This is a genomic window from Aliiroseovarius halocynthiae (genome assembly GCF_007004645.1).
Lineage (GTDB): Bacteria > Pseudomonadota > Alphaproteobacteria > Rhodobacterales > Rhodobacteraceae > Aliiroseovarius > Aliiroseovarius halocynthiae.
Window position 1 is genome coordinate 503,169 of the sequence record NZ_ML660019.1, and the last position, 57,671, is coordinate 560,839.

The window sequence follows — 57,671 nt, forward strand, 5'->3', positions numbered from 1 at the left end:
GGGCTATGTGCCGGGGGTTTCCTTGGTCATATTTGCATGGGCGATCTTTGCGGTGGCCTGCGCCTCGCGTCCGCCTAAGCGCCGTGTGATCGCGCCAGCGCTACTGCTGGTTTTGGCCAGCCTGCCGATGGTCGAGCACGCCCAGTTGTTGTCGTTTGGCTTCCTCACTGCGGGATTGCTTGTCTCGGTGGCGTGGCTGCGCATCGCGCCGAGCCGTGGGGTCGAGGTGTTGGGGGCTGCGGCCTTGCGTCTCAGCGCATCCCTGCCTGTTGCAGGTGTCAAAGGTGTTCTTAACTGCGCACGCGCCGTGTCCCATGAACGTGCAAATGGAGCGTTGCCCGCGTGGTTTTCAGCCGGGTATCTGATGCGAAACTGGGCGTTCCCAATCGGCGGCTCGTTGGTGCTGACAGTTTTGCTGGTCAACGCCAATCCGGTATTTGAGCGCGCCATTGTACAGGCATTCCAGATCGACATAGATCTGTTTTCGCTGATGAGGCGGGTCTTGCTTTGGGTCGGGTTGGGACTTCTGGTCTGGCCTTTCCTGATCGTCCAAGCGCCAAAGGCTGCGATGGTTGTCACGCCCCCGAAAACGGGGATCAAACTTGGCCTGAACGCTGGATCTGTTCTGCGGGCATTGGTGATGTTCAACCTGTTCCTTGCGGTGCAAAGCGCAATGGATGTCTCGATCCTGTTCGGTGGGGCAAGCCTTCCAGATGGGATGAGTCATGCCAGCTATGCCCATCGCGGAGCCTATCCGTTGTTGATTACGGCCATGCTGGCCGGAGCGTTTGCCTTGGCAGCGCGACCCTTTCTGGCCGAACATCGCGCGCTGAAGCCGCTGGTGTTGCTATGGCTTGCGCAGAATGTGCTTTTGACCGGCTCGGCTGCAATGCGGTTGGAGCTTTACATTGATGTCTACGGCCTGACCTATCTGCGAATCTATGCGTTGATCTGGATGGGGCTGGTGGCGCTGGGGCTGATCATGGTGGCATGGCAAGTGCTGCGCGAATGCAGCGCGCGCTGGCTGCTGATACGTTCGGCGATTTGGGGGGCGGGCGCGCTCTATGTCTGTGCCTTCATCAATTTCGCCGGCTTGATCGCTGCGGATATTCTGACGCGCGCCACGGATCCAACGGTTGAGACGCAGACGGACTGGCACTATCTGTGCAGTCTGGGTCCCGCCGCGTCGAAATCCATTGCGCAGGGAACATGGCCAAAGCTTCAGATTGCAACGCCTTTCTGGGCGACGAACTGCCTGAATCCGCAGCCAGTTGCGATGAATTGGCGTGAATGGGACTTTCGCACGGGACGCATCAATGGCTATCTTGCTGTGGACGCAAAGATGAGGGCAGTGCGCGATGAAGATCCTGTTGGTCGATGACGATCCCCGCCTGCGCGAACTTGTCGGGCTGGCATTGGAGCGCGCAGGTTATGACGTTGTGACGGCCAGCGACGGGCAGATAGCTTTGACGCATTTCGCGCGCGAGGTTCCGGATCTGATCGTGCTGGATGTGGGCCTGCCCGAGCTGGATGGTTTCGAGGTTTGCCGCAGGATCCGTGCGCGTTCGGAGGTGTCGATCCTGTTTCTGACTGCCCGCGATGACGAGATTGACCGTGTGCTTGGACTGGAATTGGGGGCGGATGATTATGTCACCAAACCTTTCAGCCCACGCGAGCTGGTGGCGCGGGTGCGTGCGATCCTGAAGCGGATGACTAAGGCCCATTCGTCCGACGTCGTGTCGCATGGTCGGCTTCGGCTGGATGCGAATGCGCACAGCTGCCATCTGGGCAGTCAAGATGTGCCACTTACCGCGACCGAGTTCACCCTGCTGGCCACTCTGGTTGGCCGCCCGACACAGGTGCACAGCCGCACGCAATTGGTCCAAGCACTTTGGGGTGCGCATTCGCAGGTCTCGGACCGCACGGTCGACAGCCATCTGCGCAATTTGCGCGCCAAGTTGGCGCAAGCGGGCTGGGCCGAGGCGATCGAGACCGTGCATGGCGTCGGTGTGCGCATGCGGGGCGCCGAGGCATGACGCGGAAATGGCGGCCTAGTCTGGGGATGGTTCTGGGTGGCGCTTTGTGCGGCACCTTGATGCTGTCCTTCATAGGGCTTGTCGTTCTGCGTTACCTCGGTCCCGAGATCGGTTTTCGCAATGCGGCAATCTTGCTGGGGGCCGTGATCACCGGGGCCACGACAGTGCTGGGGTGGCTGTTGGTACGTTTGCTGTTGCGCCCGATCATTGCGCTGGAACACTTTGCAATGCAGGTGCGGGCAGATCCGGTGCAACCACCGTCACCGCCCCAGCATTTCGGCACGCAAGAGCTTCGTGCCACCGCGAGAGGCGTGTTGGATATGGCCGACACGCTGCGAAATCGGGAAACAACCATCCGCAGTTTTTCCGACCATGTCACGCACGAGCTGAAAACACCCGTGTCCGCGATTAAGGCAGCGACCGAGCTGTTGCAGGACAGTTCGGCCTTGACTGCCGAAGATCGGCGGCTGGTGGATCAGGTCGCCGGGGCGGGCGTGCAGATGGAGCAGCAGCTTGAAGCGTTGCGCGACACGGCGCGTGCGCGCGAAGTGCGGTATGATGGAGACAGTTCCCTAGGTGCCGTGCAGGGCGACCTGCAAGAGGCGTTTCCAGGATTGGATCTGGAGGTTGAAGGGCAGGATGTGTCGATCCCATTGGCGCCTCAGGGGTTGAGCATCGTGTTGCACCACTTGCTGGACAATGCACTGCGCCATCGTGGGCACGTAGTTCATCTGACCGCATCGCAGGTGGGGACCGCGGTCACCATTGTGGTGCAAGACAATGGTGCGGGCATTTCACAGGGTAATGCTCCGCGCGTCTTCGATCCATTTTTCACGACTCGTCGAGAGAACGGGGGCACCGGCATGGGCCTGTCGATTGTGCGCAATAGTCTGCGGGCGAACTCTGCGGATATCGCGCTGGAGCCAAGTGCCTCGGGCACGCGCTTCGTTCTGACATTCGAACAAAACTGATCCAGCGCGCCTTAAAGCCCCAGCGAGACCCACAGCACTTTTGCATCATCCTTGCTGGTTGATATCAATCCATGCCCCATGCGCGCGTCGTAATAGACGGAATCGCCTGCCTTCATATGCAATGGGCGATAATGCTCGGTCACAAGTGTCAGCTCGCCGGACAGGACGAACATGAACTCTTCTCCGTTATGGCGCACCCAGTCGTCATATTCTGATATTTCGCGTGCCGTGACTGTCGAAATATAGGGCACCATGCTTTTCGAAGTCAGCTCGTTACACAGCAATTCATGCGTATATGTGGGGGTTTTCTGAATTTCGCCCTGACCCGCACGGGTGTAATCCCGGCGTCCCGAAATGTCGGTCTTGGCAGACTGAAGGAACAGTTGCGGGGTTTTAAGCTCCAGTGTCTGCATGATCCGTCGGATGATATCGAAACTGGGACGTGTCTGGTTGTTCTCGATCTTGGAGAGGGTCGAGCGGCCGATCCCTGCGGTGCGGGCAGCGTCTTCCAATGTCAGCCCCTTGGCTTTCCGGGCCTCTCGAATCATGCGGCCCATAGCCTCGCCATCGGGGGCATCCGGCTGATCATTTCCTGACTGTGAGGTTCCGTTCGTATCGGTCTCCAACTTTACCCTCCGTAAATTCCCTTTGTTCCCCCGCAGCTTAGTAATCGGTCACAGGGCTGTCAAAGTATCCATCTGCACACAATTCTTGCAACCGGGGAAGAAGTTTCCTATGAGAAACAAAAATTCCCGAATAGGAAACAGTCCGTGCATGGCGCATTAGCGATTGAAAGCGGAAAGCGGAGGACCAGATGTTTGATCTTATCGTGATCGGAGCAGGCCCAGGGGGCTATGTCGCAGCAATTCGTGCAGCGCAGTTGGGCCTGAAGGTTGCATGCGTCGAGGGGCGCGGGTCGCTTGGTGGGACATGTCTGAATGTGGGGTGCATCCCGTCCAAAGCGCTTCTGACGTCCTCGGGCAAATATGCCGAGCTGTCGCATCTGGCGGCGCACGGGGTTGTGGTCGAGGGTGCCTCACTGGATCTGGGTGCCATGATGGCGCGCAAGGACAAAGTTGTGGGTGACCTGACCAAGGGCATCGCGTTTCTGTTCAAGAAAAACGGCGTTGAATTGATCGAGGGTTGGGCGACCATTCCCGCCGCCGGTCAGGTCAAGGTGGGCGACACTATTCACCAGACAAAGAATATTCTGATCGCAACCGGCTCCGAACCGACCCCTCTGCCGGGCGTCGAGATTGACGAAGCCGATGTACTCAGCTCAACCGGCGCGTTGGCGCTGGACGCGGTGCCAGAGCAACTAGTGGTGATCGGTGCTGGCGTCATTGGTCTGGAACTGGGTCAGGTCTGGGCACGCCTGGGCGCCAAGGTGACCGTGATCGAATATCTCGACCGCATTCTGCCCGGCATCGATGGCGAGATCGCGAAGCTGGCACAGCGCGCCTTGTCGAAGCGCGGGTTGAAGTTCCAACTGGGCCGCGCGGTAAAAGCCGTCGAGGCGGGTGGGAACAGCCTGTCGCTGACCGTTGAACGTGTGGGCAAAGACACTGTGGACACCATTGAAGCCGACAAGGTTCTGGTGGCCATCGGGCGTCGCCCCGTCACCCGTGGTCTGGGGTTGGAAGCGCTGGGCGTCGCGGTGAACGAGCGCGGGTTCATCGCGGTGGATAACAGTTTCCAAAGTTCAGTCCCCGGCATCTATGCCATTGGCGACTGCGTGCCCGGCCCGATGCTGGCGCACAAAGCCGAAGAAGATGGCGTCGCCTGTGTTGAAGGGCTGGCGGGTCTGAAAGGTCACGTGGATTACGACAAGGTTCCGGGCGTGGTTTACACCGATCCCGAGGTCGCATCGGTCGGGGCTACGGAAGAGGCGCTGAAAGAGGCGGGCATCGATTATATCAGCGGCAAGTTTGCCTTCATGGCCAATTCGCGCGCGCGATCGACCGGGGAAACGGACGGCGCAGTCAAGGTTCTGGCCTCGCCCGATGGCGTGTTGCTGGGCGCACATATTTGCGGCGCTCATGGCGGCGATCTGATCGCGGAACTGGTCTTGGCCATGGCAAAGGGGGCGACGCTTACGGATGTGGCAGCCAGTTGTCACGCGCACCCGTCGATGGCGGAAGCCGTAAAAGAAGCCTGTCTGGACGCGCTGGGCCGCGCCATTCACGCGTAAGGGCCTGAAAATGAACCAGATCCCTCGCCTGCGTCACCCGGAAAAGGCCCACAAGCCCGACAGCGCAATCCCGCGCAAACCCAGCTGGATTCGCAAAAAGAAGATCGAAAGCGCTGAATATTACGAAACGCGCCGCCTGATGCGGGACCATGATCTGGTCACCGTATGTGAAGAGGCCGCGTGCCCCAATGTGGGCGAGTGCTGGTCCAAGCGTCACGCCACCATGATGATCATGGGCGAGATCTGTACCCGCGGTTGCAGTTTCTGCAACGTATCAACGGGCCGCCCGGATGCGCTTGATGCGTTCGAGCCGGGCCGCGTGGCTGCTGCCGTGAAGAAGCTGGGGCTGCGCCATGTGGTGATTACCTCGGTCGATCGGGATGATCTGGCCGATGGCGGGGCAGGGCATATCGCGCAGACGATCCGCGCCGTGCGACACCAGAACCCCGGCACCACCGTGGAAGTTCTGACCCCGGATTTTCTGGGCAAGGGCGACGCGGCGGACGAGGTGTTCGACGCCGCCCCCGACGTGTTCAACCACAATCTGGAAACCGTGCCGCGCCTGTATTCCACTGTGCGTCCCGGTGCCCGCTATTACCAATCGCTGCGCCTTCTGGATGACGCCAAGCGCGCCAATCCCGGCATCTTCACCAAGTCCGGCCTGATGGTCGGGCTGGGGGAAACAATGGCTGAGGTGAAACAAGTCATGGACGACCTGCGGGCCGCGAATGTCGATTTCCTGACCGTGGGGCAGTACCTGCAACCCACCGCAAAACATCACCAGATCGACCGGTTCTGGACACCGGACGAATTCGCAAGCCTGGAGCAAGCCGCCCGCGTCAAGGGGTTCCTTGGGGTTTCAGCCACACCGCTGACGCGGTCGTCATTTCATGCAGACGAAGATTTCGCCGCCCTCAAACAGGCACGACGTGCTACCCTTTTGGCGAGGGCACAACCATAGCGCAACGGGAGGAACCAAGGAACTGCGCTATCACCTGCCTTCTTCTGGATCAGAAATCCGGTCGAAGCTTTAAGACAGATGCCATCCTAGCATCAGAAATAGGAACGAACGGGAGAGAATAATATGGGCTTTTTAGAAAGCATATTCGGAATAATCGGAGACTTAACATGGGGCTGGGCGCTGATTCCATTCCTTGTGATTTTCGGTGTCTTTTTGACCATCGCAACCGGCTGGGTGCAATTTCGCTATTTCAAACGCATGTTCCGCGTGCTGAAGGGCGACAATCAATCCGATGATCCAAATACGATCTCGGCACGCGAAGCGCTGTTCGTCTCGGTTGGCGGGCGCGTTGGTGGCGGGAACATCGCCGGTGTTGCCGTTGCAATCACGCTGGGCGGCCCGGGCGCCGTGTTCTGGATGTGGATGATTGCGCTTGTTGGCATGGCCACCAGCCTTGTCGAGTGTACTTTGGCACAGGTGTTCAAGCGCCGGCAGGACGATGGATCTTATCGCGGTGGTCCGGCGCGCATGATCATGCACGGCCTTGGGCAGGACTATAAATGGCTGGCTGTGTTGTATGCCATCTGTCTGATCGCTGCTTTCGGGATCGGTTTCCCGGCATTCCAGGGCAATACGGTTGCAGGTGCGGCAGAAAACTCGTTTGGACTTAGCCGCTATATTACGGGTGCCATCTTGACCGTGGGCACAGGTTTCATCGTCTTTGGCGGTATCCAACGGATTGCCAAAGCGTCTGATATCATCGTTCCCGTTATGGCCTTGGGATATATCGCAATGGCGCTGATTGTCATTGTCATGAATATCGGAGAAATTCCGGGCATCATCGCAATGATCGTGAAAAACGCTGTGGGTATCGAAGAGGCCGTCAGCGGCGGCATGGGCGCTGCAATTGCACAAGGCCTGCGCCGTGGTCTGTTCTCGAACGAGGCGGGCCTGGGTTCGGCGCCCAACGTTGCAGCTGCAGCTGACGTGAAACACCCGATCAGCCAAGGCATCACGCAATCATTCTCGGTCTTCATCGACACGATCCTGATCTGTAGCTGTACAGCCTTCGTCATCCTGATGAGCGACGCGTACCAGCCAGGTGCCGATATTGACGGTGTGGTGCTGACACAGAACGCTCTGGTCTCGCATCTGGGCAATTGGACTCAGTACTTCCTGACCTTTGCTGTTCTGCTCTTTGCGTTCAGCTCGATCATCTACAACTATTATCTGGGTGAAAATGCGCTGTCGTTCATGACGCCTTCCCCGTCGGCATTGCTGATCTTCAAGTTCGTGCTGATGGCCATTGTCTTCTTGGGCGCAGTCGCACCGGGTGCAACATCGGTCTTCTTCTTCTCGGATCCGATGATGGGCGTTCTGGCATTGGTCAACCTGTTGGCCCTGATGATGCTGTTCCCGATCCTGCGCCGCGTGTTGCGTGACTTCGATGATCAGCTGAAAGCTGGCGTGGCCCGCCCCGAATTCAAGCCGGAAAACTTCCCGGATCTTGATATCGATCATTCGGCTTGGAAAGGCTGATACGACAACAACGTCTCAGGCATCCGCGTTGCGATGCCTGAGATACCGCTGTACTGCAATGAAAGGTAACGGCCATGACCGACACCCCCAAACGCACTCCACTTTATGACCTGCATGTCGAACTTGGCGGCAAGATGGTTGACTTCGCTGGCTGGGAAATGCCCGTTCAATACCCGATGGGGATTATGGGCGAGCATAAACACTGCCGCGAGAAAGCCGCGCTTTTTGATGTCAGCCACATGGGGCAGGTGATCCTGAAAGGCGACAGTATCGGCGAGAAGCTGGAAAGCATCTGCCCGCAGGCCTATGCCACGTTGAAAGAAGGCAAAGCGCGCTATGGCTTCTTCACCAACGAAGACGGCGGCATCATGGATGACCTGATCGTCTCGAACGCTGGGGATCATTTCTTTGTCGTGGTGAATGCCTCGATGCGTCATCAAGACATTCCGCACATGGCCGCCAATCTGGACGGCGTCGAAGTGATTGAAATCTTCGACCGCGCTCTGGTCGCCGTGCAAGGCCCCAAGGCCGAAGATGTGGTGGGTGAACTTTGCCCCGCTGCCCGTGACCTGACCTTCATGGAAACCACCGTCGCAGACATCAACGGTGTCGAGTGCCGCATCTCGCGTCTGGGTTATACCGGTGAAGATGGCTATGAGATTTCGATCCCCGAAGATCAGGCCGATGCCGTTGCACGCGCCTTCTTGGCCCATGACGATTGCGAACCCGCCGGTCTGGGTGCACGTGACAGCCTGCGTCTGGAAGCGGGTCTGTGCCTTTATGGCAATGATATCGACCAGTCGACCTCGCCCATCGAGGCAAGCCTTAGCTGGGCCATCCAGAAGCGTCGTAAAGAAGAGGGCGGCTTCCCGGGTGCGGATCGCATCCAGCGCGAGCTGGTCGAAGGTGCCGCGAAAAAGCTGGTCGGCATCAAGCCCGAAGGTCGCGCCCCCGCCCGTCAGCACGTGGAAATCCAATGTGCCGAAGGCAACACCATCGGCGAGATTACCTCGGGCAGTTTTGGCCCGACCGTCGGCGGTCCGGTTGCCATGGGTTATGTGGCCAAGGGCCACGGCGAGGTTGGCGAGAAAGTGAACCTTATCATTCGTGGCAAGGCCCAGCCTGCCGAGATTGTCGCGCTGCCCTTCGTGCAGCAAAACTACAAACGCTAAGACAGGGAACATCCTGACATGACTACCTATTACTCTGAAGAGCACGAATGGATCACCGTTGAGGGCGACATTGCCACCATCGGCATCACACAACACGCTGCTGACCAGCTGGGCGAGATCGTCTTCATCGAGCAGCGCGAAAGCGGTGACGAGTTCGAAAAAGGCGACGAGATCGGCGTGATCGAAAGCGTGAAAGCCGCATCGGAAATCTATGCGCCGGTGGATGGTGAAGTGGTTGAAGCCAACGGTGCTTTGGAAGACACTCCCGGTGCATTGAACGAAAGCCCGGAAGGCGACGCCTGGATCTATAAGGTCAAGCTGGCGGACGCGTCGCAGCTGGACGACCTGATGGATCTGGATGGCTACAAAGCCCTGATCGGATAAGAACAGACCGCCCGCCGGGTTTCTGGCGGGTTACTTCCCCCCTGCACGAGGATCAAAGCATGGCCTTCAAACTGACCGACTACGAAGCCTATGACTTCGCCAACCGCCGCCATATCGGCCCCTCTCCGACCGAGATGCGCGATATGCTGAAGGTGATTGGCTTCAAGACGCTTGATGAACTGATCGACGCAACGGTTCCGCCCGCGATCCGCCAAGAAGAGGCGCTGGACTGGGGTCCCGCCATGTCCGAGCGTGACGCGCTTTTCCACATGAAACAGGTCGCGTCGAAGAACAAGGTTCTGACTTCGCTGATCGGGCAGGGGTACTATGGCACCACGACGCCTGCGCCCATTCTGCGTAACATTTTGGAGAACCCGGCTTGGTACACGGCCTATACGCCCTATCAGCCCGAGATTTCGCAAGGCCGTCTGGAAGCGCTTTTGAACTATCAGACCATGGTCTCGGATATGACCGGTCTGGAAGTGGCCAACGCATCGCTGCTGGACGAAGCCACCGCCGCTGCCGAAGCTATGGCCATGGCGCATCGCGGTTCGCGCTCGAAAGCCAACAACGCTGCGTTCTTTGTTGATAAGAACTGTCACCCGCAGACCATCGCTGTGATCAAAACCCGGGCCGAGCCTTTGGGCATTGATGTACAGGTTGCCGACCCCGATGCCTTGGACGCGGGCGCCGTGTTTGGCGCGATCTTCCAATATCCGGGTACGGAAGGCCATGTGCGTGACTTCACCAAGGAAATCGAAGCCTTGCATGAACACAAAGCGATTGCCGTGGTCGCCGCCGACATTCTGGCGCTGGCACTGCTGAAATCGCCGGGCGAAATGGGCGCAGACATCGCTGTTGGTTCGACCCAGCGTTTCGGCGTTCCGATGGGGTATGGAGGCCCGCACGCTGCTTATATGGCGACGACCGACAAGTTGAAGCGCGCCATGCCCGGCCGTATCATCGGTGTGTCGATCGATGCGCGTGGCAACAAAGCCTATCGTCTGGCCTTGCAAACCCGCGAGCAGCACATCCGCCGCGAAAAGGCGAACTCGAACGTCTGTACCGCACAGGCTCTGCTGGCCGTCATTGCGTCGATGTATGCCGTGTATCACGGCCCCGATGGCATCAAAGCGATTGCCCAGTCGGTGCACCGCAAAACATCGCGTCTGGCTGCTGGTCTGGAAGAGCATGGCTTCTCAGTTGAGCCGGAGGTCTTCTTCGACACCATCACCGTCGAGGTCGGCCCGCTGCAGAAAACTGTTATGGAGGCTGCCGTTGCACGCGGTGTGAACCTGCGCAAAGTCGGCGAGACCAAAGTCGGCATCAGCCTTGACGAACAAACCCGTGCGGAAACCATCGAAGCCGTCTGGGGAGCCTTTGGCATCGACCGTCAGGATGACAGCTCGAAGGTTGCGTATCGCCTGCCGGATTATGCCCTGCGTGAAAGCGCCTATCTGACCCACCCGATCTTCCACAAGAATCGGGCCGAGGCCGAGATCACCCGCTATATGCGTCGTCTGGCTGACCGCGATCTGGCGCTGGACCGTGCCATGATCCCGCTGGGTTCGTGCACCATGAAGCTGAACGCGACGGTCGAGATGATCCCGGTCACATGGCCCGAGTTCGGAAACCTGCACCCGTTCTGCCCTGAGGATCAGGCGCAAGGCTATCACGAGATGATCGCCGACCTGAACGACAAGCTGTGCCAGATCACCGGATATGACGCGATTTCGCAGCAGCCGAACTCGGGTGCGCAGGGTGAATACGCGGGTCTTCTGACCATCCGCAACTATCACGCGGCACGTGGCGAAGCGCACCGCAACATCTGCCTGATCCCAACTTCGGCGCACGGCACCAACCCGGCGTCTGCGCAGATGGTGGGCTATAAGGTTGTGGTCGTGAAATCGGATGACGATGGCAACATCGATTTGGAAGATTTCCGTTCGAAGGCGATCCAGCACTCGGATGATCTTGCGGCCTGCATGATCACCTATCCGTCGACCCACGGCGTGTTCGAGGAAACCGTGCAAGAGGTTTGCCAGATCACCCATGATCACGGCGGTCAGGTCTATATCGACGGCGCCAACATGAACGCCATGGTCGGCCTTGCCCGTCCGGGTGATGTGGGCGGTGACGTCAGCCACCTGAACCTGCACAAGACCTTCTGCATTCCGCATGGAGGGGGCGGCCCCGGCATGGGTCCGATTGGTGTGAAAGCTCACCTGACCGAGCACCTGCCGGGTCACCCGGAATACGGCACTGCCGTTGGTCCGGTGTCGGCTGCACCATTCGGCTCTCCCTCGATCCTGCCGGTCAGCTGGGCTTATGTTCTGCTGATGGGCGGTGCGGGTCTGACCCAAGCCACCAAAGTTGCGATCTTGAACGCCAACTACATTGCGGCGCGTCTGCAGGATGGGTACAACATTCTGTACACGTCCAAGACTGGCCGTGTGGCGCACGAATGCATCCTCGACACCCGCCCGCTGGCGGACGAGGGTAACGTGACTGTGGATGACGTGGCTAAGCGTCTGGTCGACAGTGGCTTCCACGCGCCGACCATGTCGTGGCCGGTGGCTGGCACGCTGATGGTCGAGCCGACGGAAAGCGAACCCAAGGCCGAGCTGGATCGCTTCTGCGAGGCTATGCTGTCCATCCGGGCAGAGGCGCAGGACATCATCGACGGTAAGATCGATCCCGAAAACAACCCGCTGAAACACGCCCCCCATACGGTGCGTGATCTGGTGGGCGAATGGGATCGTCCGTACACCCGCGAACAGGCTTGCTTCCCTCCCGGCAACCTGGGTGTTGACAAGTACTGGCCGGCAGTGAACCGCGTGGACAACGCCTATGGCGACCGCAACCTGATTTGCACCTGTCCGCCGATGGACGCCTACGAAGACGAGGCATAAACCCTTCCCCCGCCCGGTCCTATTGGGGTCGGGCGGGGTCTCATAATGTCGTACCAGATAACGGGATGCATCTATGAATATTCAAAACACTTTAATGGCGCCCATGAACGATCTGTCTGCTATCGGACCTATTCAGGGCATCACAATCATCGTTCCTGATCGCAGCCATGTCGCACTTGCAAGCGTCTTTCGCGACTTCTTCATCTCGCTCGATCAGTTCACCAACGCAGAAACGCCGCGCGATCTGTCGGTCTACACATTGGACAGCTGCCCAACCCACGATCAGGCCTATTGGCGGGGTCGCACCGTCGTATTCTGGAGCGATTTTCACGCCCGCTGGCAGTTGGACAACAAGCAACTGAATCGAGCGCATCAATTGCTGCGCTTGAGCCGCCAATGTGTATTGGTCGGGGGCGGAGTGTTCGCCCTGTGCAAATCGGTGTGCGCCAGCCGCACGGTGTTGGCCGTTCACCAAAATCTGCGGTTCGTGGCCGAGGAAGAGGGGCTGTTTTGCTTAGACAACGGCGCACCTTTCGCCATTGATGGCCGGATCTGCAGTGCAACCAGCATTTTCGCTGCCCTGCGCCTGTTCCTGAAGCTGCTCGAGGCTGAAATGGGCGGGTTCTCGGCTGCGACTTTCGGCGACTATGTTGGGCTTGAGGTCTCGGGCGAGCCGTTCCATGGCAAGCAAGAGCATCTTATCAAGCGCTATTCCGGCGGGGATCGGATCATCGGTGACTGCGTGGCGGTGATGCTGGAGCATCTCGAGAACACGCTGTCGATCGTCCAGATCGCTAAGATCATGAACGTGTCATCGCGCCAGCTGCAGCGCCGCTTTGCCACACAGCTGGGGGTCAGCCCGCTGACTATTTATCGCAGTCTCCGCTTAGAACGCGCCAGCCAGCTGGTGCAACAGACCAGTTATTCCATGCACGAAATTGCAGCGGCGACCGGGTTTGGGACACGGTCCAGTCTGGTACGTTCGTTCAAGCAACAATTTGGCATGTCACCGACAGATGCCCGTGCGAAGATGTTTTAGAGCCTAAGTCAGTTTGGCACAGGCTTTCACCAACTCGGTCACGCGCGCGGCGTTGTCTGTTGCGATAGATCCGTCTGCATTCTGACGCGAGTTCTCGAAACCGATCCGGCATTTCCCGCCCATCTGCACAGCGCGAACGAGGGCAGGGGTCTCGTTCTGGCCAAAGGCGCAGACGGCCCAATCGGGCGATAGGTCGGATTTTTTCAGCCAGTCCAGGAACGGATCCAGCTCTCTCGGGTCGGACTTCTGCCCGACCGCATAACGGCCCAGCACGAAGATCAGTTGCAGTTCAGGGGCGCCTAGAAACCGGTCATCCAGCACGCGGGTCAGAAGCTTGGCGTCATCGACATCATAGAGGATGTGCTGCACGGCAATGCCGCGCTGATGGCACTCGTTATAGAACGCGCGCGTCGTGTTGTGATCATCTCGGCACAGCTCGCGGACCGAGGCCGAGACCATATTCGCCCCTGACTTCAAGGCGACATGCCGTTGGTGCGCCGGGTCATACATGCCAACGGCCTCGGTCGTGATTTGCACGGGAAAGCCGGGCATTTCAGCGCGGAACAGATCAAGCGCGCTGGCGTAAGCGCCAGCATCCAGAAGATGTTTTCCATGCGCATCCCGCAAATGCAGGTGCAGCCCGTCGACGCCTTCAGCGTGACAGGCCTGCGTGGTTTCCAAAATCTCTTCTGGGGTCATTGGAAGGGCAGGGTGGTCGGCCTTGGTCAGACGCGCGCCATTGGGGGCGAGCATGATCTTGGGAAGGGGCGTCACAGTACCTGCTCCAGTGACTTGGACAGTTTGCCCACCAGCTCGTCAATCTGATCATCCGTAATGATGAAGGGGGGCGCCAGCAACACATGATCTCCAAGCTGCCCGTCAATCGTTCCGCTCATCGGGTAACAGATCAGGCCGTTCTCGAACGCCTGTTTTTTCAGACGCCCCGCGACGCCGCGCGCCGGGTCGAAAGGTGCTTTGCTATCACGATCTGCCACGATCTCGAGCCCGCGGAACATACCACGTCCGCGGATGTCGCCGATATGAGGGTGCTGACCGAACTCGGCCTGCAAGGCGTCGTTCAGACGATCCCCCATCTTGGCGGCGCGCGCAGTCATTCCGCCTTCGGTCAACTTGCGCACAACGGCATCTGCAGCCGCCGACGCGACCGGGTGGCCAATATAGGTGTGCCCGTGTTGAAAAAAACCGCTGCCTTGTGCAATCGCATCATAGATCGTGTCCGTACACAGCATGGCCCCGATCGGCTGATAGCCGGCCCCAAGCCCTTTGGCGATTGTGATAATGTCGGGCGACACGTCGTCTTGTTCGCAGGCAAACAGCGTCCCTGTGCGACCCATGCCGCACATGACTTCATCCAGAATCAGTAGGATTTCGTATTTATCGCAAATCTCGCGGATGCGCTTCAGATAGCCTTTGACAGCAGGAACCGCCCCCGCAGTCGCGCCCACGACAGGCTCGGCCAGAAAGCCAACGACGGTCTCGGGACCGAGGCGTAGAATCTCGTCCTCTAATGCATTTGCCGAGCGAAGACCGTATTCCTCTTCTGTTTCGCCATCGTGTCGCAGTCGGTACTCATAGCAAGGGTCGATATGGCTGGCAGACATCATCAAAGGGTCGAACGGAGCGCGGCGCCACATGTTGCCACCGGTGCCCAAGGCGCCCAGCGTGTTGCCATGGTAACTTTGTTTTCGGGCGATGAATCGCGTGCGCTGCTCCTGCCCGGTCTCGATCATATATTGGCGTGCCAGTTTCAGCGCGGCCTCGACCGCTTCGGACCCGCCGGACACCAAATAGACCCGCTCGATTCCCTCGGGCGCATGGGCAACCAGACGATCTGCCAGTGATTCTGCGGGCTCTGATGTAAGAAAACCAGTATGCGCAAAGCTAAGTTTGTCGATCTGATCGTGCATCGCCTGTGCCACGTCGGGATCCGAATGACCAAGGCAAGACACGGCTGCGCCACCGGATCCATCAAGGTATCTTTTCCCTTCGGAATCAATTAGGTAAATTCCTTCCCCACGCGTCGCGACAGGAAGGTTTGATTTGCAATGACGTGGGAAAATATGTGACATGGTACCCCCTTGCACACCCCAATGATTTTGATGCCATTGAAACAAATAATGCTGCAATTGACAATAAGTGAAACAAAGGGAACACTGCACATGTCCAAGCAGGGAGGCATCTGGACGTGAGCACGCGTGAACGCGAAAGCTTCGAAAAGAGGCTGGCTTTGGCCTATGGTGACCTCAGTGGCGCATTGCGTACTGCGGCGGATTATCTTGTGGCCAATCCGCTTGATGCGGTGTCTCGCCCTTTGCGTACCGTGTCGAGCCAAAGCGGTGTATCGCCTGCAACGTTTTCACGGTTGGCCCGCGCGCTGGACTATCCTGGGTTTGACGAGCTGCGCGATGACATGCGTGCAAAGCTAGATCGCAAGGTGAATAATTTTGCCGACCGGGCAGGGCAGCTTCAAAAAGACCACGCTGACGGTAAATCGGATTTCGTGCAGGCCCATTTCGCAGCGTGCGAGAACAACCTGAAACAGACCATGGACGGGTTGGATCGGGATGCGATTCGCGAAGTCGCCGACCGTCTGGCGGCGTCGCGTAAAGTATTATTGCTGGGTGCGTTGGGGTCGACAGGCGTCGTAGAGTACCTGTCATATATGGTTAATTTTTGCGCGGATAACTGGATTTTGGCCAACCGCATGGGTGCCTCGTTAGGAGGAGCCTTGTCAGGTCTCGATAAACGTGATGCACTACTTATAGTTACCAAGCCGCCATTTGCTGTTTCAGTGATCAAGGCAGCCAGGCTTGCGCGTGAGTTAGGGGTTTTTGTCGTGGTGATCACGGATACGCATACATGTCCTGCGCTGGAATACGCGTCGACAGGGTTCACCGTGTCGACCGAAAGCCCGCAGTTTTATTCGTCCTACGTGTCGACGATCTTTTTGATCGAGGCCATCGTCGGAATGGTGGTCGGACGCTCTGGCGTCGCCGCGCAGGACCGAATAGCAGAAGTCGAACTTCACAACCGGCAGCTTGCCGAAGTGTGGAGCGAGTAACCAAACATCAATCAAGGGAGAAAACTGATGTTTCAAGGATTCAAGATTGCATTTGCAGGTGTTACCGCCGCTGCGGTGATGGCACCGGCTGCTTTCGCAGAAGAATTCATCACCATTGGCACCGGCGGTGTCACAGGTGTTTATTATCCGACCGGTGGTGCGATCTGCCGTTTGGTAAACAAAGGCCGTAAAGACCACGGCGTGCGCTGCTCGGTCGAATCGACCGGTGGTTCGGTGTACAACATCAACACCATTCGCGAAGGCGAACTGGAATTTGGTGTGGCTCAGTCGGATTGGCAGTACCACGCCTATAACGGCACGTCGAAATTCGAAGATGCTGGCAAGTTTGAAGGCCTGCGCGCTGTATTCTCGGTTCACCCCGAGCCCTTCACCGTCGTGGCCCGTGCCGACAGCGGCATCAAGACTTTCGAAGATCTGAAAGGCAAACGCGTCAACATCGGCAACCCCGGTTCCGGTCAGCGCGGCACCATGGAAGTTCTGATGGAAGCTCTGGGTTGGACTTCGGCTGACTTCGCACTGGCAACCGAGCTGAAAGCCTCGGAACAGTCGGCTGCGCTGTGCGACAACCAGATCGACGCCATGGTTTACACCGTTGGCCACCCCTCGGGTTCGATCCAGGAAGCCACCACCGCGTGTGACTCGGTTCTGGTTGAAGTGTCGGGTGACGTTGTGAACAAGCTGGTCGAAGACAATTCGTTCTATCGTACAGCCACCATTCCTGGCGGCATGTATCGCGGCAACGATGCTGACACCACTACCTTCGGCGTAGGCGCGACCTTCGTCAGCTCGGACGCCGTATCGGAAGATGCAGTTTACGCCGTTGTGTCGTCGGTCATGAACAACATCGAAGACTTCAAAGGCCTGCACCCGGCTTTCGCCAACCTTGACCCTAAGGAAATGGCAACTGCTGGTCTGTCTGCTCCTCTGCACCCCGGTGCCGAGAAGTACTATAAAGAAGCTGGTATCATCGAGTGATCCGCTAACAAAAACCAGTCGGGGGGCGTTTATCGCCCCCCGATTGCATGACCCGGCGAAAGATCGGGCTAGGTTTGAGAATGAACAAGTGAGGTCGCTTTGGTGACCGAGGGAGATACCAAATGTCCACGAAAGAAGAACGCGCGCTAAGCGAAGAGGAGCTTCAAGAGCTCGTCGCCGCCAGCGATACCGGTGCGCGAAACCCGCATGGTGCAGTGGGGCTGATGATCGCCGCCGTTGCGCTGATCTGGTCGATATTTCAGGTGCTTCTGGCGTCGCCCGTTGCGCCTTATGTGCTGCCCGGTGACCTAATCAACAACTCGCGCCAGTTCCATCTGGCCTTCGCAATTTTCTTGGCCGCGATGGCCTATCCTTTGTTTAAGTCCAGCCCGCGCGACTATATCCCGTGGTATGACTGGGTGCTTGGGATTGGCGGGGCGTTTTTGGCGCTTTATGGCTATTTCTTCTATGACAAGATCGTCGCAAATGGCGGTCTGGCCGACCAGTCTGACGCCTATTTCGCGCTTGCGGGTCTGACCTTCCTGTTCATCGCCGCGTATCGCACGCTTGGCCCCGTTATGGTGGCCCTTGCGATCGTATTCCTTTTCTATGTGTTCTTCGGTTCATCCGAAGTTGTGCCTGACCAGATCCGCTGGGCCGGTGCGTCGCTTCGCAAAGCCATGAGCCATATGTGGATCACATCCGAAGGTGTCTTTGGTATCGCGCTGGGCGTGTCGACCAAGTTCGTCTTCCTGTTTGTTCTGTTCGGCGCCCTTTTGGACCGAGCTGGGGCAGGCAATTACTTCATCAAAATGGCGTTTGGTGCCCTTGGCCACCTGCGCGGCGGCCCCGCGAAAGCGGCGGTTGTCGGCTCGGCGGCCACCGGCCTGATCTCGGGTTCGTCGATTGCAAACGTTGTGACCACCGGTACCTTCACCATCCCGCTGATGAAGCGCGTTGGCTTCTCGGCTGAGAAAGCTGGTTCGGTTGAGGTTGCATCGTCCGTGAACGGTCAGATCATGCCGCCCGTTATGGGCGCAGCCGCGTTCCTGATGGTGGAATATGTGGGCATCTCGTATGTCGAGGTCATCACCCACGCCTTCCTGCCTGCGATCATTTCCTACATCGCGCTGGTGTACATCGTGCATCTGGAAGCGGTGAAGAACAAAATGCCGACTATTGGCAACAAGGTCGTGTCGATGGGCAAGACCATCGGCGGGATGTTCGCCTTCTTCGCAGGCTTCGCGCTTCTGTGCTATGCCACGCAGTACCCGGTTGGCTGGATCGTTTCGCTGTTCCCGGAAGGCTCGGGCTGGATCTTGTCGATCCTGCTTTTCGTGATCTACGTGGCGCTGATCTATTTGGCGTCACAGGTTCCCGATTTGGAACCTGATGATCCCAATGCCGAAGTGGTCGAGCTGCCGGACGTGGCCAAGATTTACAAGTCGGGTCTGTACTATCTGATGCCGATTATTGTGCTGGTCTATTTCCTAATGATCGAACGCAAGTCGCCCGGCCTGTCGGCCTTTTGGGCCACGTTCCTTCTGTTCGGTATTCTGCTGACACAGAAGTCGTTCAAGGCGTTCTTCCGGGGTGAAAGCAACCCTGCCGGGCGCCTGCGCGATGGCGTGATGGACTTGATCGAAGGTATGATCGACGGCGCACGCAACATGATCGGGATCGGTCTAGCGACGGCTACGGCGGGTATCATCGTCGGCACCGTATCGCTGACCGGGATTGGTCAGGTGATGGCGGACTTTGTCGAGTTCCTGTCCGGCGGCAACCTGATCCTGATGCTGGTCTTCGTGGCGATCTTGTCGCTGATCCTTGGGATGGGCCTGCCGACCACGGCGAACTATATCGTTGTGTCCTCGCTGATGGTGGGCGTTGTTGTTGAACTGGGCGCGCAGTCCGGCCTTGTTGTGCCGCTGATCGCTGTACACCTCTTCGTCTTCTATTTCGGGATCATGGCGGACGTGACGCCCCCTGTGGGGCTCGCAAGTTTCGCGGCAGCAGCTGTGTCGGGTGGTGACGCCATTCGAACCGGTTTCACTGCGTTCTTCTATAGCTTGCGCACCGTGGCCTTGCCGTTTGTCTTTATCTTCAACACGGATCTTCTGTTGATTGATGTGACGATCACGCAAGGGATTATCGTCTTCATCGTCGCAACCATCGGCATTCTGGTCTTCACGGCAGGCACCATGGGCTTCTTCCTGACGAAGTCGCGCATCTGGGAAACTGTTGCCCTTCTGGTCATTGCGTTCGCGCTGTTCCGTCCGGGCTTCTTCATGAACCAGATTCAACCGCCCTTCACGCAGATCGAACCCGCTCAGCTTGAGCAAGCGATTGGCGACGCCAATCCCGGTGATCCGCTGCGTGTCGTGATTTCTGGTCCAGACTTTGACACGCTTGAAGTCAAAGACCTGACAGTGGTTCTGAACGTGCCGGAAGCCGAAGGCGGCGCGGCCCGTCTTGATGCGTCAGGTATTGCGCTGATGCCGGAAGGTGACGTGATGCGGATTGACGAACCGATGTTCGGCACCCCGTTGTCTGACAAGCTGTCGACCTTCGATTTCTACGGGGATGATCCCGTTCAGATCTCGGCAGTGCAGGCGCCTTCGAACCAGATGCCGAAAGAGCTGATCTTCATCCCGGCACTGCTGCTGCTTGGCCTTGTGGCCTTCCTGCAGTCGCGTCGCGCCAAGGAAGAAGAAATCATGGAAGGAGAAGTGGCATGACCAAGACCATTCTATGTGCCGTTGATATCAACCGCCCGAAAGCCGAAGCGAAAGTGCTTGAGCAAGCTTTCAAGCTGGCACAGGTCGAAGATGCCCAACTTGATGTGATCACGGTCGTTCCTGATTTCGGAATGAGCGTGGTCGGAGCATTCTTCGATGAAAGCCACGCGCAGAAAGCCAAAGACAAAGCGCATGCGCTTCTGTCCGAAATGGTTGAAAACACCATCGGGGCCGAGGCGAACGAAAAAGTTCGTCATATCATCGGGGTTGGCAAAGCCTATCATGTCATCCTGACCACTGCAGATGCGGATGGGGCGGATCTGATTGTACTGGGCGCGCATAAGCCAGAGGTCTCGGACTATCTTCTGGGGCCGAACGCGGCACGGGTTGTGCGTCACTCGACCTGCTCGGTCTATGTGGTGCGCGGCTGACAGGTCGCCTGATAGGAAACTGAAACGGGCGCGGCGCAGGCTGCGCCCGTTTTGTCTTGGGCTTCCCCTTGCAGTGCGACGCACGTAGAAAGGCGCAAGCACATCAAAGGATCATACCGTGACCGCGCAGCGCTTTCGGCAAGACAGTGACAGTCAAGTTCATCTGCCCGGCCTGAATGGCCCGGCGCAGGCGCGACGTGCGGCCTTGGCGGTTCAGGATTTGATTGCGGGGCTGCGTGATGGGGCCAGCCTTTGCGCCCGCCAGATCGCCGACCCACCGATTGTGCTGTGGCAGACCAAGGACGGGCAGCAGGTTTTGCAATGTCAAAGCTCTGGCTCTAGTGGAGCGCCCAAAACGATCCAGCGCCGCCCTGAAAGCTGGATCAGCAGCTTCGAGATTACGCGCGATCAGTTCGGTGCGGGAGCAGATACGCCCTATGCGGTGCTGGGCGATCCGGGGCATTCCTTGGTGTTGTTCGCCATTTTGGAGGCATTTCATCTTGGGGCGGATCTGGCGGTGCTTGCGGGCCTCTCTCCGCGTTCTCAGCTGTCTGAAATGGCCGGGGCAGGCACGCAGATCCTGTACGCCACACCCGCGCAACTGCGGCTGCTTCTGAAGGTGCAAACTGCGTCGCTTGATGACATGCAGCTGGTTTTCTCGGGCGGGGGTAAGCTGGATGCGGATACGGCAGAGGCTTTGGGCGAGCTTTTCCCAAACGCAAAGCTGTGTGAATTTTTCGGGGCGTCCGAAACCAGCTTTATGACCATCGCGCCCAGTGGAACGCCCATCGCCTCGGTCGGGCGGGCCTATCCGGGGGTCCAGATTGATCTGCGCGACACGCAGGGTGGATCGGTTGGGCAGGGACCGGGCGAGCTGTGGGTGAAAAGCCCGTACTTGTTTGATGGTTACAGTGACGGTGATAGTCCTGACACGTGTTGGCAAGATGGTTGGTTAACAGTAGGCGAGATGGCGCAGTTGGATGATGACGGCTTTCTGTATCTTCTGGGCCGCAAGTCGCGCATGGTGACGGTTGCGGATCACAATGTTTTCCCGGAAGCGGTTGAGGCCGCGATCTTGCAGCTTTGCAAACGGAGATGCTCGGTTGTCGCGGTGCCGGATGCTGCACGGGGGCAGTCGCTTGTGGCTGTAGTCGAAAACGCTCCATCAGATGCACTGGCTGTAAGAATCAAGGATCATTGCCGCATCGCTTTGGGTGTTCCATCGACCCCTCGCAAGGTGCTGTTTGTCGAAGCCCTGCCAATGCTGCCTGCTGGCAAGCCGGACCTGCCCGCGATTGAACATATGGCAAAGGGGGCGTCATGAGCACTGCTTGGATTATCGGCGCGTGCCGTACGGCTGTTGTCCCACGTGGCGGCGCATTTGCGGCGCTGGAAATCCATGACCTTGCCGCGCCGGTGATCCAAGACCTGCTGGCCCGCACAGGCCTTGCCCCTGAGGATGTGGGAGAGGTCATCTTGTCCAACGCGCTGGGTGCCGGCGGCAACCCGGCCCGCGTCGCGGCTTTGGCGGCGGGATTGCCGCAAACCGTCGGCGGGCTGAGCATTGATCGTCAATGTTGTGGTGGCCTGGACGCGGTGATGCTGGCGCAGGCCATGGTGTTGTCAGGGCAACATGATGTGGTGATCGCGGGCGGTGCGGAAAGCTATTCCCGCCGTCCTTTGCGATATCGGACCTTTGCGGATGGGCGCGGCCCGGAACCCTATGACCAGGCGCAATTCACCCCTTGGACTGACCGTGATCCCGATATGACCGAAGCGGCCGAGGCGTTGGCCCGGAAGTTGGGCATCTCGCGTCAGGCGCAGGATGACTGGGCCGTGGCCAGCCATCAGGCCGCCGTGACCGGACATCATAGGGACGAGATTGTTCCGCTTGAACGCCAAGAGCGCGATGCCTTCACGCGAAATCTTACGCAGCGCCTTTGTGACCGCGCCCGTGTGGTGACAGGCAGTATAACGGCGGCCAATATGGCAGTTGCTGCAGATGGTGCCGCCTTCGTTCTGGTGGTGTCCGATCGCATTGCATCGCGGCTTTCCACCCCGAAAATCCGGATCGAGGCCGGATCCAGCCTTGGCGGCAGCCCGGAACTGCCGGGCATTGCTCCGGTCGCCGCGATTAACGCCGCCATGGCGCGTGCGAACCGCACGCTCGGCGACCTAACCCAGGCAGAGATTATGGAGGCCTTCGCTGTGCAGGCCATCGCCTGTCAGCAGGGGGCGGGGCTGCCGCGTGAGCTCGTTAACCCCAACGGAGGCGCATTGGCGCGGGGCCATCCCATCGGCGCATCGGGTGCGATCCTTGCCGTGGGATTGTATCACGCGCTTTTGAGGCAGGGTGGGGTTGGCGTTGCTGCTATTGCGGCTGCGGGGGGGCTGGGCAGCGCGCTGATCTTGTCTGCGCCTTAGTCGTCGAACCCATGAAAGCGGGTGAAGACGTCCAGCGGATCACGCTCTGTGCGGAATTGGTTTACCGGTGCGGCCTCGTCCTTCTTTCCGACGGCAATGCCACAAACCACCAAATCATCCTCGGGCAAGTCAAGATGGTCATGTACAATATGTCCGTAATTGGCCAACGCGCCGATCCCCGTCGCGCCATATCCCAGATCCTCTGCCGCCAGAAGGAAGGCCATCAGCGACATGCCCAGATCCATGAAGCAGCCCTTGCCCATGTTTTGGTCAATGGTCACGACCAAGCCGACGGGGGCCTCGAAGAACGCATAGTTCCGCGCAAACTGCGCGCGTCGACCCGCCACATCGCGTTTAGCAATCCCCAGCGCTTGATACAGGGCGTATCCTGCGGCCCGTTGACGGGCCTTCAGCTCGGTCGGCATCGGGATCGGGAAATAGGAATACGCGCTGACAGGCTGTTCATTCCGGTCCAGCGCAGCCTGTAAAGCATCCGTCAGCCCGGACAACGCAGTTCCCGTTAAGATGTGGAACTTTCCGGGTTGAAGATTTGCCCCGCTGGGCGCTTTGCGTGCAGCTTGGCAGATCTGTTCAAGATCGGCCTTTGGAACCGGGTCATTTGTGAAGGCACGCACGGAATGGCGCTGTGACAGAAGGTCTTGGAACGAGCTTTGCATGATTGGGGATGTGCCTTGCTGGGCCACTGGGTGTCAAGCCACGGGTGACTCTAAGTCAAGGCCGGGAGTATGGGTGTAGGTGGTGATAGAGTGGATTTGTTCGCCTTATGGGATCATTATGGTCGGAATAATATCAGCGATATGGGCTGCTATGGGGATGGGTATTTTTACATTTCCAAACTTGTCGACTTCACTATATTAACAAGCATAAACAGTATATTAAGAAGTTATTGGAGGTAAAATTAACAAGTCTGATTGGGGTAGTTAAACAAGTTTACACAAAATCTGTTGTTTAGATGTGATTAATCCTCCAGTTTTCAAGGCAAGTTGCGGAATAATCCTTATTGGCGAATTCCCGGCCCACGCGCTCCGGTCGCGTTTGGAGGAAAATCTGGGAGGAACCTGAATGTCGTCGCAAGCTACGGCTGATAAGACCTATGCTCCGTCTGCGGAGTTTGTCTCGAATGCGCATATTGATGCCGCGAAATACCAAGAGATGTACGCTGCATCGGTGAATGATCCAGATGCCTTCTGGGCCGAGCAAATGACGCGCTTGTCCTGGACGAAGACACCGACCAAGATCAAGAACACCACCTTTGAGCATCCTGACGTGTCGATCAAATGGTTCGAAGACGGCGAACTGAACGTCTCGGCGAACTGTATCGACAGGCATCTTGAGACGCGTGGCGACCAGGTTGCGATCATCTGGGAATCGGATGATCCGAACCTTGATAAGAAAATCACGTATAACGAACTGCACGAGAAAGTCTCGAAACTGGCCAACGTGATGAAAGGCATGGGCGTCGGCAAAGGCGACCGCGTCATTCTTTACATCCCGATGATCCCCGAAGCGTCTTACGCGATGCTGGCCTGTGCCCGCATCGGAGCGATCCACTCGATCGTATTCGCGGGCTTCTCGCCCGAGGCACTGGCGGCTCGCGTTGAAGGCTGTGGCGCTTCGCTGGTGATCACCGCTGACGAAGCCCCCCGTGGTGGCCGCAACACGCCCCTGAAAACCAACGTCGACGCCGCCTTGGCCCATGGCGATCTGGGCAACACCCCGGTTCTGGTGGTCGAGCGTACCGGGGGTGATGTGCCGATGGTGGATGGTCGTGACCATTCTTACACTGCGCTGATGGCAGACGCGTCTGCTGACTGCCCGCCCGAGGTCATGAACGCAGAAGATCCTTTGTTCATCCTGTACACGTCGGGGTCGACCGGCCAGCCGAAGGGTGTTCAGCACTGCACTGGCGGCTATCTGCTTTGGGCTGCGATGACCCACGAGTATGTCTTCGACTATCATGAAGGCGACATTTACTGGTGTACCGCTGACGTCGGCTGGGTCACCGGCCACAGCTATATCGTCTATGGCCCGCTGGCCAACGGCGCGACCACGCTGATGTTCGAAGGCGTTCCGACCTATCCGGATGCTGGCCGTTTCTGGGCCGTGTGCGAAAAGCACAAGGTGAACCAGTTCTACACCGCCCCCACCGCAATCCGTGCCCTGATGGCACGTGGCGAAGAATTTGTGACCAAATATGATCTGAGCGACCTGAAGGTGCTGGGCACCGTGGGCGAGCCGATCAACCCCGAAGCCTGGAATTGGTACAACGACGTTGTCGGCAAAGGAAATTGCCCGATCGTTGACACCTGGTGGCAGACGGAAACCGGTGGTCACCTGCTGACCCCGCTGCCCGGCGCGACCGCAACCAAGCCCGGTTCGGCCACCACGCCTTTCTTCGGCGTGCAGCCTGTGATCCTTGAGCCGACCACCGGCGAAGAGATCGTTGATACCGAAGCCGAGGGCGTTCTGTGCATGAAAGACAGCTGGCCCGGCCAGATGCGCACGGTCTATGGCGACCATGACCGTTTCGTCGCGACCTATTTCGCGGACTATAAGGGCTATTACTTCACCGGTGACGGCTGCCGCCGTGACGCGGATGGCTATTACTGGATCACCGGCCGAGTGGACGATGTGATCAACGTATCGGGCCACCGCATGGGTACTGCCGAAGTGGAAAGCGCTCTGGTCGCGCATGCCAAGGTCTCAGAGGCCGCCGTGGTTGGCTTTCCGCACGACATCAAGGGGCAGGGCATCTATTGCTACGTCACCTTGATGGACGGCGAAGAGTATACCGACGATCTGAAGGTCGAGCTGCGCAACTGGGTCCGTCAGGAAATCGGCCCGATCGCCAGCCCCGATCACATCCAGTGGGCCCCGGGCCTGCCGAAAACACGTTCGGGCAAGATCATGCGCCGCATTCTGCGCAAGATCGCCGAGGATGACTTTGGGTCGCTGGGCGACACCTCGACACTGGCCGATCCGTCAGTGGTTGAAGATCTGATCGACAACCGCATGCAGAAGGCTGGCGCATAATGGACGTTGCGACGACAACCGCCGCGCCCGTTCTGATCCTTCTCGGCCCTCCGGGCGCCGGGAAGGGCACGCAGGCCCGGATGCTGGAAGACAAGTTCGGACTTGTTCAGCTGTCCACCGGAGATCTTCTGCGCGCAGCAGTCGCAGCAGGGTCTGACGCGGGCCTTGCTGCAAAAGCCGTTATGGAAGCAGGTGAGCTGGTCTCGGACGAGATCGTGATCAATATTCTGCGTGATCGTCTGGCAGATGCCGATGCGGCCCGCGGCGTGATCCTTGACGGTTTCCCCCGCACCACCGTTCAAGCCGAGGCGCTGGACGCCCTGCTTGCGGAAAGCGGTCAGAAGATTAACGCAGCCGTCAGCCTTGAGGTTGATGACGCTGCAATGGTGACCCGTATTTCGGGCCGTTACACCTGTGGCGGTTGCGGTGAGGGGTATCACGACGAATTTAAGCAGCCCGCCAAGGATGGCGTCTGCGACAAATGCGGCGGCACGGACATGAAACGCCGAGCCGACGATAACGCCGAAACCGTGGGAAGCCGCCTAGTGGCCTATCACGCACAAACGGCACCGCTCATTGCCTATTACGCGGGCAAGGGCAGCTTGCAGAAGGTCGATGCCATGAAGGCCATCGATACCATTGCAGGTGACCTTAGTGAGATCGTTCAGGAAGCGATCGCATAAGAAAGGGAAGGGCGGGGGCGCAAGCGCGACCCCGTTGGAGGAACTTCACAGGGAGGAGGCTTTCATGGCCGACAACTCATCAAACGACGCATATTGGTCCGCCAATTTGCGCATCATTGTGATCAGCCTGATTATCTGGGCGATCGTATCATTCGGATTCGGCATTCTGCTGCGCCCGATGCTTTCCGGCATCGCGGTGGGCGGAACCGATCTTGGTTTCTGGTTCGCTCAGCAAGGGTCGATCATTGTCTTCTTGATTTTGATCTTCAACTACGCGTTCCGCATGAACAAGCTCGACCGTGAACACGGCGTAGACGAAGAATAAAGGGGCCAGAAACAGATGGATCAGTTTACGATCAACCTGCTGTTTGTGGGCGCGAGCTTCGCGCTTTACATCGGCATCGCAATTTGGGCCCGTGCGGGCTCGACCTCGGAATTCTACGCCGCAGGGCGTGGTGTTCACCCGGTCACCAACGGTATGGCGACGGCTGCTGACTGGATGTCGGCTGCATCGTTCATTTCGATGGCTGGCCTTATCGCCTTTACCGGTTACGACAACTCGTCGTTCCTGATGGGCTGGACCGGCGGCTATGTGCTGCTGGCTCTGCTGCTTGCGCCTTACTTGCGTAAGTTCGGCAAGTTCACCGTGTCGGAATTCATTGGTGACCGCTTCTACTCGCAGACGGCCCGTATCGTGGCTGTTGTCTGCTTGATCGTGGCCTCGACTACTTACGTTATCGGTCAGATGACCGGCGTTGGTGTCGCATTTGGTCGCTTCCTGGAAGTTGACAACACAACCGGTCTGCTGATCGGTGCTGCTGTTGTGTTCGCCTATGCCGTTTTCGGCGGCATGAAGGGTGTTACATACACTCAGGTTGCTCAGTACGTTGTGCTGATCATGGCCTACACCATTCCGGCGATCTTCATCTCGCTGCAACTGACGGGCACTCCGATCCCGGCGCTGGGCCTGTTCGGCGAGCATGCTGCTTCGGGTGAGCCGCTTCTGGCGAAACTGGACGCAATCGTGACAGAGCTTGGCTTTAACGAGTACACCGCGCACCACGCCGACACGTTCAACATGGTTCTGTTCACCCTGTCGCTGATGATCGGTACCGCTGGTCTGCCGCACGTCATCATGCGCTTCTTTACCGTACCTAAAGTATCGGACGCCCGTTGGTCGGCCGGTTGGGCCTTGGTATTCATCGCTCTGCTGTATCTGACTGCTCCGGCAGTTGGCGCCATGGCGCGTCTGAACATCTCGGAAATGATGTGGCCGAATGGCGGCGTCAATGGCGAAGCTGTAAGCGTCGAGCAGATCGAGAACGAAGAGCGTTACGACTGGATGAAAACGTGGCAGAAAACTGGTCTTCTGAACTGGGAAGACAAGAACGGCGACGGCAAGATCCAGTACTATAACGACAAGTCTGAAGCTATGCAGGCAATGGCCGCTGAAAAAGGCTGGACCGGTAACGAGCTGACCAAGTTCAACCGTGACATCCTGGTTCTGGCCAACCCCGAAATCGCCAACCTGCCGGGTTGGGTGATCGGTCTGGTTGCTGCTGGTGGTCTGGCTGCTGCGCTGTCAACCGCTGCTGGTCTGCTTCTGGCGATCTCGTCGGCTGTATCGCATGACCTTATCAAAGGTGCGATCAACCCGCAGATCTCGGAAAAAGGCGAACTGTTCTCGGCACGTGTGGCCATGGCAGTTGCAATCGTTGTCGCAACCTATCTGGGTCTGAACCCACCGGGCTTCGCAGCACAAACCGTGGCACTTGCCTTCGGTCTGGCCGCCGCGTCGATCTTCCCGGCTCTGATGATGGGTATCTTCTCGACCAAGATCAACAACACCGGTGCTGTTGCAGGCATGATCGCAGGTATCTCGGTTACCTTGATCTATATCTTCCTGCACAAAGGCTGGTTCTTTGTTCCGGGCACCAACAGCTTCACCGATGCTGATCCGCTTCTGGGCACCGTTAAGTCGACTTCGTTCGGCGCAATTGGTGCAGCGATCAACTTCACTGTTGCATACGTTGTCTCGGGCATGACCAAGCCGCTTCCGGCAGAGATCAAAGAGCTGGTTCAGTCGGTTCGCGTTCCGCGCGGCGCCGGTTCGGCTCAGGATCACTAAGTTGGTTCTGGCGGGTGGCCCAATGCGGCGACCCGCCCCCTTTTAAATTTGTCCCGTCCGGTGTCATATCGGGCGGGACTAACTTTTACAGAAGGCAGCGAATATGCCCCTGAGCACAGATCAGATTTTCCGGTTTCTGAAATCCGTTCACCCTTATGACGCTCTGCCTGCCGAGGTGATCGAGACTTTGGTCCCGACCCTTCAAACCCGCGCCATCAGCGCCGCGGATCAGGTCTATGCTTTCGGTGACACGCTGCCCGGCGTCTTCATCATCTATGAGGGCGAGGTCGAGGTCACGGACGAGAACGGTTCGGTCGTGTCACATCTGGGGTTACGCAATTCTTTTGGCGAACGTGGGCTTTTGCGGGATGGCACAGCCGTCACCAATGCACGCGCTGCGACGGATGCCACGCTTCTGATCCTGCCGGTAAATCAGGTCCACGCCCTGATTGCCGCCGAAGACAAGGTGAAGCGTTTCTTCGACCGCTCGCGCGCGGACCGAGTTTCCAAGCAGGATCATCAAGACCTCGCGACCACGCAAGTAGACACGCTGATGGCCGCCAATCCTGTGACCTGCCCCCCTGCGACCACGGTGCAAGAGGCCGCGATCTTGATGCGTGACCGCCGCGTGTCATCGCTGTGCGTCACCGAGGGTGATACCTTGAGCGGCATTCTGACCACACGCGATATGTCGGGCAAAGTGCTTGCCGCCGCATTGCCGGTCGAAACGCCTGTATCGCAGATCATGACATCTAATCCCATTACCCTTGCGCCATCCGCCATCGGGTCGGATGTGCTGCACGTGATGATGGAGCGGCGTGTCGGTCATGTGCCCATCGTCGAAGGCGGCAAACTGGTCGGCATTGTCAGCCAGACCGACCTGACCCGCTTTCAGGCCGTCAGTTCCGCCGAGTTGGTGCGCGAGATTGCGCAGGCCAGGACGGCCGAGGAAATGCGCAAGGTTACCGCCCGCATTCCGCAGCTTCTGGTGCAGTTGGTTGCAGGTGGACGTCCCCATCAGGTGGTCACACGACTGATCACCGACATTGCCGACACCTGTACCCGACGCCTTCTGGCACTGGGCGAAGCCGCGCTTGGACCGGCGCCAGTGCCCTATTTGTGGGCTGCCTGCGGATCGCAGGGGCGGCAAGAACAAACCGGCGTGTCCGATCAGGATAACTGCATGATTTTGCACAACGATGTGACGGATGCAGATCGCGACGGATACTTTGCCGAGCTCGCCAAATTCGTCTGTGACGGGCTGGATGTCTGCGGCTATTTCTATTGTCCCGGCGACATGATGGCGACGAACCCACGTTGGTGCCAGCCGCTATCTGTGTGGAAAGGCTATTTCGACGGCTGGATCGCCAAGCCCAGCCCGGAAGCGCAGATGCTGGCCTCGGTCATGTTTGATCTGCGGGCGATTTCGGGGGATGAAAGCCTGTTTGAAGGTCTTCAGAAAGACACGCTGGCGATGGCGGCGAAGAATTCAATCTTTGTGGCGCATATGGTGTCGAACTCATTGAAGCACACGCCGCCCCTTGGCCTTTTGCGCGGCTTTGCCACGATCCGCTCGGGCGAGCATAAGAACCAGCTGGATATGAAGCATAATGGTGTTGTGCCCATCGTCGATCTCGGCCGCGTTTATGCGCTGCAGGGCGAGTTGAAAGAAGCCAACACCCGCGCCCGGCTTGAGGCTGCGATCCATGCCGGCGGCCTTAGCCAATCGGGCGGGCAGGATCTGTTGGACGCTTATGACCTGATCGCCGACACGCGGCTGGAACATCAGGTCGCTGAAGTTAAAGCCGGTGGAAAGCCGGACAATTATCTGTCGCCCTCGGATCTGTCCGAGTTTGAACGTAGCCATCTGCGCGATGCATTTGTGGTGGTGAAATCCATGCAAAGTGCGATCGGGCATGGGCGCGGGATTTTGGGCTAAGGCAGGTCAGAACTGGGCCGAAACCGGCCAAACGGGTAGGGAGGAAACGTGATGTTCTTTGAGATGGTCGCCACACTGGTATCAGGCTTTGCAGGCGCAGGTGTGGTGCTGCTTCTGAACAAGATCAGCGGCGGGCGCTTGCCGAAATGGGCCATGCCCGTTGGTGCGGGGCTTGCCATGATTTCGACAACGATTGCCAACGAATACGCGTGGTACGACCGCACGCAAGCAACCTTGCCCGAAGGAATGGTCGTCATTCACACGGTTGAAAAACAAACGTTCTATCGCCCTTGGACCTATGTGAAGCCCTTCACCGAACGGTTCATCGCCCTGGACGAGCCGTCGGTGCGCACCCACGACGCCCGGCCGTCCATGCGTATGGTAGACACATATTTCCTTGGCCGTTGGTCCGCGCCAGAAAAGATGGTGATGCTGGCGGATTGCGATGCGGGAAAACGCGCCCCGTTGATCGATGGCGTCTCGTTTGATGCGGACGGCGAGATCAGCGGCGTAGATTGGTTCGCCCCGGAAGAGGGGGATCCGCTGCTAACAGCCATCTGCAAGCTTGAGGTGTCGTGATGCAGATCCTGACCAAATTGTCGCTTCGATTGCGTGTCTTCCTTTTCTTCGCCCTGATGGCTGTTGCATCGGTGTTGTTGGTTCTTGGGGCGCTCTTTGTCGGGGCCAGCCGCGCCACGCCGGAAGACATCGCGTCGGGTTTTGTCTTTGCAGGGGTTTTGTCGGGCTTTGGCCTTCTGGCGCTGATTGCTGGTGTGTGGTTCCTGTTCGATGAAAACATCGCCCGCCCGATCGAACGTCTGGCCTCGGGACTAAGGACCAAGGCCCATGCTGGCTCTGGGGACGTCGACACGCACAGCGCACGTTTTCTGGGCGATTTGGCACCTGCGGCTGAAGCCATGTCAGAACAGTTGATGAAATCCACTATGGATCAGGCCAGCATTGTCGCCGCGGAAACGCAGCGCCTGTCAGCAGACAAGGCGCGCCTAACGGCTTTGCTGTCAGAAATCCCGGTGGCCATGGTGCTGATCAATCCCGCCCATCAGATCGTTCTTTATGACAAACAGGCCGCCGCTGTGTTGTCCCAGGTCAGCCCGGCCCGTCTGAACGCCTCGATCTTTGATTATTTTCAGAAAACCCCGTTTATGGCGGCTTATAAGAAGATGATCTCGACAGGGTTTGAGCAGAGCTTTACGGACCTATCCGCCGCCAATGGGCTTGAATTCGACGCCCGTCTGAAGCCACTTGCGCCGGGCGAAGGTTATTTGCTGATAATTGACGATGCACATACCACCATTGCGCCCGACGAAGGCCGCCCTGTGGTATTCGATTTTGATCTGATGGAAGGTCAGGCGACAGGTGATCTGATGCAGATGAGCCTGCGCGACCTGACCTATGTGGTGTTTGATACCGAAACCACGGGGCTATTGCCACATAAGGACGAGATCGTACAGATCGGTGCCGTGCGCGTGGTGAAAGAAAAGATCGTTCCCGGGGAAGAGATTAACCAGCTTGTGGACCCGGAAATGCCGATCCCTCCGGCGTCGACCAAGGTGCACAAGGTCACGGATCGGATGGTGGCAGGCAAGCCAACAATTCGCGAGGCAGGCAAGACCCTGCACGAGTTTTCGCGCGGCGCCGTATTGGTTGCTCATAATGCGCCTTTCGACATGGCGTTCTTGCGCCGTCACGCCGAAGCTTGTGATGTCGAATGGACCCATCCAATTCTGGACACGGTTTTGTTGTCTGCCGTGTTGTTTGGCACGACCGAGGTGCACACGCTGGATGCGCTATGTGATCGTCTGGGCGTGGTGATCCCACCTGAACTGCGCCATACCGCGCTGGGTGACGCCCGCGCCACCGCAGATGTGTTGTGCAAGATGCTGGCGATGCTTCATTCCAAAGGGATCGAGACGCTGGGTGGCGCAATTGCTGAGGCGAAGAAACACAAACGCCTTTTGGAAGACTTGAACTAATGCACCATTGATCGTGCAGGGTTAGCGGCTTTCATCCGCCCCCATGCGTCGTTCCAGCCAGCGCACCCCGGCCGAGATAATCAGGACCAGTACCAGATATTCCAGGATTAACAGCGTATAGATCTCAAGCGGGCGGTATTCGGTCACGACCAGCTCGTTTGCGCGGCGGGTCAGTTCCTGCATGCCGATCACGGAGGCAAAGGCGGACATCTTCACGATATAGATGAACTGGTTCGCCAGTGGGGGCAGAATACGCCGCACGGCTTGCGGCAGGATGACATAGCGCATCGCCTTGGCGCGGCTCAACCCGATGGTCTGCGCGGCTTCAGCTTGCCCGCGCGGGACGGATTGAATGCCCGCGCGGAAGATCTCGGCGGTGAAGGCGCTGTCGGATAGGGCGAGTGTGATTACCGCGCCCCAGAATGGATCGATGGATATATTGATCCCCATACTGCGCGTGACAACGGGCAGGCCATAAAAGACCCAAAACAGCATTGGCAACAGCGGGATTGCACGGATGAATTCGACATAAATTCGGTTGGGCAGACGCAGCCAACGGTTCTGCGCGAAGGCCGGAAGCGCGACCAGAAGCCCGATGCCGATCGACGCCACCGCAGCGAGTACCGAGATTTGGATGGTTGCCGTGAACCCACGGATCAGGAAGCGGATGTTGGTCCATCCGGTGTCCGTCGAGGGGTCGATGACATACCATCCCCACGTGCCCGGAGCAGCAGAGCAAGCTGTCAGCGTCGTCAGCGCCGCGATCAGGGCGATTGTTCGAAATTTCATATCGGTCCCGCTAGTGCTTCAGGATTTTGTCAAGGAAAAGTGCGAAACGTTCAGATTTCGGTGCTTGGAAAACCTGCTCGGGCGCACCGATTTCGACGATCTCGCCCGCGTCCATAAATGCGATGCGGTCGGCGACGCGACGCGCGAATCCCATTTCATGGGTGACGCAGATCATGGTCATGCCATCGGCGGCCAGATCCTCCATCACCTCCAAAACCTCGGCAATCATCTCGGGATCCAGCGCGGAAGTAGGTTCATCAAACAGCATCAGCTTGGGTTCCATACACAAGGCGCGTGCGATTGCGACGCGTTGTTGCTGGCCGCCGGACAGTTGCGCGGGGCGTTTATCGGCCTGTTCAGGGATACGTACACGTTCCAGATAGGCGCGCGCACGTTCTTCGGCATCGACCCGGGACAGGCCAAGCGCCTTCACCGGGCCAAGGGTCAGATTATCCAAAACCGTAAGATGTGGAAACAGGTTAAAGCTTTGAAATACCATGCCTATGTCGCCGGGGCGCTGGGTCTTCATCCCCCCACCTTGCAAGTGGATCCTCCCCTCTTGATGAGTTTCAAGCCCGGCCAAAAGGCGCACGACCGTGGATTTTCCAGATCCTGATGGGCCGCAGATGACCAATTTCTCGCCAACCTCGACCGTCAACGAAATGTCTTTCAACACCTGAAAGTCGTCATACCACTTCGAGACGTCCGTCATTTCAACGGCGGTGTTCGCTTGATTTTTGTTCTGCACTTGTTCCACGCGCCATTTTTTGTTCAACTCATCGTGATTGATGATCCATTTCGAATACGATCACGTAACCTATATGGATGAGAATTCGTATTTATAACCACCAAAAGGACACGGTGCGATGAACTTTTTGAGAACTCTCGGTGCAGGACTGCTGGCTTTGGCGACGCTGACAGGGGCCGCCGCGGCACAATCTGCATTGAACGAGATCCTGTCAGGCGGGGTCCTGAAGGTGGGGACAACCGGTGACTGGAACCCCATGTCGGTGCGCGATCCGGCGACCGAAAGCTATAAGGGTTATGACATCGACGTGATGACCGAGCTGGCAAAAGACCTTGAGGTGAAGCTGGAATTCGTGCCCACCGATTGGAAAACACTGGTGAATGGCATCGTGGCCGGCAATTACCACATGACCGGATCTGCGTCGATTTCGCCGTCGCGGATGAAGGTTGCGGGCTATTCGGACCCGTATATCTCGGTCCAGATTTTGCCCTTTACCACGTCGGACAAGCTGGCGGGGTTTGATGGTTGGGATGCGATCAACGCGCCCGAGGTGAAAGTCGCAACGACGCTGGGCACCTCGTTCGAGAAAATGGTGAAAGAGTGGTTCCCAGACGCGGATATCAAAGTCGTTGAAGCCCCCGCGCGTGGCTATCAAGAGGTTTTGTCGGGGCGTGCAGATGTGTTCATCACCTCGAACATCGAAGGGGCGACGCTGACGCAGAAGTTCCCGCAGGTGACGGCCATTCCCGTGGAAGCCCCACGTGCACCGACCCCGATTGCGATGCTTCTGCCCCAGAATGATCAGGTCTGGATCAACTATGTGAACAGCTGGATCAAGCTGAAGCAGGAAAAGGGTTTCTTTGAAGAAACCGCAGCGAAATGGGGCCTGAAATAATCCGTCCCTCCAAACAGAAAAGGCCGGGCATGTCCCGGTCCTTTTTATGGAAGTGGGGCGGTTTGATAGAGCTTGACCTTGGTCCCACCATGATCGACTGGCGGGCCGGGTTGCTGAAAAGGTAGACCCGTTGCCTTGGCCAACCCGCCATCCGATGTGATGATCGCTACGCGCCAACCTTTGAACCGGTCCTGAAACACTTTTCCCATCGTGCCATAAAGCGCAAAGAGCAGTTTTTTGTTCCCGATCCGAGCCCCGTAAGGTGGGTTCACGATGATCAGGCCGGGATCCGTGTCTGGCCGCACGATGTCGCTGATCGAGGCCTCGGTAAACTGGCAAATTCCTGCGACACCCGCGCTTTCGGCGTTTTTTTGACTGTTCGCGATCGCCCCTGCGTTTCTGTCAGATCCGAAAAATCGAACATCCTCGGAAAAGGCCGGAGTGTTTGACAGCTTCAGAGCTCCAAACAGTTCAGCGTCAAAACTTGCAAGTTTTTCAAAGGCGAAGCCACGGCTGCGACCGGGCAATAGCCCCACTGACATCTCGGCGGCTTCAATGAGAAATGTTCCAGATCCGCACATTGGGTCCAGAATCGGCTCGCCTCCGTCATATCCGGCAGCACGCAGAAAAAGTGCTGCTAGGTTTTCGCGCATCGGTGCCTTACCAGTCGCGGTTTTATGGCCGCGCTTGTGCAAGCTTTCGCCCGAACTGTCCAAACTGATGGTCACCAGATTGTCGTCGATCCGCACCTTGATCACCAGCGGGGCGTCTTTGCTGATCGGTGCGCCCAATGTCTCGGAAATCGCACGTTCGACCCGCTGTGCCGCGCCCTTGTGGTGATAGATCTTCGATCGTTTGCAGACGGCCTCGACCCGAATGGGCACATCTGCGCGCAGCACGTTGCCCCAAGGAAACTTGCGTGCGCGTTTGTCCAGCTGCGCCATGTGAAACGCGCGAAATTCGCCCAAGCGGACCAGCACGCGCGTTGCACCGCGCAGGGTCAAGTTGGCACGCCAGACTTCAGACCAGTTGCCACGCGTCGTCACGCCGCCGGGGCTGACCACGGGCGTCGCAAAACCTGCTGCACGGGCTTCGTCCGCCAGATGGGGTTCAAGGCCAGGAGGCGCAACAAAGAATATTTCAAGATCATCGGTGCTCATGCGGCCTTCTATCCCATGTGCCGTGCCGCGACGAGCGAAATGCGACGCTTTGGTCAGCAGAGGCCGTCGGTTGGGATCAGCGGAAAGAATTTCCCATCCGACCAGACGCCAAACCACGAGGCTCCGTTATGATCTTCAGCGACACCCTGATCGATCATGCGATAGAAGGTCTTGCGGTCGATTAGTGCCTCGAGCCCCGCTCGGACTTCGACATAGGGGCAAGGGGCGTCAAGGGTGCAGGCCAGACGCAACGGGTGTTCTGGTCCGGCGGTGACGCGACCTCCGACCTTAGTGGTGAAGGTTAGCCGTTGATCGCGACCTTCGCCCGTGATGGACATATCCGTGGCGACAAAAGGTGCGTCGTCGACCGTGATGCGCCACTTTTCAACTGGGGTTACCAGATAATAGGCCCCGTCTTCACGCTTCAGAATGGACGCAAAAAGCCGCACCAAACCTTCGCGTTTGATCTCTCCGCCTTCGTGAAACCACGTCCCATCGCGAGCGATGCGGATATCAATCTCGCCGCTGTAATTGGGGGTCCACAGATGCACCGGGGGCAGGGATCTATCAGTGTTGGCTGTGACGGCCTTGGACACTGCATCCATGTCAAACATGCGACTTTCCGTCGATTTTCCGGCATTTGGCGATTTTGTCATTTGGTCCCCATGATAAACTGGCCTTAAATGAACTTAGGAGCCACGCAGAGGAATTGCCATGCAAAGCGATGATTTACTACGCGACGTCGAAGCACTTGGGGCCAAACTGTCCGAGGCACGCCAGATGGTCGGGCGCCGGATCATGGGGCAAGATCAGGTGGTGGATCTGACGCTTGCAGCCATTCTGGCAGGCGGACATGCTTTGCTGATTGGCCTGCCCGGGTTGGGCAAAACCCGTCTGGTCGAGACATTGGGAACAGTTATGGGGCTGCATGATGGGCGGATCCAGTTCACACCCGATTTGATGCCATCAGATGTTCTGGGCGCCGAAGTGCTTGAGGAAAGCGACACAGGTGCGCGGTCGTTTCGGTTTATCAAAGGCCCGGTATTCTGCGAATTGCTGCTCGCAGACGAAATCAACCGCGCCAGCCCACGCACTCAGTCGGCACTGCTGCAAGCCATGCAGGAACACGAGGTTTCGGTCGCGGGGCAGACCCATGATCTGGGGCAGGTGTTCCACGTTCTTGCAACGCAAAACCCGCTTGAGCAAGAGGGCACCTATCCGCTGCCCGAAGCACAGTTAGATCGGTTTTTGGTGCAGATCGATGTCGATTACCCGGACCGCGATGCTGAACGGGATATTCTGCTTGCCACAACGGGGACAGAAGACGCGCAGGTTTCGCCGGTGTTTGGTCGTGACGATTTGATTGCAGCGCAGACTTTGTTGCGACGGATGCCCGTGGGGGACAGCGTGGTCGAGGCCATTTTGGATCTGGTTCGCGCCTGTCGCCCGGACGATCCAAGCGCCCCGCAGATTATTCGCGATGCGGTCAGCTGGGGGCCGGGTCCACGCGCGACGCAGGCGTTGATGTTGCTTGCGCGGGCGCGGGCATTGTTGGATGGGCGCTTGGCGCCAGGGATCGACGATATTCACGCGCTGGCCGCGCCGGTGCTGGGTCATCGAATGGCGCTGGGATATGCCGCGCGGGCCGAAGGGCGCTTGTTGTCTGATGTGATCGGTCAAACGGTTACTGAAGTGCTGGATAAAAAGGCCGCGGCGTGACCTCAACGGAAACTCCCCTGCAGCTTCGGTCCCGTGCCGAGGCCTTGGCGTCGCGTCTTCCACCACTATTGGTGGCTGCACAGCATCTGGCCCAATCGGTCGAGCTGGGCGAACATGGGCGGCGTCAATCCGGGCAGGGCGAGGCATTTTGGCAGTACCGTCGTGCTCAGCCTGGGGATCCGGCGCATCGGATCGACTGGCGGCGGTCGGCGCGGTCGGACCGGCACTATGTGCAGGAAAAGGAATGGCAGGCGGCCCATTCGGTCCAGCTTTGGGTGGACCCGTCGCCTTCACTTGCATTCGCATCTGATGCGGCTTTGCCTGAGAAGCGCGAACAAGCGCAGTTGATCGCCTTGGCGCTTGCCGCGCTGCTTTTGCGCGGAGGCGAGCGCGTTGGCCTGCTGGGAGGGGCTGAGGTCCCAAAGCGCGGTCAGATGACACTGTCACGCTTGGCGGATCAGTTGATGTTCCCCAGCAGGGACGTGCCATTATCCGCCCATTTCGCACATCGGCGGGCACGACAGGTGGTGTTTTCTGATTTTCTTGGGTCCCTCGAGACTACGCGTGCGTTCGTAGAAACGGCGCAGGGCCGCGGCCAACAAGGCGTGTTGTTTCAAGTGCTTGATCCAATGGAGGAACTGTTTCCCTTTCAGGGCCGTGTCTTGTTTCAGGATGTAGCGGGCGGGGTGCGCCACGACACGCGCGAGGCAGCAGATTTGCGCAATCGATATTTGGACCGGCTCGCCAGCCGTAAGGACGAATTGAGGGATCTTGCGAACCGTGCGGGCTGGCGTTTCTACAGTTATCACACACAGGATCCGGCTTCTGCAGCGCTGCTGTGGTTGTGGAACGCAATTGGGGAGCCGAGCCGGTGAACATTTTAGGCATAGGCTTCACCGCGCCACTTTTGTTGTTTGGCCTTTTGGTGCTTCCCATAATTTGGTGGCTGCTTCGTGCGGTGCCACCTGCGCCACGTAAACAGGTTTTCCCGGCGGTCACACTGCTTTTGGGGCTTGAAGATAAGGTCGTGCAGGCGGACCGCACCCCGTGGTGGCTATTACTTTTGCGACTTTTGGCTATGGCGACCATAATTATTGGATTTGCTGGTCCTGTGCTGAATCCCGACACTTCTGGACCGCGTGATGGGCGGTTGTTGGTCTTTGTGGATGACTTCTGGCCTGCTGCGTCAGACTGGCCGCAGAGGGTGCAGGCGATTGGGAATGCACTTGATGAAGCTGGCGTCAATGCCCGCCCAACGGCGATCGTATTGGCAAGTTCTGCAGTGCGAGCCGACGCCGCACCAAACGTGGACTGGCAACCGGCAGATGTTTGGGAAAGTGCCCTTCCGGGGCTGGCTCCGGTTGCGTGGGACGGCGCGTATGATTGGGATTGGGTGACGGCGGTTGGCGATGCCGACGTTCTGTGGCTGTCGGATGGGGTCGCACGTGCTGGCCGAGAGGACCTGATTGCAAAATTCGAACAATTGGGCCAGCTCGACGTGCGAGAGCCTTCAGCGCCTCGATTGGGCATATTGCCTGCGGTGCTGGATGGCGGGGATTTGGTGGTGTCGGTGTTGTCGACAGGGCCTGGCCCGGTCTCTGACGTCACATTAGAGGCGCTTGGCCCGGATCCCGAGGGGATCGACCGGGCGCTGTTGTCTGCGTCCGTCGCATTTGACGCCGGGGCACGTCGCGCGGATTTGCGCCTGACTGTTCCAAGCGAGTTGCGCAACCGTATTGACCGCATTCAGATCGCAAATCACCGGGCATCAGGTGCGGTGACGCTGGCGGATGACAGCCTGCGCCGCCGTAAGGTGGGGCTCTTGAACACTGCGGGTGAACGCGAGGGGCTAGAGCTGCTGTCTCCGCTTCATTACCTGCGCGAAGCATTGGTGACCACGTCCGAGGTTATCGAACTGCCTGCGCTGACCGAGCTGATCAAGGCCGGGCCGGATGTGGTGATCCTGCCTGACGTGGCTAACTTTGCGGAAGCCGACCGTAAGGCCCTTGTGGATTGGGTCGACGGCGGGGGGCTTTTGTTGCGATTTGCCGGGCCTCGGTTGGCGGCATCTGATCTGACGCAACGAGAGGCTGATGAACTGCTGCCCGTCCGATTGCGTGCGGGCGGGCGCGTCGTTGGCGGTGCGATGAGTTGGGGCGACCCGCGCGTGCTTGCGCCATTCCAAGAAAGCTCGCCTTTCTTCGGCCTTCCGCTCCCTGACGATGTACAGATCGAGGCGCAAATTCTGGCTCAGCCCGGCCCGGATCTGGCCGAGCGTACGATTGCCACCTTATCAGATGGCACACCCATCGTGACGCGCAATACGCTGGGCGCGGGCCAGATCGTATTGTTTCACATTTCGGCCAATGCCGAGTGGTCTACGCTGCCTTTGTCCGGCCTATTTGTCCAAATGTTAGAGCGGCTGGCCATCGCATCCAAGGGGCAAACACGCGACAGTGTTGCGCTGGACGGCACCACATGGGTCGCAACCCACAAGTTGGACGGGTTTGGCATCTTGTCGCCAGAAGATGCCGCGCCCGGCGTGCCGGGTCCGAAGTTGGTCGATCCCGTCGGACCTGATTTGGCGCCGGGGCTGTATGCTGACGGTGACAGGGTGCAAGCGGTGAACGTGTTGCGTGCAGACAGTGTGCTGGATCGTGCTGTGTGGCCCGCCAGGGTGGAGCCGCGGTGGGATGTTCAGTCGCAACGGCAAGAACTTGGTCCATGGCTGTTGGCGCTTGCATTGCTGTTGGGCGCGCTTGATGTGGTTCTGACGCTGTGGCTGGCGGGACGGCTTTTTCCGGGTGTGCAACGGGGGGCGGCCAGCGCGCTTGTGGGGCTTGCATTGGTGATCGCACCTCAGGCATCAGACGCGCAAACCGAGACCCCCCCCAGCGTTCTGGATGCGGCCAATATTGTGACACTGGCACATGTCCTGACCGGCGATACGCAAGTGGATCAGGTGGCGCGCGCTGGGCTTCTGGGGCTGACGGACCAGTTGTATCTGCGCAGCTCGGTCGAACCTGCACCGCCTGTGGGTGTGGATATCGAGATCGACGATCTTTCCGTATACCCCATGCTGTACTGGCCTTTGACGGATACAGCGCCGATCCCCAGCCCTGATGCGATCCTGCGTCTGAAGCGGTATCTTGCGGCGGGCGGTTTGATCTTGTTTGACACACGCGATGCCGGAGTCGGCGGAGGCACAGCAGCCAGCCGCCGCCTTCGGTCCGTGGCATTGCCACTGAACCTGCCGCTTTTGGATCAGGTACCTTATGATCATGTGCTGACACGCAGTTTTTACCTGCTGCAAGAATTTCCAGGCCGCTACCGAGGTCCGGTTTGGGCCGAAGCCGCGCTGGCGGATGCCGAACAAGTCGAGGGCATGCCATTTCGCAACCTGAACGATGGAGTGACGCCGGTGATTGTTGGCGGAAATGACTGGGCCAGTGCATGGGCCATCCGTGCAGATGGTCGCCCCATGTTTCCAGTCGGACGTGGGCAGGCGGGGGAACGTCAGCGCGAAATGGCGGTCCGGTTCGGTGTGAATCTGGTGATGCATGTGCTGACAGGAAATTACAAATCCGATCAGGTTCACGTGCCTGCCTTGCTTGAGAGGTTGGGGGAATGAACGCGACGTCTCTGCACTTCGCCCCCGGGCTGCCGTGGTCTGTGATCGCAATGTTGGCTGCGCTTGCGGGCGTGTCGTTGGTGTGGGCCATCTGGCGCGGGCTGCCGGGGTGGCCCCTGCGGGCCTTCGCTGCTTTGGTTTTGCTGGCGGCCCTGACGGGTCCGTCGTTGCAACAAGAAGAACGTGACCCGCTGACAGATCTTTTGTTGGTGCTCGAGGATGACAGTGCCTCGCAATCCCTGTCAGATCGGCCAGCACAAAACGCAGCCGCTCGTGATGGGCTGATGGCGCAGATCTCGGCACGTGCTGGGGTGGAACCAGTGTTGCGTACCTTGTCAGATCTGGTGCCTCGGACAGAAGACACCGATGACAGTACGCGCCTTATGGCCGCGCTGAAACAGGCATTGGCCGAGCTTCCGGCGAACCGTTTGGCCGGTGTTTTGCTGATCACTGATGGTGTGGTGCATGATCTGGATGGCGCCCCCGGCGTGCCTGTGCCGATGCATGCCATGATTTCAGGGCGTGCAACGGATTGGGATCGGCGGATCAGCGTTGTGGATGCCCCTGCTTTTGCCATTCTCGGTGAAGAAATCGAGCTGCGCTTGAAGGTGGAAACGCTTGGTCGTGCCCCAGCAGCGCAGGCCCCGACGCGACTTTCTATGTCCCATGACGAAGTGGTTTTGCCCGATATTCCGGTGATTGACGGGCAGGACATCGTAGTTCCGCTGACCTTGCAACATGCGGGCCGCAATCTGATCCATGTGACATTGCCCGAGGGCGAAGGAGAGCTGACTGGCCGCAACAACGAAGCGGTGATCGAATTGAATGGGGTGCGTGACCGGTTGCAGGTGCTTCTGATCTCGGGCACGCCGCATCCCGGAACGCGCACCTGGCGTAACCTTCTAAAGTCCGACAGCGCCGTGGATCTTGTTCATTTCACCATTTTGCGCCCGCCTGAAAAACGCGATGGTGTTCCAGTGAACGAGCTAAGCCTGATTGCCTTCCCAACGGATGAGTTGTTCATCAACAAGATTGACGAGTTCGACCTGATTATTTTCGACCGCTACCAATTGCGAGGCATCCTGCCCAGCTTTTATTTGGCGAGCGTGCGGGACTATGTGCACCGGGGCGGGGCGGTGTTGGTTGCAGCGGGACCGTCCCTGGCAGGCGTCGACAGCATCGCGCGAACTGGGCTTGCCGATATTCTACCTGCACGGCCAACGGGCCGGCTGTATGAAGAACCATTCCTGCCGGAGGTGACTGAAGATGGCCAGCGCCATCCGATTACGCGCGATTTAAGGCAATTCGCCCCTGAAGGGGGCTGGGGGCCGTGGATGCGTCAAATCGGGGTTACGCCCCAGCAAGGCCATGTGATCATGTCCGCACAGGACGAAGAGCCATTGTTAATTGTGGACCGCAGCGGCGAGGGACGCGTGGCGCTTCTGGCCTCGGACCATGCGTGGTTGTGGGCACGCGGACATCAGGGCGGGGGGCCGCAGCTTGAGCTTTTGCGCCGTTTGGCCCATTGGCTGATGCGCGAACCCGAACTCGAGGAAGAGGCACTGTCGGCACTGGCAACCGAAACCGGTGTCACCGTCCGGCGCACGACAATGCAAACCGATTTGCCGGACGTTACGTTGATTGATCCAAGCGGAGGAAGTCAGTCCGTGACGTTGAAACAAGCAGTCCCCGGAGTGTTCGAGGCAACGGTCCCAACGGATGTCACGGGGTTGTTCCACGTCACGCAGGATGACTTGTCGACGGTTGTCGTCCGCGGGGCTGCGACCTCGGTCGAGTTCAGCAATCCCTTGGCGCAGACCGACGACATCGGCCCGATTTTGGCCGCCAGCAACGGCGTGGCGCGGCGTATGGAAGACGGCTTGCCCAGTTTGCGTGCTGTGCGTGCGGGTCAACCTTCGGCAGGGCGCGGGTGGCTGGGATACGTCCCGCGCGACGCCTATGTCACGACGGCAATTCGCCTGCGCGCGTTGGCCCCGCCTGCGCTGTTTTTGATACTGGCTGCGATTGCCTTGGTGCTTGCATGGCTTTGGGAAGGTCGCGGGGGTGCGGCACACCGCAGCGACTGAACAGATCAGGCGTCAGGCTGCATTAGTACGGCACGTGAATGCGAGTTGAATTCGCGGCGCCACAAAACGGCAAATGTGAACAAGGTGGCGATGATCAGGCTGATCGGTCCAACCAGCCACGCCAATGCCGCCATCGCGAAATAGACTGAACGCAGCCCCCGATTGAAGCTGCGCGCTGCGGTGATATTGATCTCGCCCGCCTTTCGTGCGCGGGGCAGGGCCGTGGGGTCGGTTTCGTCATTGGGCACGGATGCCATCACCACTGCGCAATATCCAAACAGCCGATACGACCAGACAAATTTGAGAAACGCGTTGGCCAAAAACAGCATGACCAGAAGGATCTTCACCTCCCACACCAGTTCAGGCGCGCTGGTTTGGGTCAAGTCCTGCGCGACACCGCGCAACCGTTCAGTATTTCCAAGCAAAGCCAACCCGCCGCCAGTGGCGATCATTGTGGCCGAGGCAAAGAAGCTTGCCCCTTGGCGCAAGTTGGACAGGATTGCGCTGTCAAAGATACGCGGCTGGCGCGTGATAAACTGAACCATCCAATCGCGCCGATACTGGGCCACGATTTTCGAAACGGATTGCTTTTCACCCGTGGCGCTTTCGATACGCCATCCAATTGCAACCCAGGCCAGCAGGATCAAACCAACGGCCCCCAGATCAAGTATCGAAAACAACGAGTAGCGGTCAGCAAAAGTCATGTTTCACGCATAAGCCGTTCCTAGTGGTTGCTAAAGTGAAAAATTGGTTATATTTTCTTACCAATTCAGAGTCGCGGAGAAATTCCATGCAAATGCCGACACCAGATCAAGGGATCGTTGCACGCAAAGATCACATCGTTGCGCGGTTGGAGGCTGTTTTGCCCCGGGGGGCAGTCGTGCATGACCCGATCCAGACTCGTGCTTACGAATGTGACGCGCTGACGGCTTATAAATGCCCGCCGCTTTGCGCGGTTCTGCCGGCCTCGACTGACGAGGTCGCGGCGGTCATGCGTATCTGTCACGAGGAAGGTGTACCCGTGGTGCCGCGCGGGGCAGGGACGTCGCTTGCGGGTGGCGCACTGCCCACCGCTGACAGCGTTATTCTTGGCGTCGCCCGTTTGAATGATGTGCTTGAGACGGATTATGACAATCGGTTCATTCAGGTGCAGTCTGGTCGCACCAATCTGTCAGTGACTGGCGCCGTCGAGGAAGATGGTTTCTTCTACGCCCCTGATCCGTCCTCGCAATTGGCCTGCGCGATTGCGGGGAATATCGCGATGAATTCTGGCGGGGCGCATTGTCTGAAATACGGCGTGACCACCAACAATCTGTTGGGCGTGACCATGGTCATGGCGGATGGCGAGGTGGTTCAGATCGGCGGTGCGTATCTGGATGCAGGCGGGCTGGATCTGTTGGGGCTCATTTGTGGATCCGAGGGCCAGCTTGGCATCGTCACCGAAGCAACATTGCGCATCCTTGCCAAGCCCGAAGGCGCGCGGCCAGTGCTGGTTGGGTTCGACAGCAATGAAGTCGCGGGCCATTGCGTGTCCGATATCATTAAGTCTGGCATCCTGCCCGTCGCGATCGAGTTTATGGACCGCCCCTGTATTCGCGCGACCGAGGCATTCGCCGGTGCCGGCTATCCTGATTGCGAGGCGCTGTTGATCATCGAAGTCGAAGGCTCGGACGCCGAGATCGACGACCAGCTTGCCCGTATTGTCGAGATTGCCAAGCGTCACAATCCGGTGGAAGTGCGCGAAAGCAACTCAGCCGAGGAAAGTGCTGCGATCTGGCTGGGGCGTAAGTCGGCTTTTGGTGCGATGGGGCAGATCAACGACTATATGTGTCTGGACGGAACGATCCCGGTCAATGAGCTGCCCTTGGTGCTGCGCCGCATCAGCGAGATGAGCAAAGACTATGGGCTGGATGTGGGCAACGTCTTCCATGCGGGCGACGGTAACATGCACCCGTTGATCCTGTTTGACGCCAACAAACCGGGCGATCTTGAGAAATGCGAAGCCCTTGGTGCCGACATCTTGACCCTGTGCGTCGAGGTAGGGGGCTGTTTGACGGGTGAACATGGGGTTGGTGTGGAAAAGCGCGACCTGATGGCCAAACAATATGGCCCGGAGGATTTGGATATCCAGATGGCCGTGAAAGACGTTTTTGATCCCAAATGGCTTCTGAACCCGGCCAAAGTGTTTCCACTTGAAGCTTCGGAAGGTCGGCGCGGATGACAAAACTGATCCCTCAAAGCGAGCAAGAGCTGGCAGATTTGGTACGTGCGGCGGATGGTCCTGTGCGGATTGTCGGGGGCGGCACGCGGTCCGCTGAGCAACTAGCGGGGCGCCAAGAATTGTCGACCACGTCGCTTTCGGGCATCACGCTGTATGAGCCGGGCGCGCTGACACTGGTCGCCCAAGCCGGGACACCAGTTGGCGAAATTGAAGCCGTTCTGAGGGCAGAGAACCAGATGCTGGCCTTTGAACCTTATGATCTTTCAGATGTCACGCGTGTGAAAGGCGCTTCGACCATTGGCGGGGTGGTTGCCACCAATGCAAGCGGCGCACGTCGCGTGCAGGCAGGCGCGGCGCGGGATTTCCTGTTGGGTGTTCGCTTTGTTGATGGGCAGGGGCAGGTGTTGAAGAACGGTGGCCGGGTCATGAAGAATGTGACCGGCTACGACTTGGTCAAACTGATGGCTGGCAGTTGGGGCACGCTTGGTGTCTTAAGCGAGGTAAGCCTGAAGGTTCTGCCAATGCCCGAACATGTGATGACCGTAGGGATCGTGGGGCTAAGCGACGAGAACGCGGTTGCGGCCATGTCAGCAGCATTGGGATCTCCTTTTGACGTGACCGGGGCAGTGCATGCCCCAGCCTGCATCGAAGAAGAGCCCTTTACGATGGTCCGTATTGAAGGCTTTGAAAACTCGGTCAGATATCGTGCTGAAAAGCTGAAAGATCTGCTTGGGCGCTTTGGTGAAGTGATAACGTCTGAGAATGCCGAGGGTTGGAAAGTTATGCGCGACATGGTCACCTTTTCCCAATCCGCACGCGGGCCGGGTGGGGCGTTTTGGCAATTATCGCTTAAGCCAAGCGATGCAGCACCGATCATGGCCGGGATCTCGGATCAGTTTGATGTTCAGTTCTGCTATGATTGGGGTGGCGGACGGGTTTGGGTTTGGGCCGGTGAAGATGTGGATCAAGAAGCTTTGCATGGTGCGCTCCAAGACAATGCTGCACGGGTCGGGGGGCATGCGACACTCATCCACAGCGAAACCGCGCTTGCGGTGCCAAAGTTTCAACCGCTATCCCCTGCCTTGTCGCGTCTGACCCAAGGCCTGCGTCAAAAATTCGACCCGCGCGGCATTCTGAACCCCGGCCTGATGGAGTAACCCATGGATGTGATCATACTGTTTCTGCTGGGGGTGCCGGTTTTCGTTGCCTTGTCATTGATCCCGCATGCAAAGCTTGGGATTGTCGCCGGGATTGGAGCCGCCGTTCTGCTGTGCGTGCTGTGGATTGGCGAGCCGATGATCACGTCAAATGACCCGGCGGGGAATGCGATGGCCATGGGATTCCAAGCCTTCGCTTATGTTTCAGCTGCCGGTGGGGGGGGGTCGCCGCGCTCTATCATCTGACACGGTTGATCTGGCCCGTGCAGGGGCGTGTTCTCCCAAATGCCATCCGCTATGTGATCTTTCTGGTGCTTAGCGTGCCGACAGGCGGGCTGTGCCTGTTGATCATCGAAGAAATGCGTTTCGCGATTTAGGGGCCGGACTATGCAAACTCACTTCACCGAAGACCAGTTGCGCGATCCTGCCATCAAGCGCGCGAACGAGATCCTGCGATCCTGCGTGCATTGTGGATTCTGTACCGCCACATGCCCCAGCTATCAGGTACTGGGGGACGAGTTGGACAGCCCGCGGGGGCGGATCTATCTGATCAAAGATATGCTGGAAGCGGGACGCCCTGCCGACAAGAAAACGGTCGAGCATGTGGACAAATGCCTGTCCTGTCTGGCCTGCATGTCTACCTGCCCATCAGGCGTGCATTACATGCACCTGGTCGACCATGCCCGTGCGCATATCGAAAAGACCTATAGACGCCCGCTGTTTGATCGGCTGCTGCGCTGGACGCTGGCGCGGATTATTCCCTATCCGGGGCGGTTCCGCTGGGCCATGCGTGGCGCGCGACTTGCGCGTCCTTTGCGGAAGTTCATGCCTGATCCGCGACTTGAGGCGATGTTGGAAATGGCGCCTCCGAAACTGCCACGCCCGTCCGCCAATGACGTGCCGCAGGTCTTTCCGGCCAAGGGCGTGCGTCAGAAACGCGTGGCCCTGCTGACCGGCTGTGCGCAAAAGGCGCTGGATACTGACATCAACGACGCAACGATCCGTTTGCTCACCCGATTGGGTTGCGAGGTCGTGGTCGCCAAGGGCATGGGGTGTTGCGGGGCATTGACCCATCACATGGGCAAGGAACGCGAAAGCCACGCTCAGGCAGCCGCGAATATCAACGCATGGATGCGTGAAAAACGTGGCGACGGGCTGGACGCCATCGTGATCAACACCTCGGGCTGCGGCACCACGGTGAAGGATTACGGCTTCATGTTTCGCAATGACAGGCTGGCCGAAGATGCGGCGGCAGTTTCCGGTATGGCAAAGGACATCAGCGAACTGTTGATGGAGCTGGATGTGCCAACAGCAGATATGGGACAGAGGGTGGCCTATCATTCTGCGTGCAGCCTTCAGCACGGGCAGCAGGTAAAAACCCATCCAAAAACGTTGTTGAAAAGGGCGGGGTACGAGGTAGTTGAACCCGCTGACCCACATTTGTGTTGTGGATCAGCCGGGACATATAACCTGATGCAGCCCGAGATCTCGAAAGAACTGCAAAAGCGCAAAGTGACCAATCTGGAAGCCAAGACGCCCGACATAATTTCAGCCGGCAATATCGGCTGTATGATCCAGATCGGGTCGGGGACGGGCATCCCGGTGGTCCACACGGTCGAGCTGTTGGACTGGGCGACCGGCGGACCGAAACCCCGCAAATTATCGCCCACCGCGCATTAAACCTTTCTTCATCCCTGAGTTTCGCCGTACAACTGCGGGGAGGGTGGGAAAACTGCTCCGTTCAAAGGCAGTATGTATGAGATATCTATTGGCAATCCTGGTGGCGGCTCTTTTGCTAACCAGACCTTTGGGGGCGTCTGATCCGTCGCCTTTGCGCACCCTGATGACCGGGGACGAAAGCAAGGGATGGGAAGCCGTTGGGCGTTTGAATATAGGCGGTGGCAGTTTCTGCACCGGGGCTCTGATCGGTGAAAATCTGGTGCTGACTGCCGCACATTGCCTCTTTGACCGAGACAGCGGAGAGCGGTTCAAGCTGTCTGAAATCGAGTTTTTGGCCGGTTGGCGTGGGGGGCGGGCCTCGGCCTATAGGGGCGTTCGGCGTGCAGTCGTGCATCCAGACTATGCTTATACCCCATCAAAACAATCGCCCAACGTGGCCAAGGATTTGGCACTTCTTGAACTGGAAAAGCCGATCCGCAACAGCTCAATTATACCGTTCCAGACTTTTTCGCGACCGCGTAAGGGGGATGAGGTGGGCGTCGTCTCCTATGCTCATGATCGCACGGAAAGTCCTGCGCTGCAGAAAACCTGCAAAGTTCTGGCGCGTCAAAGCGGAGTGCTGGTTCTAAACTGCACTGTGGATTTCGGATCTTCGGGTGCGCCGGTTTTTGTTGTCGAGGGTGGTGAACCACGCATAGTGTCCGTGATTTCGGCCAAAGCAATGGTTCGGGATATTCCAGTATCTTTGGGCACTGATTTAGAGACGCCGCTGGCCGAGATGTACGAAATGCTGGCTGCTGGCGACGGTGTGTTCACTCGGGTCGAGACCGTGCAGGAACCGAAAGTCCGAAAATTTGGAACAGGCGCGGCGGGCCCCGGTGGGGCCAAATTCATGCGCCCTTAACTGACGGCTGCCATGAAACTTATTCTGCCTTTTCTGTTGTCAGTATGGCTGGTGCCGCATATCGCGCATGCGCAAGACAGCGCCGCCGGATTGAAGCGGTTGACCCTCCGCAGCGATCTTCTGGGGTTCGAAGCCGTGGGGCGTTTGGATATGCCCGGCGGGTTCTGTTCAGGTGCGTTGATCGCAAGCGACTTGGTTCTGACTGCGGCCCATTGCATCGAAGATGCAGTGGCGAAAGGGTCGCTTGAGGGCCTGAAGTTCTTTGCGGGTCTGCGTGACGGAGAATTCGTGGAAGCCAGCGCGGCGAAGCTTGCTGTGATGCATCCAAGTTATGATACGGGCCCAAATCCCGGTGTTCGAAACATCCGATATGACATTGGCCTTGTGGTGCTGGAAGCCCCCATTTCAACCGGGACGGCTGCTCCGTTCGCGGTCGAGGCTCTGTCCCAAAGTGAGCATGAAATCTCGGTCGTCAGCTATGCCCGCGGTCGGGCTGATGCTTTGTCCCGCGAGGCACGCTGTTCGGTGATGGATCGCGATCGCGATTTGATCGCGTTTGACTGCGATATCTGGTTCGGGTCTTCGGGTGCCCCGGTGTTCAACACATCAGGACGACGTCCACGGATTGTTTCGGTGGTATCTGCTGTTACGAACTATCAGGGGCAAAAAGCTGGGCTTGGCATGATGCTGCCGACGCGCCTTGCCGAGGTGAAACAGGCCCTGCGCGCAGGACGCGGCGTCGTTGGTGGCGCTGAGGTTAAGTCGCGCCGCATCGGTGTCGGAGGGCGCAGTGACGCCGGCGCTCGGTTTGTGAAACCCTAGCAGGTCTTGAACCTGCAAAAACCACACATATCTCTATTCCACGGATGCCGCCGGGCGGGTCCGTAAACTGCCTGTCCCAATTGGGAAGGCCTAATATTTGTCGCTTTGTGAAAGGACACCCAATGCGTAATTTTGATATGTCGCCCCTGTACCGCGCCACCGTTGGCTTTGATCAGATTGCTGATCTGATGGACCGGGTTTTGACCAATGATGTCAGCCGCGACAGCTATCCCCCGTATAATATCGAGAAGACCAACGAAGATGCATGGCGCATCTCGATTGCCGTGGCCGGGTTCACCGAGGACGAGCTGTCGGTCGAACTGCGTGACAAGGCATTGTTTGTCACCGCCAAGAAGGCCAAGGAAGAAGAGCGGACCTATTTGCACCGCGGCATCGCGACCCGTGCATTCGAGCGTCGCTTCCATCTGGCCGATCACGTCCGCGTCTCGGGCGCGATCCATGAAAATGGCATGCTGCATATCGACCTGCTGCGCGAAGTGCCCGAAGCCCTAAAACCGCGCCGGATTGAGATTGCCGGTAAGAATGATGTCGAAGCCAAGGCCATTGAAGCCTAATCCGACGGACCAGATTTAAGGAAGGGCGCGGCATGATTCCGCGCCCTTTTTTGTTCAGGCCGCTTGGCGCCGTTCTTGTTCTAAAAGCCAGAAACTGGCCGCCAGAATGATCGCAGTGCCGATCCACATGGAGCCTGTGGGCAGAAACCCGAAGACCACAAATCCCAACGCCACGTTGAAGACCAGTTTCAGGTGATCAAACGGCTGCAGGAACGCCGCATCTGCCATTGAATACGCCCGGGCAAGTACGTGCTGGGCAAAAGCCGTCAACAGGCCGGCCCCCACGACCAACCAGATCGCGGATGAGGGCAGCGTGAACCCGGTGCCAAGCGCGAGACCTGCGTTGATCGGGCTGAGCAGCAGCAACAGATAGATGGTGATCGTTTCCGTGCTGTCGCGATGGGTCAGGAATTTGGTGACGACCGAGCTGGCAGCCCACAGCGCTGCCGCGCCCACGGGCAGCAGGGCCGCCAGCTGGAAGCGATCCGACCAAGGTTCCAGGATAATCGCACCGCCGATGATGCCAAGCAGGACCGCGCCCCAACGATGGACCGAGACGTCCTCTCGCAGCACCAGCCCTGCGCCCAGCGTCACAAAGAAGGGTGACAACAGGATCAGCGCAATTGCTTGCCAGATCGGTACATGGGCCAGCCCCAGCGTCCAAAGCTGCACGCCTCCTGCCGCCAATGCGACCCGTAATATGTGCAGCCATACCTGCCCGGTTTTCATCACCGCAGCCCGATGACGAAACACCCATGGCAGGTAAAAGCCAAGCGCGATCAGATATTGCCAGAAAGTGACGGCAGGGGCCGACGCGCCCTTGCCCATGGTTGCCGATTGCAACCCCGTATTGACCAGCGCAAACGTCGCGCCCGCCAGAACCATAAGCCCCGCCGCGTGGGCAGGTTGAGTAAGATAAGTTGACTGAGTCATGCGAGATGTCCTTTCTTCCTTACGCAATGACCCAAGGCAGAAGGACAGGGCACACGGATCCCGCGCACCCCAACCCATTCTCTTCCATCCGGACTTTAACCGTCGGCTCTGGAGTTGCACCAGATCTGCTGTCCCAAGTGTTTCGCCAGAAACACGAAGCGCTCGCGGGCTTTGTTTTTGTGCGAGACACATGAAAATGATCCCGCAAAAAACTTACCGCCGGTGGGGAATTCCACCCCGCCCTGAGAATGTCACCACCCCGGCTGGGGCAGCGATGGGGACCGTAGGGTGGGGGAAGGGGAGGGTCAAGTGGATCGCGCTTATGACGTTAGGCTTGCTTGGGAGCCAACGATGACTATTTGTGCTATGAGCGTTCGCAAAATGTTTGAGTTAGGTCACTAAAATTGAGCACAGATCCCTACGAGTATCGAGGCTGGCGGGACACAGTGGTTGGCACCGCCGTGGTATTCATTACTCTCCCCCTATTGGCGCTTGACCTGCTTCACGTGATCGCGCCTTTCAGCATTGACTATCTGCTGTACACGCTGGGCGTGTCTCCACGATGGGCTATGATCCTGACCGTTCTTGTTTATCCCTTTGGCGTTGCAGCGGTAATTGAGTTGATCTGGCCAAGACGAGGTCGCGGTTCAAAGGGGGTTGATCCTTAAAGGAAAAGAGGGAGCCGAAGCTCCCTCTTGCTGGTTCTAGGTGATTGACGATCAGTTCACCACGGCGTCATCAATTTTGCCGATGTTGAAAAACATCGTCTCGCCCGAGTGGTCGTCGACACCGTCATTGTCGGTCGACACCCAAGCAGTGCCGTCAGCCGCGATGGCCAGACCTTCGACCTTGTCCAGAACGTAGCCTCCGGTGGCGGTCAGGTCGGGCAGCAGGTCGCGCACTTCCTCTTTCGTCACAACCGGCAGGTCACCACCCAGCGGCGCAGGCACCATGTCGGCGGCCGGGATGCGATAGATCTTTTTGGTCACGGCGCGGTGGTCGTGCTGGTTGTCACGCTCGATCACGTAGAAATAATCACCGTGGGCCACGATTTCCGACAGGCCAACCCAACCGGTGTCGGGCTCGGCTTTCGGATAGTGCACGGCGCCCCATTCCTTGGTCTCAAGGTTATAGGCAACCAGTTTCACGTGGTTCTTCGGGTCGTCTTTCCATTCGCGCTGCACGGCCATCCACAGGGTGTTGTCCACCTTGGTGATGCCTTCAAAGCCAAAGCGTTTCTCGACCGCGGCCAGTTCCGGCGGGATGCCGATCTCGCCCTTCAGGTTCTTGATCGAGCCATCGGCCTTCACGTGATAGATCGCGTGCGGGATCAGGCGCTCGGTGCGGCCTTCCGAGGCGACATAGAAGCCACCCTTGCCGTCCAGCGTGATGCCCTCTAGGTCCAGCTTCTGCGCGGGTGCGCCGTTGCGGGTGATGCGGATCACGTCGGTGATGCGGGCGGGGGTGGCGTTCGTGTCGATCTTGAAGATTGAGGGCTGAAAGCCATAGAAGCTGTCCGAGACGGCCCAGACGATACCGCCTTCATCCGCCACCATGCCCGAGATTGCGCCCCAGCCGATCAGCTCGTCCGCGCCGTCCGAAGTCAGCATTGGATAGCTGGCGGGGGCGTCCTGAAGTTCATAGATCATGACATGGGCACGGGCGCCCTTGTCGTCGATCAGATCTTTTTCGTTGGCCGATACCAACAGGTTGCGCCCGGGGATGGTCACGTAACCCTCTGGACCCACGCCCGAAGGTAGCAACTGTTTCAGAACGGGGTTGGTAAGGTCCGCGACGTCATAGACCCCAACGACCGAGCCGCGTTCCGATCCAACAAAGGCCAGGTCCATGTCGCCATATGTGGCGGCAGTCACGCTTTCCGGTTCAACGCCTTTGCTATCCGACCGCTTATCCGGATAGTGGCCGATTTGCACAATCGCGTGCTCGAACGACGCGCCACTTTCATAGACGACGGTGCCGTCCTGATGAAAGATCGTCCAGCCGCGCGATCCGCCTTCATAGTCGCCTTCGTTGGCGGTGGCGAAGTGGTCTTTGTCCAGCCATTTTACTGCGTCGGGCTCGCGTTTTCGGCCCTGCTGGCTTTCGGTAAAGATCAACGCGCCGCGTTCGTCTGTGGCGTCGATGCCTTCCAGATCCACGGCCCCGGCTGAGAAGTGGCTGAGCAGCTCGCCGTCCTTCGAAACAACCGCGATGTGGTTGTTTTCTTGCATCGTGATGACGATTTCGCCCTCGGCGTTGATGTCGACATATTCAGGTTCGGGATCCGAGGGGGCAACTTCCGCCAGACCGGTCAGGTCAACGCGGGTGATGCCGCCACAGTCCAGCTTGCCGTCGTTCAGAGCGGCCAGAACAAGATCGCCTGCGGGGCCCTGCGGGATGATGCCGTCATTCAGATCTTCGTCACGCTCGTTCTCGATGGCAACCGCGATGAAGCTGCCGTCCTGGGCCTTGGCCACGCTGTCGGGCTGTCCACCCAAATCGCAAGATGCCAGTACTTTACCGGTCACCACATCGATGGCGTTCAGTTTGCCCGACGGAGCAGTGTAGCTTTCCGAGGTGTTCACGCCAACAAACGCGGTCTGGCCAATCACAGCGACCGAGGTCGGCTCGCCCGGAAGGGCGATGTTGCCCAAGGGCTTGGGGTTGGCGGCGTCAGTGATGTCGATGCGGCCCAAAACACCCAGTGGGCTGTCGGTATAAACCAGCGTCATGCCGTCTGCGGTGACGTCAATAATCTCGGGGCTGGTTTCGCGCTTGCTGTCTTCACCTTCAGCCATGTTTTTGACGACTGGGAAAGAGGCAATGCGGTTGAAATTCATCTCGGCCTGTGCAGCTCCTGCGCTCAGCGCAAGAATAGAGGTCAGGCAAAGGGTGCGATGCAGCATGGGACGCTCCTGTTAAATTGGTCCCGGACATCATCGCGCTTGACGTAAAGTAAATTTAACAGATTTGTTAAAGATGCATGACATCTGAAGCGCAAAAAGGGAGGGGTGGCCCCCTCCCTTCGTTTTGACTGTGGATCCGATCAGACCGACATGCAGATATACTTCATTTCAAGGAAATCCTCGATCCCGTGGCGCGAACCTTCGCGGCCGAGGCCTGACTGTTTCACGCCGCCGAACGGTGCGGTCTCGGTCGAGATGATACCAGTGTTCACACCAACGATGCCATATTCCAGCGCCTCGGCCACTTTGTAAACGCGGCTTAGGTTGTTGGCATAGAAATACGATGCCAGACCAAAGATCGTGTCATTGGCTTGCGTGATCACGTCGTCTTCGTCTTTGAACTTGAACAAGGGTGCCATCGGGCCGAAGGTCTCGTCCGTGGCGACGTCCATGTCGCGTGTGGCGTTTTTGATGATGGTGGGTTCAAAGAACAGACCGCCTTTTTCGTGCTCTTTCCCGCCAAGGATCACTTCGCCGCCTTTCGACGTCGCGTCCGCCACATGTTCGCGCACTTTCTGAACAGCAGCGGGCGAAATCAGCGGGCCAAGAGCGATGCCTTCGTTCAGACCGTCGCCCACGGGCAGGGCGGACACTGCCTTGGCAAAGCGTTTGGCGAATTCGTCATAGACACCTTCCTGCACATAGATCCGGTTGGCGCAGACGCAGGTCTGGCCGTTATTGCGGAACTTACAGGCGATGGCGCCTTCCACGGCGGCGTCCAGATCGGCGTCGTCAAAGACGATGAATGGCGCGTTGCCACCCAGCTCCATCGAGCATTTCAGAACCTGATCAGCAGCCTGACGCAGCAGGATACGACCCACATTGGTTGACCCGGTGAAGGTCAGTTTGCGCACCAACGGGTTCTCGCAGAATTCTTTGCCGATGTCCGAGCTGCGCGAGCTGGGTACGATGTTGAACACGCCAGCAGGTACGCCCGCACGTTCAGCCAGAACCGCAAGGGCGGTGGCCGACAGCGGGGTCAGCTCTGCCGGGCGTCCGACAAAACCACATCCTGCGGCAATGGCGGGGCCGCATTTGCGTGTGATCATCGCGTTGGGGAAGTTCCACGGGGTGATCGAGGCCACAACACCGATTGGCTGACGGATCACCATCAAGCGTTTGTCGGGCTGGTGACCGGGAATGGTTTCGCCATAGATACGTTTGGCTTCTTCGCCGAACCATTCAATGAAGCTTGCGCCATAGGCGATCTCGCCCATGGCTTCGGGCAAAGGCTTGCCCATCTCGGCAGTCAGGATAATGGCCAGATCGCCCTGATTTTCCATCATCAGATTGAACCATTTGCGCATGACATTGGCGCGGTCTTTGGCGGTGCGCTTGGCCCATTCACGGCCAGCTTTGTCTGCCACTTCGATGGCGCGGGCCACTTCGGTGCGTGACAGATCAGCCACCTGTGCGATGACGTCACCGCGTGCGGGATTAACCACATCAAAGGTGGCCCCATCATCGGCATCAATCCATTCGCCATTCACATAGGCGCGGGTTTCGACCAGCGACGGATCTTTCAGAAGCTTCTTCAGCTCGGTGGCATTTGCGGCCATGTTCGTGTCTCCCATGTCGTGTCTTGCAGGTAGATCAGTGCATGATTGCCCATTAGTTAACAAGGCAATAATTTGCGGAGTCTTTCATCCCTGCGTCAAATCTGGGATAGCGCAATGACAAGCGAAATTCATCCCGATTGGTGAGGGAATTTGATCATTTTTTCAATTTGAGGATGCCGGAGTGTCTTGGCTGTGCAAGATTCTTCCGAAAACGGAAAGGCGGGCACCGATATTGCCCGCCTCAATACTGTCCCGTGCAGGAATCAGCGCCCGAAATCTTCCAGTGCGCGATGATCGATTTCTGTCAGGATGGTCTTCATGGTTTCGATCGATGTGCCTTTTGCCTGGATCAAGATGCGCCCGTCGACGATGCCTGACAGCTCTCCATCTTGGTTCAGGTACTTCATCCGCCCCACACGTTCCAATTTCATACCCATGAGGCCGGCATTCTGCATCATGCCCGACAATGCCCCCACCATCGGGTTGTCTGCCATGATAGTAATCGTAAAGCTTTCGGACCCATCGCTATAGGTTGCTTCGGACCCCGCACCGCCGCCAAAGATCGCCATGCCTGCGCTGACTTCGGTCGAGACTTCGCGCGTCCAGCCTTCAGGGGCCTCTGGCAGGAATTTCGCCAAATCGGCGGTCTTCATTTCCTGCATCAACTGTTTGGCAAATTCCAATTCTTCCAGCGCGTAAGACAGATCGCCTTCTTCATAGGCTGTCAGGGCGGATTTCAGGGTGTCGGACACCTCATCCGCATGTGCGAAACCTGGGGTTAGAAGCGTGGCTGCCAGGGCCAGACTGCGTAAATAGGACATGCGTCCCTCCTTATTGAAATTGGGCATCGGGCCCTTCATGAAAATTTTTGCGCCCATGTGGGCAAATTGTCCCCTGGATAAGGGCGCGCAGCGTGGACGCCGCGTGCAATGGCACGCGCCAAGCATGTGGCCGCCGCATGGCCTAGTCTTAACGCATCAAAGCCGGGATCGGATAGGGTCATTTTTCCCGTAGAGGCTGCAAAGATCAGATCGCCGTCAAACGGTGTGTGGCTGGGGTGGATGGCGCGGGCCATGCCGTCATGGGCAGCGGTGGCAAGCCGTGTGCATTGCGCCTGATCCAGATCAGCATCGGTGGCGATGATGGCGATT

At 58.3% G+C, this 57,671-nt stretch carries 50 protein-coding genes and 1 riboswitch (2 of these 51 cut by a window edge); of the genes, 36 read left to right on the forward strand and 14 right to left on the reverse strand.

What is annotated here, in order from left to right:
* The 3 genes in view from FIL88_RS02605 to FIL88_RS02615 are tightly spaced (each overlapping or abutting the next) and all read left to right on the forward strand, a layout consistent with a single transcriptional unit that may run on beyond the window.
* Positions 1-1,381: the 3' portion of a DUF4153 domain-containing protein gene (locus FIL88_RS02605; protein ID WP_142852252.1), read on the forward strand. It extends 197 nt beyond the left edge of the window; 1,381 of the gene's 1,578 nt are visible here — the last part of the coding sequence; its start codon lies off the left edge, out of view; it ends in the stop codon at positions 1,379-1,381.
* Positions 1,359-2,036 carry a response regulator transcription factor gene (locus tag FIL88_RS02610; protein WP_142852253.1) on the forward strand — a complete coding sequence of 226 codons (678 nt, stop codon included), beginning with the start codon at positions 1,359-1,361 and terminating at the stop codon, positions 2,034-2,036. Before FIL88_RS02605 ends, FIL88_RS02610 begins: the two co-directional genes overlap by 23 nt.
* Complete coding sequence (locus tag FIL88_RS02615) at positions 2,033-3,007, forward strand: sensor histidine kinase (RefSeq protein WP_142852254.1); 975 nt, start codon at positions 2,033-2,035, stop codon at positions 3,005-3,007. The genes FIL88_RS02610 and FIL88_RS02615 overlap by 4 nt, the downstream gene beginning before the upstream one ends.
* A gap of 11 nt (positions 3,008-3,018) precedes the next feature.
* Here FIL88_RS02615 and FIL88_RS02620 read toward each other — a convergent pair whose 3' ends face one another.
* Positions 3,019-3,555: a helix-turn-helix domain-containing protein gene (locus tag FIL88_RS02620; protein ID WP_142853421.1), complete on the reverse strand. Its 537-nt coding sequence runs from the start codon at positions 3,553-3,555 to the stop codon at positions 3,019-3,021.
* A 266-nt stretch (positions 3,556-3,821) separates the two neighbouring features.
* Between FIL88_RS02620 and lpdA the strand changes: the two genes are divergently transcribed.
* The 7 genes from lpdA to FIL88_RS02655 all read left to right on the forward strand — a co-directional run bounded on the left by lpdA (position 3,822) and on the right by FIL88_RS02655 (position 13,205).
* On the forward strand, positions 3,822-5,198 hold the full coding sequence (gene lpdA, locus FIL88_RS02625) for a dihydrolipoyl dehydrogenase (RefSeq protein ID WP_142852255.1): 1,377 nt from the start codon (positions 3,822-3,824) through the stop codon (positions 5,196-5,198).
* Between the two features lie 10 nt (positions 5,199-5,208).
* Positions 5,209-6,159: a lipoyl synthase gene (gene lipA / locus FIL88_RS02630; protein WP_185960818.1), complete on the forward strand. Its 951-nt coding sequence runs from the start codon at positions 5,209-5,211 to the stop codon at positions 6,157-6,159.
* A gap of 123 nt (positions 6,160-6,282) precedes the next feature.
* Positions 6,283-7,698, forward strand: coding sequence for an alanine/glycine:cation symporter family protein (locus tag FIL88_RS02635; RefSeq protein WP_142852257.1), 1,416 nt, complete (start codon positions 6,283-6,285; stop codon positions 7,696-7,698).
* A gap of 74 nt (positions 7,699-7,772) precedes the next feature.
* Entirely contained in the window at positions 7,773-8,870 is a 1,098-nt protein-coding gene (gene gcvT / locus FIL88_RS02640) for a glycine cleavage system aminomethyltransferase GcvT (RefSeq protein WP_142852258.1), read from the forward strand.
* An 18-nt stretch (positions 8,871-8,888) separates the two neighbouring features.
* A complete protein-coding gene (gcvH, locus tag FIL88_RS02645) occupies positions 8,889-9,254 on the forward strand; it encodes a glycine cleavage system protein GcvH (protein WP_142852259.1) in 366 nt (121 codons plus the stop codon).
* A 59-nt stretch (positions 9,255-9,313) separates the two neighbouring features.
* Positions 9,314-12,166 carry an aminomethyl-transferring glycine dehydrogenase gene (gene gcvP / locus FIL88_RS02650; protein ID WP_142852260.1) on the forward strand — a complete coding sequence of 951 codons (2,853 nt, stop codon included), beginning with the start codon at positions 9,314-9,316 and terminating at the stop codon, positions 12,164-12,166.
* Positions 12,167-12,269: 103 nt separating this feature from the next.
* A complete protein-coding gene (locus FIL88_RS02655) occupies positions 12,270-13,205 on the forward strand; it encodes a helix-turn-helix domain-containing protein (RefSeq protein ID WP_221931120.1) in 936 nt (311 codons plus the stop codon).
* A 3-nt stretch (positions 13,206-13,208) separates the two neighbouring features.
* On the opposite strand, the gene FIL88_RS02660 is transcribed toward FIL88_RS02655, so the two are convergent.
* The gene (locus tag FIL88_RS02660) at positions 13,209-13,979 is read right to left on the reverse strand and encodes a beta-keto acid cleavage family enzyme (RefSeq protein WP_142852262.1); all 771 of its coding nucleotides are present in this window, start codon (positions 13,977-13,979) and stop codon (positions 13,209-13,211) included.
* Positions 13,976-15,295, reverse strand: a complete 1,320-nt coding sequence (locus FIL88_RS02665) for an aspartate aminotransferase family protein (protein WP_142852263.1) — start codon at positions 15,293-15,295, stop codon at positions 13,976-13,978. The genes FIL88_RS02660 and FIL88_RS02665 overlap by 4 nt, the downstream gene beginning before the upstream one ends.
* 116 nt (positions 15,296-15,411) lie before the next feature.
* Between FIL88_RS02665 and FIL88_RS02670 the strand changes: the two genes are divergently transcribed.
* From FIL88_RS02670 to FIL88_RS02695, 6 genes are all read left to right on the forward strand, one after another.
* Positions 15,412-16,287, forward strand: coding sequence for a MurR/RpiR family transcriptional regulator (locus FIL88_RS02670; RefSeq protein ID WP_246066593.1), 876 nt, complete (start codon positions 15,412-15,414; stop codon positions 16,285-16,287).
* Positions 16,288-16,314: 27 nt separating this feature from the next.
* Positions 16,315-17,283: a TAXI family TRAP transporter solute-binding subunit gene (locus tag FIL88_RS02675; protein WP_142852264.1), complete on the forward strand. Its 969-nt coding sequence runs from the start codon at positions 16,315-16,317 to the stop codon at positions 17,281-17,283.
* A 122-nt stretch (positions 17,284-17,405) separates the two neighbouring features.
* Positions 17,406-20,021, forward strand: coding sequence for a TRAP transporter permease (locus FIL88_RS02680; protein ID WP_142852265.1), 2,616 nt, complete (start codon positions 17,406-17,408; stop codon positions 20,019-20,021).
* Entirely contained in the window at positions 20,018-20,452 is a 435-nt protein-coding gene (locus FIL88_RS02685) for a universal stress protein (protein ID WP_142852266.1), read from the forward strand. Before FIL88_RS02680 ends, FIL88_RS02685 begins: the two co-directional genes overlap by 4 nt.
* 118 nt (positions 20,453-20,570) lie before the next feature.
* Positions 20,571-21,776, forward strand: coding sequence for an AMP-binding protein (locus FIL88_RS02690; protein ID WP_142852267.1), 1,206 nt, complete (start codon positions 20,571-20,573; stop codon positions 21,774-21,776).
* Positions 21,773-22,876 carry a thiolase family protein gene (locus tag FIL88_RS02695; RefSeq protein WP_142852268.1) on the forward strand — a complete coding sequence of 368 codons (1,104 nt, stop codon included), beginning with the start codon at positions 21,773-21,775 and terminating at the stop codon, positions 22,874-22,876. The genes FIL88_RS02690 and FIL88_RS02695 overlap by 4 nt, the downstream gene beginning before the upstream one ends.
* Here the strand turns inward: FIL88_RS02695 and FIL88_RS02700 are convergent.
* Entirely contained in the window at positions 22,873-23,553 is a 681-nt protein-coding gene (locus tag FIL88_RS02700) for a nitroreductase (RefSeq protein WP_142852269.1), read from the reverse strand. The genes FIL88_RS02695 and FIL88_RS02700 overlap by 4 nt on opposite strands.
* A gap of 406 nt (positions 23,554-23,959) precedes the next feature.
* Between FIL88_RS02700 and acs the strand changes: the two genes are divergently transcribed.
* The 7 genes from acs (at position 23,960) to FIL88_RS02735 (ending at position 32,674) form a co-directional block, all read left to right on the forward strand.
* Positions 23,960-25,930, forward strand: coding sequence for an acetate--CoA ligase (acs, locus tag FIL88_RS02705; RefSeq protein WP_142852270.1), 1,971 nt, complete (start codon positions 23,960-23,962; stop codon positions 25,928-25,930).
* The gene (locus tag FIL88_RS02710) at positions 25,930-26,613 is read left to right on the forward strand and encodes an adenylate kinase (RefSeq protein ID WP_142852271.1); all 684 of its coding nucleotides are present in this window, start codon (positions 25,930-25,932) and stop codon (positions 26,611-26,613) included. The genes acs and FIL88_RS02710 overlap by 1 nt, the downstream gene beginning before the upstream one ends.
* Before the next feature lie 64 nt (positions 26,614-26,677).
* A complete protein-coding gene (locus tag FIL88_RS02715; protein ID WP_142852272.1) occupies positions 26,678-26,938 on the forward strand; it encodes a DUF4212 domain-containing protein in 261 nt (86 codons plus the stop codon).
* 15 nt (positions 26,939-26,953) lie between these two features.
* Complete coding sequence (locus FIL88_RS02720) at positions 26,954-28,741, forward strand: sodium:solute symporter family protein (protein WP_142852273.1); 1,788 nt, start codon at positions 26,954-26,956, stop codon at positions 28,739-28,741.
* Positions 28,742-28,844: 103 nt separating this feature from the next.
* Positions 28,845-30,680 carry a putative nucleotidyltransferase substrate binding domain-containing protein gene (locus tag FIL88_RS02725; RefSeq protein WP_142852274.1) on the forward strand — a complete coding sequence of 612 codons (1,836 nt, stop codon included), beginning with the start codon at positions 28,845-28,847 and terminating at the stop codon, positions 30,678-30,680.
* A gap of 51 nt (positions 30,681-30,731) precedes the next feature.
* On the forward strand, positions 30,732-31,259 hold the full coding sequence (locus FIL88_RS02730; protein ID WP_142852275.1) for a hypothetical protein: 528 nt from the start codon (positions 30,732-30,734) through the stop codon (positions 31,257-31,259).
* Positions 31,259-32,674, forward strand: coding sequence for a 3'-5' exonuclease (locus FIL88_RS02735; protein WP_322788870.1), 1,416 nt, complete (start codon positions 31,259-31,261; stop codon positions 32,672-32,674). Before FIL88_RS02730 ends, FIL88_RS02735 begins: the two co-directional genes overlap by 1 nt.
* A gap of 21 nt (positions 32,675-32,695) precedes the next feature.
* On the opposite strand, the gene FIL88_RS02740 is transcribed toward FIL88_RS02735, so the two are convergent.
* A complete protein-coding gene (locus tag FIL88_RS02740; protein WP_142852276.1) occupies positions 32,696-33,463 on the reverse strand; it encodes an amino acid ABC transporter permease in 768 nt (255 codons plus the stop codon).
* A 10-nt stretch (positions 33,464-33,473) separates the two neighbouring features.
* Complete coding sequence (locus FIL88_RS02745) at positions 33,474-34,175, reverse strand: amino acid ABC transporter ATP-binding protein (RefSeq protein ID WP_142853424.1); 702 nt, start codon at positions 34,173-34,175, stop codon at positions 33,474-33,476.
* A gap of 154 nt (positions 34,176-34,329) precedes the next feature.
* Between FIL88_RS02745 and FIL88_RS02750 the strand changes: the two genes are divergently transcribed.
* Complete coding sequence (locus tag FIL88_RS02750) at positions 34,330-35,106, forward strand: transporter substrate-binding domain-containing protein (RefSeq protein ID WP_142852277.1); 777 nt, start codon at positions 34,330-34,332, stop codon at positions 35,104-35,106.
* A 44-nt stretch (positions 35,107-35,150) separates the two neighbouring features.
* Here the strand turns inward: FIL88_RS02750 and FIL88_RS02755 are convergent, their stop codons facing one another.
* Positions 35,151-36,266, reverse strand: coding sequence for a THUMP domain-containing class I SAM-dependent RNA methyltransferase (locus FIL88_RS02755; protein ID WP_142852278.1), 1,116 nt, complete (start codon positions 36,264-36,266; stop codon positions 35,151-35,153).
* A gap of 53 nt (positions 36,267-36,319) precedes the next feature.
* Positions 36,320-36,922, reverse strand: a complete 603-nt coding sequence (locus FIL88_RS02760) for a DUF1285 domain-containing protein (protein WP_407642314.1) — start codon at positions 36,920-36,922, stop codon at positions 36,320-36,322.
* A gap of 58 nt (positions 36,923-36,980) precedes the next feature.
* Here FIL88_RS02760 and FIL88_RS02765 point away from each other — a divergent pair, with 58 nt between their 5' ends.
* From FIL88_RS02765 to FIL88_RS02780, 4 genes are read left to right on the forward strand one after another with little or no spacing between them, the layout of a single operon-like run.
* The gene (locus tag FIL88_RS02765) at positions 36,981-37,985 is read left to right on the forward strand and encodes an AAA family ATPase (protein ID WP_142852279.1); all 1,005 of its coding nucleotides are present in this window, start codon (positions 36,981-36,983) and stop codon (positions 37,983-37,985) included.
* Positions 37,982-38,860: a DUF58 domain-containing protein gene (locus FIL88_RS02770; protein ID WP_185960820.1), complete on the forward strand. Its 879-nt coding sequence runs from the start codon at positions 37,982-37,984 to the stop codon at positions 38,858-38,860. The genes FIL88_RS02765 and FIL88_RS02770 overlap by 4 nt, the downstream gene beginning before the upstream one ends.
* On the forward strand, positions 38,857-41,616 hold the full coding sequence (locus FIL88_RS02775; protein WP_142852280.1) for a DUF4159 domain-containing protein: 2,760 nt from the start codon (positions 38,857-38,859) through the stop codon (positions 41,614-41,616). Before FIL88_RS02770 ends, FIL88_RS02775 begins: the two co-directional genes overlap by 4 nt.
* Positions 41,613-43,703, forward strand: coding sequence for a DUF7408 domain-containing protein (locus tag FIL88_RS02780; RefSeq protein WP_142852281.1), 2,091 nt, complete (start codon positions 41,613-41,615; stop codon positions 43,701-43,703). Before FIL88_RS02775 ends, FIL88_RS02780 begins: the two co-directional genes overlap by 4 nt.
* A gap of 5 nt (positions 43,704-43,708) precedes the next feature.
* On the opposite strand, the gene FIL88_RS02785 is transcribed toward FIL88_RS02780, so the two are convergent.
* On the reverse strand, positions 43,709-44,407 hold the full coding sequence (locus tag FIL88_RS02785) for a DUF599 domain-containing protein (protein WP_142852282.1): 699 nt from the start codon (positions 44,405-44,407) through the stop codon (positions 43,709-43,711).
* An 86-nt stretch (positions 44,408-44,493) separates the two neighbouring features.
* On the opposite strand from FIL88_RS02785, the gene FIL88_RS02790 reads away from it, so the two are divergent.
* The 7 genes from FIL88_RS02790 (at position 44,494) to FIL88_RS02820 (ending at position 51,062) form a co-directional block, all read left to right on the forward strand.
* The gene (locus FIL88_RS02790) at positions 44,494-45,924 is read left to right on the forward strand and encodes an FAD-linked oxidase C-terminal domain-containing protein (RefSeq protein ID WP_142852283.1); all 1,431 of its coding nucleotides are present in this window, start codon (positions 44,494-44,496) and stop codon (positions 45,922-45,924) included.
* Positions 45,921-47,081: an FAD-binding protein gene (locus FIL88_RS02795; RefSeq protein WP_407642315.1), complete on the forward strand. Its 1,161-nt coding sequence runs from the start codon at positions 45,921-45,923 to the stop codon at positions 47,079-47,081. Before FIL88_RS02790 ends, FIL88_RS02795 begins: the two co-directional genes overlap by 4 nt.
* Positions 47,082-47,084: 3 nt before the next feature.
* Positions 47,085-47,327, forward strand: coding sequence for a hypothetical protein (locus tag FIL88_RS02800; protein WP_142852284.1), 243 nt, complete (start codon positions 47,085-47,087; stop codon positions 47,325-47,327).
* Positions 47,328-47,468: 141 nt separating this feature from the next.
* The gene (gene glcF / locus FIL88_RS02805) at positions 47,469-48,761 is read left to right on the forward strand and encodes a glycolate oxidase subunit GlcF (protein WP_142852285.1); all 1,293 of its coding nucleotides are present in this window, start codon (positions 47,469-47,471) and stop codon (positions 48,759-48,761) included.
* A 76-nt stretch (positions 48,762-48,837) separates the two neighbouring features.
* Entirely contained in the window at positions 48,838-49,665 is an 828-nt protein-coding gene (locus FIL88_RS02810) for a trypsin-like serine peptidase (RefSeq protein ID WP_142852286.1), read from the forward strand.
* A gap of 12 nt (positions 49,666-49,677) precedes the next feature.
* Positions 49,678-50,487, forward strand: coding sequence for a trypsin-like serine peptidase (locus FIL88_RS02815; RefSeq protein ID WP_142852287.1), 810 nt, complete (start codon positions 49,678-49,680; stop codon positions 50,485-50,487).
* Positions 50,488-50,609: 122 nt separating this feature from the next.
* On the forward strand, positions 50,610-51,062 hold the full coding sequence (locus FIL88_RS02820; RefSeq protein ID WP_142852288.1) for an Hsp20 family protein: 453 nt from the start codon (positions 50,610-50,612) through the stop codon (positions 51,060-51,062).
* Between the two features lie 54 nt (positions 51,063-51,116).
* Here FIL88_RS02820 and FIL88_RS02825 read toward each other — a convergent pair whose 3' ends face one another.
* Positions 51,117-51,995, reverse strand: coding sequence for a DMT family transporter (locus FIL88_RS02825; protein WP_142852289.1), 879 nt, complete (start codon positions 51,993-51,995; stop codon positions 51,117-51,119).
* A gap of 72 nt (positions 51,996-52,067) precedes the next feature.
* Positions 52,068-52,249: riboswitch (FMN riboswitch) on the reverse strand.
* Positions 52,250-52,399: 150 nt separating this feature from the next.
* On the opposite strand from FIL88_RS02825, the gene FIL88_RS02830 reads away from it, so the two are divergent.
* Entirely contained in the window at positions 52,400-52,663 is a 264-nt protein-coding gene (locus FIL88_RS02830; protein WP_142852290.1) for a hypothetical protein, read from the forward strand.
* Between the two features lie 51 nt (positions 52,664-52,714).
* Here the strand turns inward: FIL88_RS02830 and FIL88_RS02835 are convergent, their stop codons facing one another.
* The 4 genes from FIL88_RS02835 to FIL88_RS02850 all read right to left on the reverse strand — a co-directional run.
* Positions 52,715-54,901 (reverse strand): esterase-like activity of phytase family protein, encoded by a 2,187-nt coding sequence (locus FIL88_RS02835; RefSeq protein ID WP_142852291.1) that lies wholly within the window; start codon positions 54,899-54,901, stop codon positions 52,715-52,717.
* 140 nt (positions 54,902-55,041) lie between these two features.
* The gene (locus tag FIL88_RS02840; RefSeq protein WP_407642316.1) at positions 55,042-56,535 is read right to left on the reverse strand and encodes an NAD-dependent succinate-semialdehyde dehydrogenase; all 1,494 of its coding nucleotides are present in this window, start codon (positions 56,533-56,535) and stop codon (positions 55,042-55,044) included.
* Between the two features lie 248 nt (positions 56,536-56,783).
* On the reverse strand, positions 56,784-57,341 hold the full coding sequence (locus FIL88_RS02845) for a hypothetical protein (protein WP_142852292.1): 558 nt from the start codon (positions 57,339-57,341) through the stop codon (positions 56,784-56,786).
* 35 nt (positions 57,342-57,376) lie between these two features.
* A protein-coding gene (locus FIL88_RS02850; protein WP_142852293.1) for a P1 family peptidase crosses the window boundary here: on the reverse strand, positions 57,377-57,671 show its final stretch. It continues 692 nt past the right edge of the window; 295 of the gene's 987 nt are visible here — the last part of the coding sequence; the start codon falls outside the window, past its right edge; its stop codon occupies positions 57,377-57,379.

Bases quoted from the DNA above. Each gene is read 5' to 3' on its own strand.
- FIL88_RS02760 (WP_407642314.1), bottom strand. From the start codon at position 36,922: ATGACAAAATCGCCAAATGCCGGAAAATCGACGGAAAGTCGCATGTTT.
- FIL88_RS02845 (WP_142852292.1), bottom strand. From the start codon at position 57,341: ATGTCCTATTTACGCAGTCTGGCCCTGGCAGCCACGCTTCTAACCCCA.
- FIL88_RS02765 (WP_142852279.1), top strand. From the start codon at position 36,981: ATGCAAAGCGATGATTTACTACGCGACGTCGAAGCACTTGGGGCCAAA.
- FIL88_RS02785 (WP_142852282.1), bottom strand. From the start codon at position 44,407: ATGACTTTTGCTGACCGCTACTCGTTGTTTTCGATACTTGATCTGGGG.
- FIL88_RS02825 (WP_142852289.1), bottom strand. From the start codon at position 51,995: ATGACTCAGTCAACTTATCTTACTCAACCTGCCCACGCGGCGGGGCTT.
- lipA (WP_185960818.1), top strand. From the start codon at position 5,209: ATGAACCAGATCCCTCGCCTGCGTCACCCGGAAAAGGCCCACAAGCCC.
- FIL88_RS02635 (WP_142852257.1), top strand. From the start codon at position 6,283: ATGGGCTTTTTAGAAAGCATATTCGGAATAATCGGAGACTTAACATGG.
- FIL88_RS02740 (WP_142852276.1), bottom strand. From the start codon at position 33,463: ATGAAATTTCGAACAATCGCCCTGATCGCGGCGCTGACGACGCTGACA.
- lpdA (WP_142852255.1), top strand. From the start codon at position 3,822: ATGTTTGATCTTATCGTGATCGGAGCAGGCCCAGGGGGCTATGTCGCA.
- FIL88_RS02725 (WP_142852274.1), top strand. From the start codon at position 28,845: ATGCCCCTGAGCACAGATCAGATTTTCCGGTTTCTGAAATCCGTTCAC.
- FIL88_RS02675 (WP_142852264.1), top strand. From the start codon at position 16,315: ATGTTTCAAGGATTCAAGATTGCATTTGCAGGTGTTACCGCCGCTGCG.
- gcvH (WP_142852259.1), top strand. From the start codon at position 8,889: ATGACTACCTATTACTCTGAAGAGCACGAATGGATCACCGTTGAGGGC.
- FIL88_RS02810 (WP_142852286.1), top strand. From the start codon at position 48,838: ATGAGATATCTATTGGCAATCCTGGTGGCGGCTCTTTTGCTAACCAGA.
- FIL88_RS02750 (WP_142852277.1), top strand. From the start codon at position 34,330: ATGAACTTTTTGAGAACTCTCGGTGCAGGACTGCTGGCTTTGGCGACG.
- FIL88_RS02800 (WP_142852284.1), top strand. From the start codon at position 47,085: ATGGATGTGATCATACTGTTTCTGCTGGGGGTGCCGGTTTTCGTTGCC.
- FIL88_RS02615 (WP_142852254.1), top strand. From the start codon at position 2,033: ATGACGCGGAAATGGCGGCCTAGTCTGGGGATGGTTCTGGGTGGCGCT.
- FIL88_RS02720 (WP_142852273.1), top strand. From the start codon at position 26,954: ATGGATCAGTTTACGATCAACCTGCTGTTTGTGGGCGCGAGCTTCGCG.
- FIL88_RS02655 (WP_221931120.1), top strand. From the start codon at position 12,270: ATGAACGATCTGTCTGCTATCGGACCTATTCAGGGCATCACAATCATC.
- glcF (WP_142852285.1), top strand. From the start codon at position 47,469: ATGCAAACTCACTTCACCGAAGACCAGTTGCGCGATCCTGCCATCAAG.
- FIL88_RS02680 (WP_142852265.1), top strand. From the start codon at position 17,406: ATGTCCACGAAAGAAGAACGCGCGCTAAGCGAAGAGGAGCTTCAAGAG.
- acs (WP_142852270.1), top strand. From the start codon at position 23,960: ATGTCGTCGCAAGCTACGGCTGATAAGACCTATGCTCCGTCTGCGGAG.
- FIL88_RS02745 (WP_142853424.1), bottom strand. From the start codon at position 34,175: ATGACGGACGTCTCGAAGTGGTATGACGACTTTCAGGTGTTGAAAGAC.
- FIL88_RS02755 (WP_142852278.1), bottom strand. From the start codon at position 36,266: ATGAGCACCGATGATCTTGAAATATTCTTTGTTGCGCCTCCTGGCCTT.
- FIL88_RS02840 (WP_407642316.1), bottom strand. From the start codon at position 56,535: ATGGGAGACACGAACATGGCCGCAAATGCCACCGAGCTGAAGAAGCTT.
- FIL88_RS02710 (WP_142852271.1), top strand. From the start codon at position 25,930: ATGGACGTTGCGACGACAACCGCCGCGCCCGTTCTGATCCTTCTCGGC.
- FIL88_RS02835 (WP_142852291.1), bottom strand. From the start codon at position 54,901: ATGCTGCATCGCACCCTTTGCCTGACCTCTATTCTTGCGCTGAGCGCA.
- FIL88_RS02790 (WP_142852283.1), top strand. From the start codon at position 44,494: ATGCAAATGCCGACACCAGATCAAGGGATCGTTGCACGCAAAGATCAC.
- FIL88_RS02665 (WP_142852263.1), bottom strand. From the start codon at position 15,295: ATGTCACATATTTTCCCACGTCATTGCAAATCAAACCTTCCTGTCGCG.
- FIL88_RS02815 (WP_142852287.1), top strand. From the start codon at position 49,678: ATGAAACTTATTCTGCCTTTTCTGTTGTCAGTATGGCTGGTGCCGCAT.
- gcvT (WP_142852258.1), top strand. From the start codon at position 7,773: ATGACCGACACCCCCAAACGCACTCCACTTTATGACCTGCATGTCGAA.
- FIL88_RS02685 (WP_142852266.1), top strand. From the start codon at position 20,018: ATGACCAAGACCATTCTATGTGCCGTTGATATCAACCGCCCGAAAGCC.
- FIL88_RS02780 (WP_142852281.1), top strand. From the start codon at position 41,613: ATGAACGCGACGTCTCTGCACTTCGCCCCCGGGCTGCCGTGGTCTGTG.
- FIL88_RS02730 (WP_142852275.1), top strand. From the start codon at position 30,732: ATGTTCTTTGAGATGGTCGCCACACTGGTATCAGGCTTTGCAGGCGCA.
- FIL88_RS02715 (WP_142852272.1), top strand. From the start codon at position 26,678: ATGGCCGACAACTCATCAAACGACGCATATTGGTCCGCCAATTTGCGC.
- FIL88_RS02700 (WP_142852269.1), bottom strand. From the start codon at position 23,553: ATGCAAAGCTCGTTCCAAGACCTTCTGTCACAGCGCCATTCCGTGCGT.
- FIL88_RS02695 (WP_142852268.1), top strand. From the start codon at position 21,773: ATGAGCACTGCTTGGATTATCGGCGCGTGCCGTACGGCTGTTGTCCCA.
- gcvP (WP_142852260.1), top strand. From the start codon at position 9,314: ATGGCCTTCAAACTGACCGACTACGAAGCCTATGACTTCGCCAACCGC.
- FIL88_RS02820 (WP_142852288.1), top strand. From the start codon at position 50,610: ATGCGTAATTTTGATATGTCGCCCCTGTACCGCGCCACCGTTGGCTTT.
- FIL88_RS02610 (WP_142852253.1), top strand. From the start codon at position 1,359: ATGAAGATCCTGTTGGTCGATGACGATCCCCGCCTGCGCGAACTTGTC.
- FIL88_RS02735 (WP_322788870.1), top strand. From the start codon at position 31,259: ATGCAGATCCTGACCAAATTGTCGCTTCGATTGCGTGTCTTCCTTTTC.
- FIL88_RS02620 (WP_142853421.1), bottom strand. From the start codon at position 3,555: ATGATTCGAGAGGCCCGGAAAGCCAAGGGGCTGACATTGGAAGACGCT.
- FIL88_RS02795 (WP_407642315.1), top strand. From the start codon at position 45,921: ATGACAAAACTGATCCCTCAAAGCGAGCAAGAGCTGGCAGATTTGGTA.